General features: G+C 40.9%; 65 protein-coding genes (1 of these 65 cut by a window edge). 4 read left to right on the forward strand and 61 right to left on the reverse strand.

Annotated features, from left to right (window positions below; translation table 11 throughout):
- From G628_RS0105255 to G628_RS0105280, 6 genes are all read right to left on the reverse strand, one after another.
- Positions 1–1,065: the 5' portion of a GH25 family lysozyme gene (locus G628_RS0105255; RefSeq protein WP_081670571.1), read on the reverse strand. The gene continues 507 nt to the left of window position 1, outside the view; the window shows 1,065 of its 1,572 coding nt (coding positions 1–1,065); the start codon lies at positions 1,063–1,065; the stop codon falls past the left edge of the window.
- 45 nt (positions 1,066–1,110) lie between these two features.
- Positions 1,111–1,617: an O-acetyl-ADP-ribose deacetylase gene (locus G628_RS0105260; RefSeq protein ID WP_026668363.1), complete on the reverse strand. Its 507-nt coding sequence runs from the start codon at positions 1,615–1,617 to the stop codon at positions 1,111–1,113.
- A gap of 28 nt (positions 1,618–1,645) precedes the next feature.
- Complete coding sequence (locus tag G628_RS0105265; protein WP_026655533.1) at positions 1,646–2,431, reverse strand: formate/nitrite transporter family protein; 786 nt, start codon at positions 2,429–2,431, stop codon at positions 1,646–1,648.
- Positions 2,432–2,545: 114 nt separating this feature from the next.
- Positions 2,546–3,319 (reverse strand): type III pantothenate kinase, encoded by a 774-nt coding sequence (locus G628_RS0105270; RefSeq protein WP_026668362.1) that lies wholly within the window; start codon positions 3,317–3,319, stop codon positions 2,546–2,548.
- A gap of 16 nt (positions 3,320–3,335) precedes the next feature.
- Positions 3,336–3,983 (reverse strand): ECF transporter S component, encoded by a 648-nt coding sequence (locus G628_RS0105275; RefSeq protein ID WP_026668361.1) that lies wholly within the window; start codon positions 3,981–3,983, stop codon positions 3,336–3,338.
- A 264-nt stretch (positions 3,984–4,247) separates the two neighbouring features.
- Positions 4,248–4,790, reverse strand: a complete 543-nt coding sequence (locus tag G628_RS0105280; RefSeq protein WP_026655536.1) for a glutathione peroxidase — start codon at positions 4,788–4,790, stop codon at positions 4,248–4,250.
- A 166-nt stretch (positions 4,791–4,956) separates the two neighbouring features.
- On the opposite strand from G628_RS0105280, the gene coaBC reads away from it, so the two are divergent.
- Positions 4,957–6,156: a bifunctional phosphopantothenoylcysteine decarboxylase/phosphopantothenate--cysteine ligase CoaBC gene (gene coaBC / locus G628_RS0105285; RefSeq protein ID WP_027208639.1), complete on the forward strand. Its 1,200-nt coding sequence runs from the start codon at positions 4,957–4,959 to the stop codon at positions 6,154–6,156.
- Position 6,157: 1 nt separating this feature from the next.
- On the opposite strand, the gene G628_RS0105290 is transcribed toward coaBC, so the two are convergent.
- On the reverse strand, positions 6,158–6,685 hold the full coding sequence (locus G628_RS0105290) for a hypothetical protein (RefSeq protein ID WP_027208640.1): 528 nt from the start codon (positions 6,683–6,685) through the stop codon (positions 6,158–6,160).
- A 525-nt stretch (positions 6,686–7,210) separates the two neighbouring features.
- Positions 7,211–8,191, reverse strand: a complete 981-nt coding sequence (locus G628_RS0105295) for a helix-turn-helix domain-containing protein (protein ID WP_026655540.1) — start codon at positions 8,189–8,191, stop codon at positions 7,211–7,213.
- A gap of 293 nt (positions 8,192–8,484) precedes the next feature.
- Between G628_RS0105295 and G628_RS0105300 the strand changes: the two genes are divergently transcribed.
- The gene (locus G628_RS0105300) at positions 8,485–10,239 is read left to right on the forward strand and encodes a methyl-accepting chemotaxis protein (RefSeq protein WP_026655541.1); all 1,755 of its coding nucleotides are present in this window, start codon (positions 8,485–8,487) and stop codon (positions 10,237–10,239) included.
- 49 nt (positions 10,240–10,288) lie between these two features.
- Here the strand turns inward: G628_RS0105300 and G628_RS0105305 are convergent, their stop codons facing one another.
- The 24 genes from G628_RS0105305 to G628_RS18870 form a co-directional block, all read right to left on the reverse strand.
- Positions 10,289–10,885 (reverse strand): hypothetical protein, encoded by a 597-nt coding sequence (locus G628_RS0105305; protein ID WP_026655542.1) that lies wholly within the window; start codon positions 10,883–10,885, stop codon positions 10,289–10,291.
- Between the two features lie 28 nt (positions 10,886–10,913).
- Complete coding sequence (locus G628_RS0105310) at positions 10,914–12,116, reverse strand: glycosyltransferase (RefSeq protein WP_026655543.1); 1,203 nt, start codon at positions 12,114–12,116, stop codon at positions 10,914–10,916.
- Between the two features lie 173 nt (positions 12,117–12,289).
- Entirely contained in the window at positions 12,290–12,604 is a 315-nt protein-coding gene (locus G628_RS0105315) for a hypothetical protein (protein ID WP_027208641.1), read from the reverse strand.
- A gap of 78 nt (positions 12,605–12,682) precedes the next feature.
- A complete protein-coding gene (locus G628_RS0105320; RefSeq protein WP_034462037.1) occupies positions 12,683–13,450 on the reverse strand; it encodes a response regulator transcription factor in 768 nt (255 codons plus the stop codon).
- Between the two features lie 708 nt (positions 13,451–14,158).
- Positions 14,159–14,920 (reverse strand): MerR family transcriptional regulator, encoded by a 762-nt coding sequence (locus G628_RS18005; RefSeq protein WP_027208642.1) that lies wholly within the window; start codon positions 14,918–14,920, stop codon positions 14,159–14,161.
- Between the two features lie 118 nt (positions 14,921–15,038).
- On the reverse strand, positions 15,039–16,160 hold the full coding sequence (locus G628_RS0105330) for a hypothetical protein (protein WP_026655550.1): 1,122 nt from the start codon (positions 16,158–16,160) through the stop codon (positions 15,039–15,041).
- Between the two features lie 75 nt (positions 16,161–16,235).
- Positions 16,236–17,393 carry an MFS transporter gene (locus G628_RS0105335; protein ID WP_026668353.1) on the reverse strand — a complete coding sequence of 386 codons (1,158 nt, stop codon included), beginning with the start codon at positions 17,391–17,393 and terminating at the stop codon, positions 16,236–16,238.
- 194 nt (positions 17,394–17,587) lie between these two features.
- On the reverse strand, positions 17,588–18,712 hold the full coding sequence (locus G628_RS0105340) for a hypothetical protein (protein ID WP_027208643.1): 1,125 nt from the start codon (positions 18,710–18,712) through the stop codon (positions 17,588–17,590).
- Between the two features lie 92 nt (positions 18,713–18,804).
- Complete coding sequence (locus G628_RS16505) at positions 18,805–19,620, reverse strand: DUF3431 domain-containing protein (protein WP_196803709.1); 816 nt, start codon at positions 19,618–19,620, stop codon at positions 18,805–18,807.
- A gap of 327 nt (positions 19,621–19,947) precedes the next feature.
- A complete protein-coding gene (locus G628_RS0105350; RefSeq protein ID WP_027208644.1) occupies positions 19,948–21,243 on the reverse strand; it encodes an erythromycin esterase family protein in 1,296 nt (431 codons plus the stop codon).
- Positions 21,164–23,245, reverse strand: coding sequence for an FtsX-like permease family protein (locus G628_RS0105355; RefSeq protein WP_027208645.1), 2,082 nt, complete (start codon positions 23,243–23,245; stop codon positions 21,164–21,166). The genes G628_RS0105350 and G628_RS0105355 overlap by 80 nt, the downstream gene beginning before the upstream one ends.
- Positions 23,238–24,005: an ABC transporter ATP-binding protein gene (locus G628_RS0105360; RefSeq protein WP_026515544.1), complete on the reverse strand. Its 768-nt coding sequence runs from the start codon at positions 24,003–24,005 to the stop codon at positions 23,238–23,240. Before G628_RS0105360 ends, G628_RS0105355 begins: the two co-directional genes overlap by 8 nt.
- A 307-nt stretch (positions 24,006–24,312) precedes the next feature.
- Positions 24,313–25,278: a sensor histidine kinase gene (locus G628_RS0105365; protein ID WP_242827177.1), complete on the reverse strand. Its 966-nt coding sequence runs from the start codon at positions 25,276–25,278 to the stop codon at positions 24,313–24,315.
- Positions 25,223–25,897: a response regulator transcription factor gene (locus G628_RS0105370; protein ID WP_027208647.1), complete on the reverse strand. Its 675-nt coding sequence runs from the start codon at positions 25,895–25,897 to the stop codon at positions 25,223–25,225. The genes G628_RS0105365 and G628_RS0105370 overlap by 56 nt, the downstream gene beginning before the upstream one ends.
- Complete coding sequence (locus G628_RS0105375; protein ID WP_027208648.1) at positions 25,894–26,151, reverse strand: hypothetical protein; 258 nt, start codon at positions 26,149–26,151, stop codon at positions 25,894–25,896. The genes G628_RS0105370 and G628_RS0105375 overlap by 4 nt, the downstream gene beginning before the upstream one ends.
- Positions 26,152–26,326: 175 nt before the next feature.
- Positions 26,327–27,469, reverse strand: a complete 1,143-nt coding sequence (locus G628_RS0105385) for a tyramine oxidase subunit B (protein WP_026515548.1) — start codon at positions 27,467–27,469, stop codon at positions 26,327–26,329.
- Positions 27,466–28,905: an APC family permease gene (locus tag G628_RS16510; RefSeq protein ID WP_051199042.1), complete on the reverse strand. Its 1,440-nt coding sequence runs from the start codon at positions 28,903–28,905 to the stop codon at positions 27,466–27,468. Before G628_RS16510 ends, G628_RS0105385 begins: the two co-directional genes overlap by 4 nt.
- Before the next feature lie 19 nt (positions 28,906–28,924).
- On the reverse strand, positions 28,925–29,302 hold the full coding sequence (locus tag G628_RS0105395; RefSeq protein ID WP_081670574.1) for a P-II family nitrogen regulator: 378 nt from the start codon (positions 29,300–29,302) through the stop codon (positions 28,925–28,927).
- A gap of 23 nt (positions 29,303–29,325) precedes the next feature.
- Positions 29,326–30,468 (reverse strand): NAD(P)/FAD-dependent oxidoreductase, encoded by a 1,143-nt coding sequence (locus G628_RS0105400; protein ID WP_330365429.1) that lies wholly within the window; start codon positions 30,466–30,468, stop codon positions 29,326–29,328.
- Between the two features lie 3 nt (positions 30,469–30,471).
- A complete protein-coding gene (locus G628_RS0105405) occupies positions 30,472–30,792 on the reverse strand; it encodes a (2Fe-2S)-binding protein (protein WP_026515551.1) in 321 nt (106 codons plus the stop codon).
- A 23-nt stretch (positions 30,793–30,815) separates the two neighbouring features.
- On the reverse strand, positions 30,816–32,393 hold the full coding sequence (locus G628_RS0105410) for an FAD-dependent oxidoreductase (RefSeq protein WP_027208649.1): 1,578 nt from the start codon (positions 32,391–32,393) through the stop codon (positions 30,816–30,818).
- A gap of 13 nt (positions 32,394–32,406) precedes the next feature.
- Positions 32,407–32,721, reverse strand: a complete 315-nt coding sequence (locus G628_RS0105415; RefSeq protein ID WP_027208650.1) for a (2Fe-2S)-binding protein — start codon at positions 32,719–32,721, stop codon at positions 32,407–32,409.
- A 12-nt stretch (positions 32,722–32,733) separates the two neighbouring features.
- Complete coding sequence (locus G628_RS0105420; protein ID WP_330365430.1) at positions 32,734–33,120, reverse strand: Rid family hydrolase; 387 nt, start codon at positions 33,118–33,120, stop codon at positions 32,734–32,736.
- A gap of 80 nt (positions 33,121–33,200) precedes the next feature.
- Positions 33,201–33,356: a hypothetical protein gene (locus tag G628_RS18870; RefSeq protein ID WP_196803710.1), complete on the reverse strand. Its 156-nt coding sequence runs from the start codon at positions 33,354–33,356 to the stop codon at positions 33,201–33,203.
- Positions 33,357–33,504: 148 nt separating this feature from the next.
- Here G628_RS18870 and G628_RS0105425 point away from each other — a divergent pair, with 148 nt between their 5' ends.
- Positions 33,505–34,392 carry a LysR family transcriptional regulator gene (locus tag G628_RS0105425; protein ID WP_027208651.1) on the forward strand — a complete coding sequence of 296 codons (888 nt, stop codon included), beginning with the start codon at positions 33,505–33,507 and terminating at the stop codon, positions 34,390–34,392.
- Between the two features lie 57 nt (positions 34,393–34,449).
- Here the strand turns inward: G628_RS0105425 and G628_RS0105430 are convergent, their stop codons facing one another.
- The 27 genes from G628_RS0105430 to G628_RS0105570 all read right to left on the reverse strand — a co-directional run bounded on the left by G628_RS0105430 (position 34,450) and on the right by G628_RS0105570 (position 55,316).
- On the reverse strand, positions 34,450–35,040 hold the full coding sequence (locus G628_RS0105430) for an HD domain-containing protein (RefSeq protein ID WP_026668345.1): 591 nt from the start codon (positions 35,038–35,040) through the stop codon (positions 34,450–34,452).
- A gap of 149 nt (positions 35,041–35,189) precedes the next feature.
- Positions 35,190–35,525, reverse strand: coding sequence for a DUF3784 domain-containing protein (locus tag G628_RS0105435; RefSeq protein WP_026655569.1), 336 nt, complete (start codon positions 35,523–35,525; stop codon positions 35,190–35,192).
- A 340-nt stretch (positions 35,526–35,865) separates the two neighbouring features.
- The gene (locus G628_RS18670) at positions 35,866–36,024 is read right to left on the reverse strand and encodes a hypothetical protein (protein ID WP_155833767.1); all 159 of its coding nucleotides are present in this window, start codon (positions 36,022–36,024) and stop codon (positions 35,866–35,868) included.
- 127 nt (positions 36,025–36,151) lie between these two features.
- The gene (locus tag G628_RS0105450; protein ID WP_027208652.1) at positions 36,152–36,682 is read right to left on the reverse strand and encodes a GNAT family N-acetyltransferase; all 531 of its coding nucleotides are present in this window, start codon (positions 36,680–36,682) and stop codon (positions 36,152–36,154) included.
- A gap of 470 nt (positions 36,683–37,152) precedes the next feature.
- Complete coding sequence (locus tag G628_RS0105455; RefSeq protein WP_027208653.1) at positions 37,153–37,587, reverse strand: helix-turn-helix domain-containing protein; 435 nt, start codon at positions 37,585–37,587, stop codon at positions 37,153–37,155.
- A gap of 10 nt (positions 37,588–37,597) precedes the next feature.
- Positions 37,598–38,665: an acyltransferase family protein gene (locus G628_RS0105460; protein ID WP_027208654.1), complete on the reverse strand. Its 1,068-nt coding sequence runs from the start codon at positions 38,663–38,665 to the stop codon at positions 37,598–37,600.
- A gap of 125 nt (positions 38,666–38,790) precedes the next feature.
- Entirely contained in the window at positions 38,791–40,182 is a 1,392-nt protein-coding gene (locus G628_RS0105465) for an FtsW/RodA/SpoVE family cell cycle protein (protein WP_027208655.1), read from the reverse strand.
- 57 nt (positions 40,183–40,239) lie between these two features.
- On the reverse strand, positions 40,240–40,572 hold the full coding sequence (locus G628_RS0105470) for a PadR family transcriptional regulator (RefSeq protein ID WP_026655574.1): 333 nt from the start codon (positions 40,570–40,572) through the stop codon (positions 40,240–40,242).
- Between the two features lie 130 nt (positions 40,573–40,702).
- Positions 40,703–41,560, reverse strand: coding sequence for an AAA family ATPase (locus tag G628_RS0105475; RefSeq protein WP_034500650.1), 858 nt, complete (start codon positions 41,558–41,560; stop codon positions 40,703–40,705).
- Between the two features lie 95 nt (positions 41,561–41,655).
- On the reverse strand, positions 41,656–42,684 hold the full coding sequence (locus tag G628_RS0105480; RefSeq protein ID WP_027208657.1) for an NAD-dependent epimerase/dehydratase family protein: 1,029 nt from the start codon (positions 42,682–42,684) through the stop codon (positions 41,656–41,658).
- 69 nt (positions 42,685–42,753) lie between these two features.
- The gene (locus G628_RS0105485; protein ID WP_027208658.1) at positions 42,754–43,380 is read right to left on the reverse strand and encodes a methylated-DNA--[protein]-cysteine S-methyltransferase; all 627 of its coding nucleotides are present in this window, start codon (positions 43,378–43,380) and stop codon (positions 42,754–42,756) included.
- Between the two features lie 77 nt (positions 43,381–43,457).
- Positions 43,458–43,589: a hypothetical protein gene (locus G628_RS19240; protein ID WP_278246540.1), complete on the reverse strand. Its 132-nt coding sequence runs from the start codon at positions 43,587–43,589 to the stop codon at positions 43,458–43,460.
- A gap of 111 nt (positions 43,590–43,700) precedes the next feature.
- Complete coding sequence (locus G628_RS0105495; protein ID WP_027208659.1) at positions 43,701–44,303, reverse strand: AAA family ATPase; 603 nt, start codon at positions 44,301–44,303, stop codon at positions 43,701–43,703.
- 98 nt (positions 44,304–44,401) lie between these two features.
- Positions 44,402–45,499: a helix-turn-helix domain-containing protein gene (locus tag G628_RS0105500; RefSeq protein ID WP_027208660.1), complete on the reverse strand. Its 1,098-nt coding sequence runs from the start codon at positions 45,497–45,499 to the stop codon at positions 44,402–44,404.
- A gap of 393 nt (positions 45,500–45,892) precedes the next feature.
- Positions 45,893–46,726: a YitT family protein gene (locus G628_RS0105510; protein ID WP_027208662.1), complete on the reverse strand. Its 834-nt coding sequence runs from the start codon at positions 46,724–46,726 to the stop codon at positions 45,893–45,895.
- Positions 46,727–47,066: 340 nt separating this feature from the next.
- Positions 47,067–47,873, reverse strand: a complete 807-nt coding sequence (locus tag G628_RS18010) for a CPBP family intramembrane glutamic endopeptidase (RefSeq protein WP_051199043.1) — start codon at positions 47,871–47,873, stop codon at positions 47,067–47,069.
- Entirely contained in the window at positions 47,863–48,429 is a 567-nt protein-coding gene (locus tag G628_RS0105520; protein WP_027208663.1) for a TetR/AcrR family transcriptional regulator, read from the reverse strand. The genes G628_RS18010 and G628_RS0105520 overlap by 11 nt, the downstream gene beginning before the upstream one ends.
- Before the next feature lie 194 nt (positions 48,430–48,623).
- Positions 48,624–49,556 carry a RhuM family protein gene (rhuM, locus tag G628_RS0105525; RefSeq protein ID WP_027208664.1) on the reverse strand — a complete coding sequence of 311 codons (933 nt, stop codon included), beginning with the start codon at positions 49,554–49,556 and terminating at the stop codon, positions 48,624–48,626.
- On the reverse strand, positions 49,543–49,755 hold the full coding sequence (locus tag G628_RS0105530; protein ID WP_022761299.1) for a helix-turn-helix domain-containing protein: 213 nt from the start codon (positions 49,753–49,755) through the stop codon (positions 49,543–49,545). Before G628_RS0105530 ends, rhuM begins: the two co-directional genes overlap by 14 nt.
- A gap of 146 nt (positions 49,756–49,901) precedes the next feature.
- Positions 49,902–50,654: an N-acetyltransferase gene (locus G628_RS0105535; RefSeq protein WP_026668338.1), complete on the reverse strand. Its 753-nt coding sequence runs from the start codon at positions 50,652–50,654 to the stop codon at positions 49,902–49,904.
- 2 nt (positions 50,655–50,656) lie between these two features.
- Positions 50,657–51,292, reverse strand: a complete 636-nt coding sequence (locus G628_RS0105540; protein WP_026668337.1) for a GyrI-like domain-containing protein — start codon at positions 51,290–51,292, stop codon at positions 50,657–50,659.
- A gap of 4 nt (positions 51,293–51,296) precedes the next feature.
- Positions 51,297–51,716 carry a VOC family protein gene (locus G628_RS0105545; RefSeq protein WP_027208665.1) on the reverse strand — a complete coding sequence of 140 codons (420 nt, stop codon included), beginning with the start codon at positions 51,714–51,716 and terminating at the stop codon, positions 51,297–51,299.
- A 5-nt stretch (positions 51,717–51,721) separates the two neighbouring features.
- Entirely contained in the window at positions 51,722–52,633 is a 912-nt protein-coding gene (locus G628_RS0105550) for a helix-turn-helix transcriptional regulator (RefSeq protein WP_027208666.1), read from the reverse strand.
- 294 nt (positions 52,634–52,927) lie between these two features.
- Positions 52,928–53,539, reverse strand: coding sequence for a cyclophilin-like fold protein (locus G628_RS19125; protein ID WP_051199044.1), 612 nt, complete (start codon positions 53,537–53,539; stop codon positions 52,928–52,930).
- A complete protein-coding gene (locus G628_RS0105560; protein WP_026655585.1) occupies positions 53,520–54,062 on the reverse strand; it encodes a flavodoxin family protein in 543 nt (180 codons plus the stop codon). Before G628_RS0105560 ends, G628_RS19125 begins: the two co-directional genes overlap by 20 nt.
- Positions 54,063–54,074: 12 nt before the next feature.
- Positions 54,075–55,076 carry an alpha/beta hydrolase gene (locus G628_RS0105565; protein ID WP_026655586.1) on the reverse strand — a complete coding sequence of 334 codons (1,002 nt, stop codon included), beginning with the start codon at positions 55,074–55,076 and terminating at the stop codon, positions 54,075–54,077.
- A 15-nt stretch (positions 55,077–55,091) separates the two neighbouring features.
- Entirely contained in the window at positions 55,092–55,316 is a 225-nt protein-coding gene (locus tag G628_RS0105570) for a hypothetical protein (RefSeq protein WP_026655588.1), read from the reverse strand.
- A gap of 146 nt (positions 55,317–55,462) precedes the next feature.
- Here G628_RS0105570 and G628_RS0105575 point away from each other — a divergent pair, with 146 nt between their 5' ends.
- Positions 55,463–56,338 (forward strand): LysR family transcriptional regulator, encoded by an 876-nt coding sequence (locus G628_RS0105575; protein WP_026668334.1) that lies wholly within the window; start codon positions 55,463–55,465, stop codon positions 56,336–56,338.
- A gap of 376 nt (positions 56,339–56,714) precedes the next feature.
- On the opposite strand, the gene G628_RS0105585 is transcribed toward G628_RS0105575, so the two are convergent.
- Together G628_RS0105585 and G628_RS0105590 are read right to left on the reverse strand one after the other, a co-directional pair.
- Positions 56,715–57,272: a zeta toxin family protein gene (locus G628_RS0105585; RefSeq protein WP_026668333.1), complete on the reverse strand. Its 558-nt coding sequence runs from the start codon at positions 57,270–57,272 to the stop codon at positions 56,715–56,717.
- A gap of 4 nt (positions 57,273–57,276) precedes the next feature.
- Positions 57,277–57,456: a hypothetical protein gene (locus tag G628_RS0105590; protein ID WP_022754341.1), complete on the reverse strand. Its 180-nt coding sequence runs from the start codon at positions 57,454–57,456 to the stop codon at positions 57,277–57,279.
- Positions 57,457–57,671: the final 215 nt, after the last annotated feature.

Below are 57,671 nucleotides of genomic sequence, written 5' to 3' on the forward strand. Positions count from 1 at the left end.
GGCAGAAGCAACTTCTCTCTCAGAAGTATCTTTTGCGGTCTCAGTTCCGTCATATCCAAAATATGCTACGTCTACGTCAACCTTCTTGCTGATTCCGTCAACGTCACCCTGATTGGTGTACTGCCACATTGCGCACTGACCGCCGTAAGCAGGTCCCTTTGCAATATTTGAAGTATCCTGGTTGTACCATGCCATCCAGATCTTATAAGACTTCTCAATCTGTGATGTATTCCACTTCGCATCCTCGGCAAGTTCTCCCTTTGATGCGTAGAAAATAGGCGTATATCCTGACTTGTGTATCTGCTCAAGGAATGCGATCGCAATATTGCTTCTATCGTCCTTGGTAAGATTAAACTGTCTGCTCGTCTCTTTTTCAAAGCCCTCGCAGTTATATCCTACGGGATATGTGATCGAATATTTTGCGATATAATCTTTTACCCAGTTAGCTTCTTCTATCGCTTCGTCCTTGGTTACAGCTGTGGAAAAAAAGTATGCTCCGACCTTAATACCGTTTTTCTCAGCTTCCTGCATGTTGAACTTTGCGTTGGTATCCGGCTTGATCTCCCCCGATGCAGAATCTCTGTAACCGACTCTTACCATGGCAAAATCAATTCCTGTTCCCGCAACCTTGGCCCAGTCGATAGTTCCCTGGAACTTTGATACGTCTATTCCGTAAGTCACCTTGGAATTCTCACCGACACTGCTTGCACTCACAAGCTCTTTGATATTGACATTTGCTCCCGTCTCCTTTGGTGCCGTAGTCTGGGGATCCGTTGCAGCCGGTTCTTCCGAAGATGCTTCTGTTGCTGCTTCTTCCTCTTCAGAAGCTTCCGTAGTAGCCTCCACAGCAACCTCCTCTTCGGGAACTGATTCCTCGACCTCTGCTATATCAAGTTCTTCCTCTTCATCCTTTGAACCCTTAGACAGCAAAGAGCCAAGTAAAATACCTACAATAAGTAAAAGAATCGCTCCGCCCGCGATATAGATCTTTATAAGATCCTCTTTTCTAAGACCTCTTCCCCTGCGATTTTTTCTGCCCCCTGCACTTTCAAAACTGTTCTTCATATATGCTCCTATACTTTCAGCGTGATGTTAGAATAAAAAGTTACATCAGTTACCGATCACCGATTGATAAACTTCATAGTCGTGTTCCGAGAAGTTTACTATCGTTATCTTCATATCATACTCCGGATTTTCCGAAAGCCATGTCGTTATCGCATTAAGCGCCGTTTTTGCGGCAGCTTCTTTGGGATAACCGTAAACTCCCGTAGAGATTCCGGGAAAAGCGATGCTGTGAACATCATTTTCTTTTGCCAGCGAAAGCGAATTATAGTAGCAATTATACAGGTCAGTCTCGTCGCTCTCTGCACCTGAATAAATCGGTCCGACCGTGTGAATAACATATTTGGCGGGAAGATTGTATCCCTTCGTAATCTTCGCTTCGCCAGTTCTGCATCCGTTAAGCCCTCTGCACTCGTTAAGAAGCCCGGGGCCTGCCGCTCTGTGAATCGCACCGTCTACTCCACCGCCACCAAGAAGGCTTGAATTGGCGGCATTTACAATGGCATCAACTTTAAGTTTTGTGATATCTCCAACGTAAAATTCAATATTTTTCATTTTCAATGTCCCTCAGTGAAACAAAAGGTCAATCCTTCTTAAGATAGATCAAATGGTAAGCCGCACCTACGCAGATACCTCCGCCTACGATATTTCCGAGCGTTACGGGTATAAGGTTGGTGACAAAAAATCCCAAAACAGACAGTCCGTCTGCAGGAATACCATGAACGTATGATGCAAGAAATCCTGCAGGAATAAAGTACATATTGGCAACGCAGTGCTCAAATCCGCAAATAATAAAGAGCATAACGGGAAGCCAGAGCGCAAACACCTTGCCGGCAAGCTCATCTGCTGCAAAAGAGCACCAAACAGCCATGCATACAAGAACGTTGCAAAGGATTCCGCGTAAAAAAGCATCTCCAAATGAAATAGTTGATTTTGTGACAGCTGTTTTTACCACCTGAGTTGCAAGATTGCCGTCATTAAATGAATATATATGGCTAAATGCAGCAAGTGCCGCGATCAAAAAACCTCCGACCATATTTCCGATATATACGATTATCCAGTTTCTGATCATTCCTTTAGCTGTAGCTTTCTTTGATAAAACAGGGATTGTAATAAGACAGTTTCCTGTAAAAAGTTCAGCTCCTCCAACAAGCACCATAAAAAGACCGATTGGGAATACAACAGAGCTGATAACCCTTGCGCTTGACGGATCTGCTGCGCAGCTTGATGCAATCTGACTTCCGAGACCGCCGAGTGCTATAAAAGAGCCCGCAAGAATGGCAAGCATAAAAGTTTGCAAAAATTTTCCTTCTGTCTTTCCCTTTCCGACTACTTCATACTTTGCTGCTATCTCTGCAGGTGATTTCATTATAATTTTCCTCCAAAAAAACTTTTCTTCATAATTCGACTATCTGATTATAGACCTCTTTTGCCATATTGAAAAGAAGCCGCACCCTGTTTTTTTCAAGGTACGGCTTCTTAATTATCTGTTCCTATTATATACCGTCAAAAGCCCGCGCATCAGTAGATCCGGATCTCTTATAACTTCCGCGTCCATCCACTCTGCTACAGCTTCTGACCATCCCCCTGTTATGACAACCTTTAAGTCATCAAAACCATGCTCATTAATGACTTTTTTTATCAGCCCCGTGAGCATTATTCCTGTTCCTGCCACGGCTCCCGATATCATATTCGATTCGGTATCCGTTCCAAGAAGCTTATCTGTCTTACGTGCAGTAAGTTGTGGGAGTTTCGAAGTTCTCTGTGCCTCTGCATCAAGCGACAACTGAACTCCGGGACATATCATCCCCCCTACGAGTCTTGCTTTCTCATCAGCAACCGTTACTGTCGTACATGTTCCCAGATCACATACCATTACAGGGCATCCATACTCTGAAACTGCAGCCGCAAGATCTGCAACCCGATCAAATCCCAAGCAGGAAGTGTCATATCTTGATACGTCTATTCCTGTGTTCATTGTGGTGTTTGGAATCATTGCATCTTTACCTGTTATCTTCTTCAGTGCCCCTGCTGCCTTATCCGTCATCTCAGTGACAACGCTTGATAAAACTGAGCCGTCAAATGATCTGTCTTTTAATCCTGCCTTACTTATCAGGTCTGCAAATCCTTCCGCAATCTCATCTTCAGAAAAATCCCTGTCAGACTTAAGTCTTCCAAGTTCTCTATATTCAGATCCGTCAAAAAAACCTATGACAATATTTGAGTTACCGATATCTACAGCCAAAACTCCGCTCATGAAAATCGCCTTTTAATTAACCCCTGTGAAGTGCCTTGGAAAGTACCATTGCAAGAGTGCCTCCCAAAACGCATCCGACAACAGCCTCAATTGCTGCCTGAACGCCTACCATCCCGATAACGAATGCCATAGGTGTTGTAGCATTGTAATTGGCTGCAAGTCCCTGTACAAATTCAGTATTAAAGAAGAACAGGCAAAGTGAGCCCATGAAGAATGCCGTATTAAGAAGAGGCATAAGGGCGCCTGTTATATAGTAGGAAGCTGTCTTGAGCTTGCCCTTGTGTATAAGCTTATAAACAAATGATGTAACCGCTGCATCAAGAAATCTTGCAACAACCGCTGTCACAAACACTCCGAAAGGATTGATGTTAAAGAGTGTTGAAAGAAGTCCGCTTGATCCGTTGAGCGCACCGATAAAACTGTTGATACCAAATGCAAGACCACAGATAATGCCTGCAACAGGTCCAATCAGCATAGATGCAAGTGCAACCGGAACGGTTACGATTGAAACTTTCAATAAAGGTGTGGGAATTGTGCCTAAAAAAGTGTTACCCATGATGATGGTAACGGCAACAAGAAGTGCAGTCTCTACCATGTACTGCGTCTTTTTGCTCAGTCCGCCTAACTCCTCAGTCTTGCGGCTAAGTGATGATGTACTATCCATTTTTAATTCTCCTTAAATAATGCTGCAGTTTCAGTTCCTACTAAATACCGCGCACCATAAATATATCACAGAAAAGTTTTTTTGCAAGCAGAAAAAAATGTACCGAATTTTAATACAAAAAATCTCATCGGACGGGAGATATGTAATCCGATGAGATTTTTTATGAGATTGTAATGAGATAATATATTATAAAAAGCCTGTAAAAGCTTCTTATAAGCTGTTTTGTTTCTTTTATATTATATACTTTTCTTTACATTAGTCGCTTCAGATGAGCTTCTCTACATAAGCCGCTACATCTTCCATCTTCTGTGTAGGCTCAAAGCGGGCAACGACATTGCCGTCTCTGTCAATGACAAACTTAGTGAAATTCCACTTTATATCAGGATTATTCTTGTAATCCTTATCAATTTTCTTAAGCATTACATTCATAGCCAGTGCAGCTGCGCCCTTACCGAATCCTTCAAAGCCTTTCTGCTCCTTTAGGAACTTGTAGAGTTCAAGCTGGTTTTCGCCGTTTACATCAGATTTTTTCATCTGCGGGAACTTTGTATTGTAGTGAAGCTGGCAGAATTCATGGATTTCCTCATCGGTTCCGGGTGTCTGTCCCGCAAACTGGTTGCAAGGAATATCGAGAACTTCAAATCCGTTATCGTGAAACTTCTCATACATAGCCTCAATATCCTTGTAATGAGGTGTGAATCCACATCCTGTAGCGGTATTAACAACAAGAACAACTTTTCCTTTATATGCATCAAGCTTAACTTCATTGCCCTGAGCATCGGTTACCGAATAATCATAAAATCCCATGATATTACCTCCGTTTTGAAACAATGTTAATGGTTTTTTGTTTTGATTTAATAAAATTATATTGTATGCAATCTAAAATGTCAACAACTTTTTTCCATACTTTACATTCCTCACAAAATCGCGGTATACTCAAAGCGAATTTACTGATATTGTGATTGGAGAAACGATGTTAAAGGGAAAAAATGTAGTTCTGGGTGTTACGGGCGGAATTGCCGCATATAAATCAGCAGATCTTGCTTCAAAGCTCATAAAAACACATGCAAATGTAGATGTTATCATGACAGAGAATGCGACAGAGTTTATAACTCCGCTTACATTCGAAGCACTTACTCATACAAGGTGCATCACGGGCACTTTTGAAAGAAATCATCCTATGGAAGTTGAGCACATCGCACTTGCGGACAAAGCAGACGTACTTGTAATTGCTCCCGCAACTGCCAATTGCATCGCAAAGCTTGCAAACGGAATCGCAGATGACATGCTGACAACAACAGCTCTTGCATGCACCTGTAAGAAGATCATCGCTCCTGCCATGAACACCAAGATGTTCGAAAATCCCATAACACAAAAGAATATAGAAACTCTTAAAAGCTACGGCTATATTATAGTAACTCCGGGCGAAGGTTTCCTTGCCTGCGGTACTGTCGGAAAAGGCCGCATGGAAGAACCTGCAAAGATCCTTGATGAGATAATATACGAAATAGCCTGTCCCAAAGACATGGAAGGCATAAACCTCCTTGTTACAGCAGGTCCCACAAGAGAAGCACTCGATCCCGTCCGCTATATCACCAATCACTCTTCCGGCAAGATGGGCTACGCCATTGCTACCGCTGCCGCACGCAGAGGTGCAAATGTAACTCTCGTATCGGGAAAGACCAATCTGGAAGTGCCTTCTCACCTTAATTTCGTGAGCATCACTTCCGCAAAAGACATGTATGAAGCCGTTACACAAAGAGCAAACGATCAGGATATCATCATCAAAGCCGCTGCAGTTGCTGACTACACTCCCGCCAACTACGTAGATGACAAAATAAAAAAGGGTGCTCAAAAAGGCGACTTTGCGATTCCGCTTAAGCCCACCGACGATATACTTGCGTATCTTGGAAAAAACAAAAAGAAAGGCCAGATATTATGCGGCTTTTCAATGGAGACAAAAGACCTTCTTGAAAACTCAAGAAAAAAACTTGAAAAAAAGAACCTTGATATGATCTGCGCCAACAACTTAAAAGTCGAAGGCGCAGGCTTTGAAGTAGATACAAACGTACTTACTCTTATAACATCGTCCGATGAAAAAGAACTCGGAATCATGAGCAAAACAGACGCAGCAAATGTTCTTTTATCGGAACTTTTAAAAATGCGATCATGATTTAATTTACAAATATATTTTCTCTGTTCTTGAAATAGATATTATTTACAAAGATCATGATCACACCGACAACCGTACTTGCAACCATAGTTGTAATTTTACCATTCGATGAAAGCGCAAACGCGATAGCAATCAGATTAACCACCACAACCAGTGAATATGCGATAAGCACAAACTTTCTTGCATCTCTTTTTCTCTTAATAATCTTGATTGCTGCAATAAAATCGATGGCGCCTGTTATTAAGAAGAGAATCGCAAGCACCATATATGTAGAAGACACTCCGGTCAGCGCAAAACAGCCAAGTCCGGAAACAACATTGGCAAGTCCTCCAAGCCACAACGCAAAATATCCAAGGAAATCTGCCCACTTAGTTCCAAGTCTTGGCTCTGCCTGAACATTCTGATAAGCACCATTCTCCATCATTGGCTGCGAAACCACCTGCTCATTCCCCGTAAGCGGCGTCTGACAACTCGGACATATAGCAATCCCATCTTCAACCATCGCTCCACATCTGTTACATACTCTCATACGAATCCTCCTCATGTAAGTTTAAGTTGTTATACGAAAGCCCATTCGATAACTCCATGACCTATCTTACCGCCGGCCATTCCGAATTATTTTTTCGTATTTCTGATAATTCCTCTACGCTATATTAACATGCTACCATACCTATTTCCCTCAGAAAAGCAATTCTTACAACATTCCGCATCTTTTTGCATTTTTATTCATATCCATAGCAAAGCTTTTTTCTATATAAGAAAAGCAACTACCCATTATTGCACTCAGAAGAAGTACTGCCGTATCCTGCGTAGGCTGGGAGGGTATATTGCCGATTTTTTAGTATGTGAGTATTATGCCATATTCATGAGTGTAAAAAAGTAGAACTGCTTGTTCCGCTTTCGCTCCACCTGTCTGAGCCCATTTATGGGCGAGTTTGGAGCGAGGAACAAACAGTTCTGCTTTTTTATGCCATGAATATCAAAATACGAACCCACTAAAAAATCAGCAATATACCCTTCCAGCCTGCGCAGGATACGGCAGTACTTCCCCCTTTTACTTATCACGCACAGCCTTGATGATCCCTGCGATAGCTCCAAAGAGTACGGCTGCAACAGGCCAGATGATCCATGTTGTTTCCCACTTATCGGTCAAAAAGCTTACTCCAAGGAATACAGCTACGATTATAGGCCAGTATATTGATGCAACCTTACCTGTAATCTTATTAAGTCTTTTTCCGCTCGGAGTATAGTCCTCTTCCTGAAGCACCTTATTGCATGCATCAACAACCGCATTTCCCCTGATTATCATATTTACACCGACAGATACCATGATAAGAAGCACGCCTACCATAAGACTTGTAAGCTCTCCGCCGGAATTCATCATACTTGTTGCAAGAAGCGGCACACAACTAAGGATGCACATAATAACACCAACTGCGATAAAGCTGCTCTTTCTCTTTTCAAGGCGGGATTTCTTTTCCCTGAGCATGCCGTCTACGCCGTAAGCAGTGTCAATCTCCTCTTTTTCAATATACTCAAAAGGCTTAAGGTCTTTGTCTGTTGTAATAAATATAAATACACCTGCCGCTACCATGAACAAAAGAATCACTATTCCGCCGACACTTGCGATATTATCGGAACACTTTCCATACTGACTGAGAGTTGAAAGTGCCATCATTACCGCAGGAGATGCTATACAAAGAGATACGCCAAGCGCTATGAACGGATTGGTTCTTTCCACCGCATCTATATATGATGTTGCAGTTTCCATTGTCACAAGCTTTTTGGGGCTGTAATCTCCCTCATATTCCGTAAGTTCGCCGTCGCCTGCCTGCTCAATCTCATCTTTTAATAAGTAATCCGTGCTGACGCCAAAAATCTTGGACATCATAAGTATTCTGTTAAGATCGGGTGTCGACTGTGCACTTTCCCATTTTGAAACAGCCTGTCTTGATACTTCAAGTTTATCTGCAAGTTCTTCCTGAGATAATCCAAGTTTTTTTCTTTCATTGATAATCTTATCCGCTAAAATCATTTTCTTTTCCTCCAAATTTTTTTCGGTTACTTGTTATGGGTAAAGATTACAAAAAACCACGGTTGCAATCTATAAAGTCTACTTTGAAATTTGTCAACCGACAGTTGCATATAGCGCAAATAGTGGTGTAGGGGCATCTTTCTCTTTTCCGGAATCTGTACCAAATCTGTATAAATAATAAAACAATAAAAAAAAACAAAAATTACTTTTACATCTATTGATATCATAAAAAAACGATGATAATGTGAAATTATAACAACATAAAATCTCATCCCCCTTTAAGGAGGCACCATATGATGAAAAGTCTCAGAACCAAAATTCTTTCTTGTTTCTTCCTTTTAGCCTTAGTTATGGTAATAGGCGTAGTTCTTATTGCAATAAGTTTCCAGGACGCCGTCAATGCGGCAAACACCATGTCAGGCACATATCTGTCCATCGAAAGAGACTTTGGAGACGCCAATACCAATCTGCAGAACCTGGTAAAAAGATTCTTTCTTGTCCAGGCAATGGCTCCGACAGGCGCCTTGGATACAGATGACGGTGTCGCATCAATGGTGGATCCCGGCAAACCCGAGCAGGAAGCATTGCAAGCTGCCCTCGACGATCTGGGTGTTCAGGTTCAAAAAGTAAACGATCCGGATTTTTCTGCAGAATACGAAACAATGAATTCAGCAGGAAATCTTTTCCTTTCCACATATAAAGAAATGGAAACAATGTTCTATGCAAAAAAATTCTCAGAATCCTATGACCTTTATTTTGCAAACTGCCACGAAGCAATACTTACATACGAGGACAATGTCACTCTTATGAAAGAACAGCTTCAGGCTCTCGTAGATAAAAACACCGCAACCTTAAAGGCGGCTGAGAAAAGCGTTCACAAATCTATTATAATAGGTTCCATCCTTTCCACAATTGTAGCTGTGATCGGAGTTTATGTAGTAAACAAGACAATTTCTCCTTTGCGTGCAGCTTCAATAGAACTTGACGAAATACTTTCCGCTATGAATGCAGGAAATGCAAATCTTTCACGTCGTATCAAAAATAGCTCAACAGACGAAGTCGGAGTACTTGTTTCAGGAATAAACAATTTCCTTACGACCCTTCAGGATATTATCGTAAAGATAAAATCCGAGTCGGGACATATTTATTCATCTGTTGAAAATACCGTCGGTCTGGTAAACACTTCCAAAGAAGATGTCAGCAACGTATCCGCAGTTATGGAAGAACTTACTGCAAGTATGGAGACCGCAAACAATACACTTATTTCTCTTAATAACGGAGCAAAAGATGTAAATACCGCTGTCGGACAGGTTTCCGATCAGGTTGCAGCCGGTAACCAGCGCGTATCGGATATCAAAGATCATGCAACAGTCATCCGCGAAAACACCGAAAAGAAGAGAAATTCCACAAACGAGATGGTTTCTTCCATAAAAGACGGGCTTGAAAGCTCTATCGAAGACAGTAAGAACGTTGCACAAATCCAGACTCTTACAGAAGATATCCTCTCCATCGCTTCGCAGACCAATCTCCTTGCTCTCAACGCATCCATAGAAGCCGCAAGAGCAGGCGATGCAGGAAAAGGATTTGCGGTTGTTGCAGATGAGATCAGACAACTTGCCGAGCACAGTAAAGATACCGCAAACTCCATTCAGGAAATCAGTAATCAGGTTATTTCCGCAGTTGAATCACTTGCAAAAGATTCAAACGAGATGCTCACATATGTAAGCGAATCGGTACTTGCGGACTACGATGAATTTGAAGATGTTGCACAGCAGTACTATCAGGACGCAGAGGATATCAACCAGGTACTTAAGTCAGTAAACGAAAACACTGTTGTCCTCAACAACACAATCGGTGAAATGGCAGAACAGATTGACAACATCTCACACGTTATCAGCGACTGTACAACCGGAGTTTCAGATGCAACAGAAAGCACTACCGGAATCCTTGCTTCCATCACTACGATTCACGATGATTCCGAGAGTAACAGAGAAGTATCTGAACGTCTTCAGGAAGAAGTTAACCGCTTCTCTTCCTCCGAAGAATAATAAGAAGACTTATAGAAAAGACAAGGTTTTTTGGACCTTGTCTTTTTTCTTAATTACTTATATATTCTCCATCCGGCGTAACATCATTTCCCATATCCGGAAGTTCACCCGTATGCGATACGTACATTGAACTGCCAACTTTATGGAATGCCACATATGCTTCCGAAGCCTCATCAACACATGCTATCGCCGTATCCTCCGATACAAAATACGCTGTACCTGAACAATCTCCGGTATTTACGGTATAGATAAAAAATCCTTCAAATGAAAAACCTTCTTTGGTCTGATCACTTATCTCAATATCACCTGCGGAATTCTCAATTTCTATTCTCTGCCAATCACCTTCAAAATTCTTGGCCTTGGAGACGGATTTTCTTTTGGCATACAAAGAAGGAATATCTTTTTCTACAATGTAATCCGATGACAGGCTGCCACCTTTACCTGTTCCGTTAAGATCTCGCTGCGAAACCACTCTGACTGAAGAGTCTTCCTCCGCTTCCTCTGTTTCTTCTGTTTCCTCTTCCCCAACTACCAATGCATTCTCAAATGAATACATATCGTCGTCCGAAGAATCGGATTTACCCGCGCATCCACAAACTAGCATCGCGGAAATAACTGATGTCAAAATTACTTTACTACATTTCATTCCGACCCCCTAGAAACAAATCGGCCCATCAGTGCAAAACATCTTTTATACGTCGTACAGCGTCATCCAAGCCATTCTCGGCTCTGACTTTCTTAGAAATCTCCTCTGCTCTTTCTTTTTTGAAATAATATGAAGAATTCATTTCGTCAAGCACATCCATTATTGCTCTCTTGCTGACTTTGCTAACTTTTACCATCTTGGTCGCTATTCCGAGATCGTTTAACTTGATCGCGTACTTAACATGCTCCGCCATGTACGGAATAGGTATCGACGGAACCCCATAAACCATGGAAGCAGCACAAGTGCCAAAGCCGCAATGATGAATAACATATCTTGAACGACTAAATAACCAGCTATGCGGAACATCTCCGCATGACATAATACTGTCAGGAAGCTTGTAATTGGTCGCTATACTCTTCTGGAATCCCTGAATGATCACCTTTGTATCAGTTGCTTCGAATGCCTTAATGAATTTATCAAGCTTATCAGCAACAACATCATCCTCATAGGACATTGAACCAAATGACAGGACTACAGGCTTATCACCTGTTTCCATAAAGTTCTTAAGCTTCTCATCGGGAACAAAATCAACATCATCTTCATACCAAAAACCTGTAACAACGTTCTTGGCTTCCCAGTAAGGATTTCTGTCATTAACAGTCCTGCTGATCGGCATAAGATTGAGCCTGTCTGAAAAGAGCTCATCTACAGATTTAATTGGTCTGAGACCATATATTTTTCTCAGATTATTAAAGGGTTTTATTGCCCTGTTAGATCCAAAATTCTCCAAAACCTTCTCTGATACGGTCTGCTGTCTGAGTTTCTCGGGAATTGATTCTTTCTGAAGCGTTACATTTATCGTGGGAATACCTAAAGCCTCGGCTTCTACCGCACCAATCATAGTGTGGCCTACAATAACCATATCTCTTCCCTTGCAAGCATTCAAAATATCATGAGTTGCATTCTGGAAGAAATCAGCAACAAATTCCTGCTCCCTCATTGCACTCATGGGATTGGTACCGTTGCCTCTTATCGCAGCCATTTCTCTCTCAATATTTATATTGGAACCTATGGGAACAAAGTTAACTCCTGCCTTTTCGACAAGATCCTCCCAGTAAGGATGTGTTCCAATAGTTGTATCGATTCCCTCATCTATCAGCTTCCTTGCCAAATAGATATACAGCTGTACATCCCCACGCGTTCCCATTGTAAAAATCGCGATTTTGCTCATTTCAGTTTCCTTTATAAATTTTTTTATCCAATGTTTTTACACCGGATAGCTCAAAACAACAGATTCCGGCAAACCTATTATCAGAGCTTAACATGTATAATTATGATACCCGTCTTCTTCCAGTAAATCAAATACTTTATCGCTGATTTCCTTACTTTTTTCAGTTACAACGCTCAAATCGCTTGAAATATTCGCTTTTTGGGTTCATTTTCGGCATTTTCGCATAAAATAAGGATTTTTGCGCATAGACAGCAAATCATTTCTTTGGGAATGAGTTTATAAATATACTCATTTTTATCATACCCCACAAAATCACTCACTTCAACTACCGGATAATTTTCGTCCGGAAAACCATCGTAAAAAAGTTTTTCATCTATTATTTTATCATCAAAAATGAAATTTGTCAGATTATTGGCACATAGTGAAAATATCAATGTGCCTGCAAAACCTAGAAGTATTAAGTTTCGGAAATCTTTGTTTTTTAGCATGTTTTTGGTCTCTTAGGGACGGGGTTTGCGGTCCATTAAGCATGGTTTGGTCGCTTTGGGGACGGAGTTTGTGGTCCATTACATCACAATATATCCAAGTCCGCGAACAGTTTTAATGATCTGCGGATTTGCCGGATCTTCTTCTATCTTGTCGCGGAGTCTCTTTATGTAAACCGTGAGTGTGTTGTCGTTCACGAAATCGCCGCTGACATCCCACATATCTTCCAAAAGTGTTTTCCTTGAAAGAACTATTCCTCTGTTATTGCAAAAAGCAAGAAGGAGTCTGTATTCGAGCGCTGTGAGCTCGATTGTTTCTTCGGTTTCGGTGCCACTTTTTAGTCTTGTGACTTTTGCTTCATTTGTATATATGGTGATGTTGGCAAGTTTTATTGCGGCCATGGTGGTTGCTGTTCCCATCGCCGGATTGCTGTTTTGTGCGTTATCGCTTTGGCCGCTGTCACCTTGATTATTGGCATTCGCAGCACTGCTTCTTCGAAGAACCGCTCTGATCCTCGCCATGAGCTCGTTTACTCTGAACGGTTTACATATATAATCGTCCGCGCCAAGTTCAAGTCCCATGACTACGTTTACTTCCGCATCGGATGCAGTCAGGAAAATAACGGGAACATCGCCGCTTTTCTTTATCATCTTGCAAATATCATAGCCGTTTCCATCAGGCAGGTTTATATCAAGGATGGCGAGTCCATACTCATCGGGCTTCCAGTTATTTCGCGCTTCTTCGCAAGTTGTTGCATGCGCAACCACGTAGCCTTCCTTCTCAAGCGAATACTTAAGCCCCATACCTATGGCATCATCGTCTTCCAGCAAAAAAATCGTTGTATTCATGTTCATTTCTCCTACCCACTACTTTATCACAATACCGATGCAGGCGGAAGTTCTTTGCACCGTACAGTATCTTCACTATGATTCTATACGGTACAAGTTCTCATTTTCGCACCATACAGTTCTTCTACGATGATTCTGTACTGTACACATTCTCTTTTTCGTACCGTACAGCTTATCTACGATAATTCTGTGCGGTGCATATTCTTTTTTTCACACCGTACAGCTTCTCCACAATAATTCTGTGCGGTGCATATTCTTTTTTTCACACCGTACAGCTTCTCCACAATAATTCTATGCGGTGCATATTCTTTTTTTCACACCGTACAGCTTCTCCACAATAATTCTGTGCGGTGCATATTCTTTTTTTCACACCGTACAGCTTCTCCACAATAATTCTGTGCGGTGCATATTCTTTTTTACACCTTACAGCTTCTCCAAAATAACTCTGTGTGGTGTATATTTAGCCTGCGTGACCTTACAAAGGATGATTTGCATAATAATGTGCCATACATGAAGCTATCATGCCAAAAATCGCCTGCTCATATAAGCATTTTAAAAAGAATGGTCAGTATAAACTTTTTCATTTGACCTTTTTTCATTTGCCCCCATCTGACATCATTAGCCTCATTATCTCCTGGCTACCAGCTTTTTATTGTTCACAATTATAACGAAACGTACTATCTAGGCATTTCCCCCGGTCTCTTGTTCTCAATCCCCGAGTATATTCAAAAATACTACAAAGAGAACCAGCACCACAGCGAAAGAGCACATTGCCAAAAGCATGTATCCGTTCCTTTTCCGCGCTATTTTGGGATGTTTTTTCCCAAGGAAGTATATCGGGATCATAAAAAATGATTCAAATATGATCATGCCGATTATGAATCTGACAGCTTCCTTCAAATTGCCAATGCCCCAATTTCCGCTAAACAAGCCAAACACCGTGCCGGTCAGTACGATAGCGCAGACAGTTCCTATAACACACTGTTTCAGATCATATATATTACCGTCTCTGTCAATTCCCCAGCCAAGATGGCTTGCAATTATCTTCTTCTCTTCATGCGCAAGTTCTATTGCGATATCGATAAATGCATTGCCCTTCTTTTCTTCCTCCTCGATGTAGTTCCAGTAAACTTCTGAGTTAAAAGAATCTATTTCGGGCGAATCTTCTTTTATCTTCTTGCAAAGGTTTATTGAGCCTTTCAGCTCTTCCATCTGCTTATTAAGGTTTTCTAGGTTTTCTTCGAGAACCGCATCAATCTGCTTTGCTCCGTCAAAAAGATCTGCAATATCACTTACAGATAAGCCTGCCTTACGAAATATGATTATCTTCTTAAGTTGCTCAACATCTTCTGCTGAATAATCTCTGTATCTGTTCCCTTCTCTCTGAGGATTTATGAGTCCTTCTTTTTCATAGAATCTTACAGTAGCTCTCGGAACCTCCAGTAATTCCTCGACTTCTTTAATTGTCATCAGTGCAGCCTCCTTAGAATTTATGCCATAACTCTAAGCTGTAAAGAAGGTTTACAGTCAAGTTTTTTTGTAAAAACACATATATATTCAACGAAATCTTCCATAAGCTATAGAAATATCAATCATTAAGATATTTCTCAAAAGTATCAAGATTGATGTAAGCAAATGATACTATATCTCCATCTTTAGAATTGCGATGGAACGCGATCTCATATTGTCCAAATTTGTAGCACATAGAAAAATCATTTTTGTCGGTAGGTGGAAGCGGATCGCCATAAGCAGCCAAAACATCTGCTGTTGTGCATCCAACTCCAATACCTTTATTTGTTTTTATGGTCTTATCATTTATAAATAGGGATTTGGTAAGCTCTTCACCGTTATATGTGTACGTTTCTAACCTGATATGTTCTGTTTCGGAACCAAAATAATATAAAAAGACACCTTCCGGACTAAGATCATCTATTCGAAAAGGTGCGCCAAGATTGGGAATTACCTTTTCATGAGGTTTATCTAATACTGATATTTCCTTTCCATTATATAAAAACTCTTCACCTGCCAATCCATTGGCAGAATCTCCTGAAGCAGGGACTGTATCTACATCGCTGCTCAATCTCTTTTTGGAATCAAAATTGTATTTTGACCTGGTATCAACATTTATAAATTCAATGCTCTTTACCTCATCGACAGGGTCCATTTCAGCGCCAATCATGAATGAAAGCTCATATTTTTCATTTTCATAGCACATAAAATATGCAGCTTCTGTATAGGTCTTGCTTGGTTCACCATATGCTGCTTTTACTTCCTCTTCCGTACATCCGATATGAACTCCTTTAGGTAATTTCACGTTTTCATCACTGATACGAATATAAAAAGGAAGCTCCTCACCGTCAACTTCGACAGTATTTAATTCAATCTTCTCTGAGTCAAAATAATAAGAAAATCTGCCTGACTGATATTCCGGCTGGAAAGGTTCTTTTTTATCAGGTGTTCCAAACTTTTCCAATATGCTTGGCACATCATTTAAAACAGAAATTGTTTTTCCGTTATATTCAAATTCATCAATTGCAAGGGAATTTTCAGAACCGGATGTAGCCGATGTGCTTGCTTCCTCCTCTGAAGAATCCACCACATCAGCCGTAGAAGAATCAGTAGACACCGATTGATAATCACTTGGAATCGGAGTGCACCCAGTCAAGACAACAACAGTTAACACCACACAAAAATTCATCTTTTTCACCATAAGCCCGCTCCTCAAGTAGTATTTACTTTAAATATAGCAAATAAGCATGAAAAAAGTGTGTAATAAATCTACAGATTATTTTCCCGTAACTTTGTAGGAATATTCCAAAAGTCCGATATTGAGGCATGCGAAGATCAAAAGATACCAAGGCATGATACCGATCCCAATATGCTGCTGGATGATTCCGAAAACGGTGGGCATGAAGGTGCTGCCGACGTAGGCGGATGACATCTGAAGACCGATGACGGCAGCGCTGTATTCTTTGCCGAATTTCTCGGGAGCCATGTGCTGTATCGAAGGATAGACGGGCCCCATGCCGGTTCCGATTATCACAAAGCCTGCTGCCGCGAGAACATATCCGCTGACAGGGAGCATAATAATTATTATTCCCAGGATTTCTATTGCGATTCCGACTCTGATAAGCAGCTTGTCACCCAGCCTGTCAGACACAAAGCCTGAGATCAGTCTTCCAAGCATGAGGCCTGCGAAGATCAGTGACCCGAAAGATGCGATCATTCCGTCGGAAAGCCCCTCTTTTGTCCCCGCAAAATAACTTGATGTCCAGAGAAAGCATGTACACTCCCCCGAACAGTATGCATAAAATGCGATAAGCGTGGGGATTACCCCCGGAACAAAAATTGTCTTTCTGATACCGACTGATTGCACACTATCTTCGCCTGTCTTGCTATCATTTTTTGCCCACAAAGGCAAAGACAGCACTACCACGATCATTATCGCCGTCTGAATATACGCCGTCCATCTGTAGCCCTGATTCCACTTTGCATGCTTCAAGGCAAGCGCCATGATGTTGGGGCTTATAACGGCTCCGACTCCGTAGAAGCAGTGTAAAAAATTCATCACGGACGACGGGTAATTATTTGCAACATAATGGTTTATTGAAGCGTCGATCGCGCCGGCTCCAAGGCCGTACGGTATCGCAAACAGAAACAATATCGCATATGAGTTTGCAAAAGAAAATCCAAAGAGTCCCACGATTGAAAGAAAAATCGAGAACACCACTATATTTTTTGTATGGAATTTCCTGATAAATCTGGGGCTGAACAGTGCAGAGATTATGGTCAAAAAAGAAATCGACATTGACACATATCCCGCATAAGATGAGGGCACGCCAAAAGCGACCTGCATAGTCGGCCAGCCCGAACCAAGGAGGGAATCGGGAAGTCCCAGACTTACAAATATAAGATAAATTACAGCCAATAATAATGAATACATAAAAACTCCACCTCATTAAATTCGATATATGTATCATATTATAAAAAGAACATTTTTCCCAATATATTAAAAACTTTTATTCTCCATAGCGAAGCGTTTTTATATTATAAGAAAGCAATTTCTATAATATAAAAAACTCCCAAGCATAGGCTTTTTGCCTTACTTGGGAGAATCCAAACATTCATTTTTTCTTTTTATACCTGGTTATCAACAGCGCTTCCCTTTATATCATCCGTAACAAGAAAGTTACTGTTAAGGATATTGGTAATTGCCGAATTTACCGCGCTCTGCGCATCTTCAAGTGAAGTTGCATCCGGAATCACTATCTTCTGCGACACATTATCGGGATCCAGCAAAAGAGCTTCCGTCCGCTCTCTTCTTGCTATAGCTTTTTTCACATCAGCGCTTGTCTTCTCGCTCAATTCAGCATGTTCTCTTATATTGGCGATCATCTCCTGTTGCATTGCTTCTTTTTCAAGCTTTCTGGCTTCTTCCTTCTTCTCTTCTTTCTTTTCTTCCGCAGCTTTCTTTGCCTCTTCTTCGCGCTCTTTTTCTTCTTCTTCAAGGTGGTTTACGGCTTCATTTGCAAGAATTTCGATTACTTCTCTTGTGGAAGTATTCATAATTTTCTCGGCCTCCTTCTGTGCTTTCAGCATATTGAGAGACTCTGCGCGTTTAATCTTTATAGCCTTATGAGTCAGAACATTCTGTGTGATTTCATCATTAAGATTCTTAATTGCTTCAACCACTGTTTCAAGGCTATCTACCACTGCTTTCTGGAATTCGGTCAGATCGGATACCACCTCTGCATCGACTTTATTTATAACAATTTCATCGTAGCTCTGCTCCTGTTCCTGCTCCGCTTCCTCTACTACAACAACTTGAGGAAACTTATATTTCATATATTCTTCATGATGCGCCATGACTTCATCCGCAATATCCATTGCCTTTTTGGCTTCTTCGCTCTCGGGATCGACGCCAAATCCTATCATCATGGACTTTATTCTGTCTCGCGCATTTTCTTTAACTTCGGCCAGCTCGTCTTTTAAACTGTGTATTTTGTCTCTGATGCTTTTTAGCTGTGCATCGATTCCGAGCTCGCCTTTAAAAGCATCCACCACAACTTTAAGCGCCTGCTTTCTGGCTATTTTTCTTCTCTGTACGACAAGACTTTCCCCTGTAAGATCTGCCCCTGATATTGACTGAGTATTATCTTTTTCTTTCCCTTTTCCTTTTGGAGTTTCTGCGTTATTTTTTGAAAAATAATCTTGGTTCTGAACATTACTCATCTGAACATCCGTGTTCTGCTGAACTTTCATAACCTACCTCCATATGATATTTGATCGGTGTTAAAAGAAATAGTAACCCGTTTCCATATATATCGGCAGAATTCCAAAAATCTTTATTATTCTCAATCTTCAAGGAACACCGGCTCTTTTGTACCAAGAAGGAGTCTGAATCTCTTAAGTCTCAGATTGTTCCACAAGCGGTGCTTCTCTACGCTCTTTTCACACTTCTCAAGCATATTCGCAAATTCTTCTTCGTCTTCCATCCAGGAATTTACTTCGTATCTTGATGTAAATATCCAGGGCATCAGTCTCTCAACGAGGTATGCTTCTGCCGGGAAGTTTACTTCTTTTCGGTACTCCATAAGGTTGTTCAGATTCTTGTAGAAAGTCTTGGAATTCTTTAGAATCTGCTCCCTGTTTATTATGTAGCAGCCTCCGGGACTGAAATTACAGTATCTCGGGATAACGGGATCCTTGTAAACAAATCTGTAGAAGTCGTCCATGTCATAGAAGTACCTGTATGAATGGCTTTGATTCATGTACCAGGAGCTGTCGAGCTCAATATAGCCTTCCTCCGAAAGAAGCGAAGCGATTGAATTCTCATCGCCGCCTTTTTTGTACCTCTCCCACATTTTCTTGTCCTGATAGAGATACGTAAACCATTTGTTGTTGTAAACTCGGTCAAAAAACTCTTTTGAAACATGTCTTCCTATAATATTGCCCTTCAAAAGAGCCACAAACTCAGGAAGATTATCGTAGTTATCTATAAAATAATGAAAATAACTTGTAAGGTTGTGTCCGGTATTCTCAACATGAATGAAATTGTAGCCTGCAGCCTTAAGCTTATCAGGTGTCATTCCGTCATCCGAACAATCGATTATAAGATGATCGTTGCAATATTCGATCAGTTCCCCCGGCACAGTATTATAATTGTGCACAAGAAAAAAAGTGTCCGTCCTGTTCAAAATATTTCTATCCTTCCTTTTAAAGCACGGTCGATTTCCCCTCTTTTTATCAACCCGATAATACATCATGTAACGTCTTGCATTTCATATCTTCATCACTATGAAATATTATTTGTAAATTATAATTTATAGTTAACTTTTAGTCAATATTCATTAACATCACAACAATCTTTCCCACATTCGCATCGCTCGCATCCATAGCGTAGCGATTCTTATTTGGTAGGAATTTCCTCTATAAAAAAAGAAGCAATGCACCGTTAAGCACATTGCTCCTCCTTGATATATTCGGAAACAACAAATTTAATATTGCGGATCTATCGCTCCAACTTCATAGTAGAATATCATTCCGTCATAAAGATCTGTAGGCGCCATCTCAACACGATAACTTGAATGCATAAGATAATATATTCCTGAAAAGCCTTCTCCGAGAGAACCCATTGAAACTTTAGAGTTCACAATAGAATGGAGCTTAGCGTTGTTTTCAGGTGAAAGAGATCCAAAGTCAATGAAGAATCGCTTTCCGTCAACATACTTGGCCTGATAAGCAATAGGATCCGCTGTTGTCACATAATAGTCCTTACGCTTATATTCACCGGGGCCTCCAAGATAAACTCTGATATTGGATTTTCCCTTAAAGAAATCTGTTCCGAGGCTGTAGTATGCATCTCCGTATTTTTCCTTAAGAACGCCGCCCATTGTGACCTTCATAAACATGCTCTGACCCTTCTTTGCAATGTGGCCGTCGTGTCCCGCTAGCATTATCTTGCCCGATCCGATTTCTTTTTCAAGATCAAGGATCCAGCTTACATTCTCAGCCATTGCTGCGTCTCTGAAATTGTTCATTTCCTGAGTATCCTGCATTCCGTAGTCCATTGCGGTACATACATTGTCAGTAATCTTAAGAGCGCATATTGTATCAAAATCGCGTTTGCTTCCGGCAACACCTTCAATAGCCGACTTAAGTTCAGCCATTTCGCTCTTAACCTTATTGCGCTGGTCATCTGATAAGGGTTCTGTACTGTTCTCATCAATAAGAAGGTTTGTAGCGGAAAGATCTGCGCCTGTTATTGTGCTCTTTGCAATGTAGTCCAAAAGGAATTGTATGCCCTGCTCGGGATTCTGCATATCAAAGCCGTAAAATCTAAGTTTCTTATCCTCAGGTGCCGATGCGTTGTACTGCTTCATCCAATCGAGGATATCCGCCATCTCCTTGGTGTGATAGATTGTAAAACTCATGTTGTTTACGATTTCCCTTGCATCGCCGTCGCCACCTTGAACATAAGCATTTGCAGCAAGGCAGTCGCCGAAATCAGCTTCGATCGCGATCGCGCGATAGTCTTTCTTTTCCACAAGCATCTTTAATACATCAAGCTTCAATTCCTGAAACTCTTTGCTTCCGTGGCTTGCTTCTCCAAGTCCAACGATCTGAACGCTATCCGGAATCTCGATTTCTTCAACGGGAACCGCCGCATCAACAACTTCCTTGATCTTGTGACTTGCAAATACTGTCTTGTAGTTAAGCCCTATTACCAGAGCCACACTCACCGTAACTATAATTACCAACAAAACTTTCGCGATTTTCTTTAATACTTTCATTATACTTATTCTCCCCGTAAACTATGTTGTAGTATTGCTTTGAAGTAATTCTGTAAACAAGGGCATATACCCCAAGGAACACAAGGCTGACAATTGCAACCGCCATATTAAATGTAAAAGTGTCCACTATAAGGATTGCTGCCATAAAAAGTCTTAAGATATTGCTTGCAAATATTATATGAATGATTGCTGTGCATACAGGTAAAAAGAACATTAGCATTACCTGACTCTTTATTACTCCTCTTGCTTCTTTATCTGAAAGTCCTGCATTTGACAGGATCTCAAATCTCTTTTTATCTTCCACACCCTCAGACATCTGCTTGTAAAAAATGATCATTACCGTTGCGATAAGGAACAATGCCGCAAGGAAGATTCCAACAAAGAATGTTCCGCCGTAAAGGCTGTAGAAAGAGCTTCTTTCTTCCTCTTTGTATCTGCACATCACAGTTCCAAGCTTTCCGCTCAGTGTATTTCTTACAGTCTGAAGCTGCTCATTACTTATATCACCTTTTACATTGAAGCCGATGTAGAACATATCTTCACCGAGTTCTTCTGCGTTACAGACTGCAAGCATTGCAGCTTTCTCATTGTTATCCGAAACGACCATAACCTCTTTGCCAAAAAGACTCATTGATGAATCAAAAAACTCTTCAAGACCGCTCTCATCAATACTCTTCTTTACACTGTACTCATTACCGAATATCTTGATCTTATCGCCGTCTTTGACATCATCTGCCGAACTGTAACGATATATCTCGCCGGGCGCAAGGCTCGCCTGCTTTCCTGTATAAAGTTCATACTGCTCTGCTGTAACAATATAGATGCTGCGAAGCTTGGTAAAATCAAATGAATCATTTGGATGAACAGCAAGTCCATCATCCTCTACATCACAAACATCCATATAAAAGCTTATCGATGATCTGTCCTGAGCAGTGATACCCGCTGTCTTAAGTACCTCATCAACCGCATTATCGGCGTCACTTAAAGAACAATTTTCATTTACAACTCCGCGAACCATCACATCTTTTGGGAACATAGAATCAATATTCTGTTCGCCCAGCATCATAAGTGATGTAGAGCAAACAAGGAGTAATATTACAGCCGTAGAAAGAATGCAGATTGAAGCAAGTCCCGCAGCGTTGTGTTTCATTCTGAACATCAGGTTTGAAATACTGATAAAATGCTTTGTCTTGTAATAATAGTTCTTGTTCTTTTTTAGCATTTTAAGAACAAAGATAGTTCCCGCAATAAAGAGGGCATATGTTCCCAAAGTTACAAAAATGATAGCGATGAAAAGACTGTTTAACGCCACCATGGTGTTATCTGCAATAACAGCCAGGAAATAACCACACGCAATCGCCAATACTCCGATGATAAGAAGCGGATATTTTACTTTTGGCTCTTTCTCACCTATATTCTCGCTTTTAAGAATTGTGATAGGGTTCCCAAGTCTTACCGTAAGCACATTGTAGATAAAGCATACTGCGTAGATAATCGAAAAAAATACTGCCGTAAGAATCGTTGCTCTGAGAGAAAAATCCATTCCCTTTACCATCGGCTGTCTGATTATCCTGTAAAGCAAAAGAACCATGAGCTTATTAAGAAACGTTCCCGCGAGTATGCCGCCTACGATAGCAGATGCGCTCATAATAAGGTTCTCGATAAATAGAACAAAAGAAACATCCTTTTTGCTAAGTCCGAGTACTCCGTATAGTCCGATCTCTTTTTTGCGACCTTTCATAACAAACTGATTGCCGTAAAGGATAAATATTACCGAGAATATACCTACCGCAATACTTCCGATTCCCATGAAAAGAACTATGTAATCCGCTCCATAAAAAGCAGTTTTTCCGTTATTAACAAGAAACTTACTGTCGATCAGCGACTGTAAGATGTGAAATACCATAACCGTAATGGCACTTACCAAAATATAAGGAAGCACAGCTTTTTTATTATTCTTAAGTCCCGTAAAAGCAAGTTTTGAAAGCAAATTGTTATTCACTGTCCTCTCCTCCTCTCATCAGTACTGTAACTGCATCGCAGATCTTATCAAGCATTTCGCTTCTCTTGAGGTTTCCTCTGTAGATCTGGTGGAACACTTCGCCGTCTCTTATAAACATAACTCTGTCTGCATAGCTTGCCGCAACATTACTGTGAGTTACCATAAGGATTGTCTGTCCGCTCTTGTGGATGTCACGAAGCTGGTGCATTAGGTTTGTAGCTGCCTTTGAATCAAGCGCTCCTGTGGGTTCATCTGCAAGAAGTATCTGAGGTTTGGTAATAAGTGCTCTTGCAACTGCTGTTCTCTGCTTCTGTCCGCCTGAAACTTCATAAGGATATTTGTGAATTAGATCCGCAATTCCAAGCTCTTTTACAAGAGGTGCAACCTTATCGTCCATTGTTCTGTGGTCTTCGCCTGCAAGAACAAGCGGAAGCTTTATATTATCTTCTATTGTGAAATTATCAAGGAGATTGAAATCCTGGAAGATAAATCCAAGGTTGTTTCTTCTCATAATCGCTCTCTCGTTGTCTTTTAGCGCCGAGAAGTCCTTGCCGTTAACCAGTACTTTGCCGGCTGTAGGAACATCAAGGCTTGCAAGGATATTCAAAAGAGTTGTCTTACCGCTTCCGGACTCGCCCATGATTGCTACGAACTCACCCTTCTCTACGCTGAAATGCACATCCTTAAGCGCTGTGACTGAATCTATTCCCATTTTTGTCTTGTATACCTTTTTTACGTGCTCAACTTCAAGTACTGCCATTTTATCTTCCTCCGATGTTTTATTTATTCCTCATCCAATTGCTTTATTATGATATACGAATTGCTCCATGACTACCGTCATTCCCGCAATTCTACAAACATTCGGAAACCGCGAATTTACTACGTAAATTGCTTATTCCTCATGTTTGTTCGGTTTCACAAGTCAAAATGCTTAACATGCAAGCATGTACGCATTTGTGACTTTTGAAACCTTTATCATGATATCAAAAAGGGAAATGCAATACCCTTTCTTTGGCTTACATTTCCCACTGCTAATCTTACATTTATGTAAGTTAAACGATATTTCCTTAGATATACTTAGAATCCCGCTCATTTACCGCTTCTTTGCGGACCGTGATTATGACATCACTTCCCTTGCCAAGCTCTGACTCTATGCGTATGCCGTGCCCAAGCTTATTGCACACGCCTTTGCAAAGATACAGACCGATTCCGCTTGCCTTCTTATCCACACGGCCGTTGTAGCCTGTATAGCCCTTTTCAAACACTCTCGGAAGATCCTCGCTCTTTATTCCAACGCCGCTGTCGCTTACAACAATCTCTTTTCCCTCATCCGTATCACGGGAAAAGATCTTGATGCCGCCCTCCTTGGTATATTTGAGTGCGTTTGACAATACCTGCTCGAGGACAAAAGAAAACCACTTATCGTCAGTAAGTATCTCGCAGTCAAGGTTATCAAGTTCTACGGAAAGATGCTGACAAATAAAGACTGTCGAAAACTTTTTCACGGTCTGCTTTACAAGCGGCTCAAGACTGCACTTCTCAAGGAGAAGGTCGCCCGACATCTCTTCGAACCTCAGGTAATTAAGCGCCATCTCCACATAAGTTTCTATTTTAAAGAGCTCGCTCTTACATTCGTACGTGTTTGGATCGACATCCTCAAAAAGGAGCTTGAGCGCCGCAATAGGAGTCTTTATCTGATGTGCCCAGAGTGCAAAGAAATCCTCTTTTTCCCTGAGCTTCTCCCACATAACCTTGTCTGATCCATCTTCGCTTTCATTATTATATTCCGGAATCTGAGCTCTGTTATGTATGGAATTATTATTTATAAAAGCGGCAATTACCGTAATTATCAGCATAAAAGATATCACATAAAAGATAAACTCACTCTCAATGTGATACAGAGCACTTACAGCCCAGAAAATAAGTATAAATACTGCATTTGCCGTAAGGTATATTCGGTTATTTTTCCAAAATCCGTTATTCCCCAACAATGTAGCCCAGCCCTCTCTTAGTTGTGATGAATCCGTCTTCACCCGCTGCTTCCAGCTTCTTACGGATTCTTGTGATATTGACGGTCAGAGTGTTGTCATCAACAAACTCTTCCGCGCCCCAAAGTCTCTCCATTATGCTCTCTCTCGATACGACTTTGCCCGGCTGTTCCATGAGTGTCTTTAAGATCAGATACTCGTTCTTTGTAAGCTCAAGCCTGCTATTTCCTGCTGTAACGGAAGTATCATCAAGGTTGAGGCGCACATTTTTTACCTCAAGCTCATGTACCGAAATGCTCTCTCCGTAGCTCCTTCTAAGAACTGCCTGAATCTTGGCTGTAAGAACCTGGAGGTCGAAGGGCTTTGATATAAAGTCGTCGGCTCCCATATTCATAGCCATCACGATGTTCATATTCTCATCGGCAGATGATACGAATACGATAGGTACCTGCGAAACCTTCCTGATCTCACCGCACCAGTAGAATCCGTTGTAGGCAGGAAGCTTTAAGTCCATAAGCACAATGTCAGGCTTAAATTCCTCAAATTCTGCCATGATATTCTGAAAATCCTCTGCTGCCTTTGCTTTCATCTGCCAGGTCTCAAGGTGTTTTGCAACCTGACTTGCTATTATCTCATCATCCTCAACGATAAAAACTTTTTTCATAATTCTTTTTTCCTTCTCATGAACATTAGATATCCAAAGCACAATATTATCTGAACTATTGTAGAGCAAGGTGTTGCAAGCCCGATGCGGAAAAGAGTCACGGGCTCAAACTTACTCATAATAAATGAAAACGGAACACGAATCGCAAATGCGCCTATGATTCCCTGCAAAAACAGAGCCATCAGAACGGGGCCTGCAAATTTTAAAAGGGGTGCTACTATTTTACCTTCGGTAAAATCAATATTCTTTTCCATATTTATCCTTATCTTTGCATATAAAATCTAAACTCAAAACACATATATTATATTTAATTGCCACAGGCGATTCAACAAACGCGCAGTTCACATTTACGGAAAAAAGAGCCATCCTTTTGTGTCGAATGACTCTTTGTGTACCGGATTATTTTGTTATTTATTATTGCAATTATTATCAGAAAAGATAAGGCTGCTCCCACAAGTTAAGCTTTGTTCCGATGCCGAGTTCAAGCGCCTTTTCATAGCACTTTTTGCCCCAGGCAACGTCCTCTACAGGCATTCCGCCTACAGAATAGATAATAACCTCATCGTCCGATTTTCTTCCTTCTTCCTTTCCTGCAAGGATTGCTCCGAGGTTTATGATCTTGTCCTTTGTGAGTTTACCGTCGTGAACAAGGTCAAGCCACAGACAACCGGGAATATAGATTTGGTTGTATGTCGGGTAAGGATATTCCTCTGCCCAGGCTTCATAGAGTTTAATGTTATCACATACAAGTTTTGCTTTACCGCTGCAGATATACTCATCAGAGAAGTCGCAGGAACCGGGAACGCAGAACAGTGCGCCGGGCTTGATCCACTCTTCTTCTACGAAAGGATACTGACTTCTGTCCATACCCATTGATGTTGAAGTCGCAAAGCTAAGGATATCAGAATCTCTTACGCACTCCTCAAGAGTATCCACTACTTTGATAGTTGTGAACTGAGGAAGGTGCTCTTTTACAAAAGATATACATCTGTCGATTGAAGCTTTGCCCCTGCCTTTGATCTTGAGTGTATCAAGTGTCGGTCTCAAAGCTGCAAATGTCTCGATAGCTGTGATATTGATAACACCGGGGCCGACAATTCCGAGTACCTTGGCATCCTTGACCGCAAGGTTTTTTACACCTGCTCCGGGAATACCGGATGTACGATAGGCTGACAGGAGGTTCGCTGACATGAGCGACAACGGAGCACCTGTATCCTTGTCATTTAGCATTACCATAAGGATAGACCTCGGAAGTCCTTTTTCTCTGTTTTCAACGTTTGAACCGTACCATTTCATTCCTGCCATGGCCGTCTCACCGCCCACATAAGCCGGCATCGCCATGAATCTTCTGTCGGGGCCGCTCTTTGGCATGTTGGGGAAAATAGGATTGTCAGGGAAAGTAATCATTGTTCCGTGAGAGTTTCCGTTTTCTCCACCCATCAGGTAATCTCCTTTATCGAGAGTTACCAGAAGTTCCTCCATACATGATGTACAACTTACCACATCATTAACACCTGCCTTGATCATGTCAGGCTCACTTAAATATAAAAGATCTAATTTTGTATCACTCATACTGCTTTCCTCCTATTCGCCTTTTTATCTATTTCATCAAGTCCTTTACGGCTATGAAATCTAAAGTACAATTCGTTCTCCATCGCCATTACTTCCTTTATCGGATATGGCTTGAAGAGTGGTCTGTTTATTCTGAATTTGACCCATGTGAATGAATAAACCGCAAGCGCCGCCATGGTTATCAGCACAACTCTGTAAAGTGAGAGCTTTACATCCCACGAAGGGTCAATGTTGTAGATCATATATGCAGATCCTGCAATTCCAAGGATCGGAACGAGATATCCGCAGGGCGTCTTAAAGTTTCTGGGCGCCGCGGGGAGTCTTTTTCTCAAAAGAATTACGTTTATATTTGAAACAATGTAGCTTATAAGCCAAAGCACCGCCAAAACCGAGATCATATATGAGATGGAATCGGTCGATGATAGGCCGGTTATATTAAGTACCAGGAATATCGCAGCCTCCAAAAGGATCCCTACATAAGGAGCGCCCTTTGAATTTTTCTTTTGAAAAAATTCGGGAAGAAGACCAATCTTGGACATTCCCATAAGAATATATGCAAGTGAGCCCATTATCGTATTTACGGAACTAACTGCTGCCAAAAGCGTAATGATCAGCATCCAGTATCTTCCCATCGGTCCCAAAAGAGCCATTCCGTACAGCATCTGCGGTGTCGTGCTTCCCGTCATATCTTCCCATTCGGTGTAATTCTTAAATCCGAGTGTCAAAAATGTCTGCATCGCCAAAATGATCAGCATACTGAGCACCATTCCGAGTGGAATATCTCTTTTTGCATTCTTACAACTCTTGTTAAGAGGGATTACATATTCACCTCCGACAAAAAGGAAAAATGCAAGTCCGCACAATCCGGTGACACTCTTAAAATCTGTTGCAAGGGCCGCGGGCTGTTCGATAACCTCTCCTGTTCCGATTCCAAGAGCTCCGAGAACACCCATTGCAGCCAGTGAAAAGATAAGTGCATAGGCCACAAAATCCTGAACCTTGATAAATACATCAACGCCGTTTAAATTCGTAATTGCCAAAAAAGCTATAAGCACCAGCGAGAACACCCATGCCGGAAGTCCCAGTCCCGCGAACATCTCCGCAAAAGTATTTCCGAAAACAGCTCCTTCAACGGATCCCGCAAGCGAGTTGCAGAGAAGATATCCGCCCACCATACAGATGATGGTGATAAAAGGTCCGACACATGCCAGCGAAAACTGTGCAAGTCCGCCCGTTAAATCGGGCATCATTGAGTTTAATTCGGCAATTGACAACAAAGTAAATATGTTTACACAACACGCGATTATCATAGTTATTATGAAAGGAGTTCCTATGCTGCCCGCACCAATGCCAAGGGTTAAAAGACAACTTGATGCCACCACGAGTCCTACTCCCGTTGCTATGACACTACCCAAACCAATCTTTTTATCATTCATAGGCAACAAGCCTCCTTTCTCAATCGAGTGCACCCTCTTTAAGTGCATCCATTCCTTCTTCACCGGTCCTTACCCTTACCGCATTCGTGACCGGGGTAACAAAAATCTTTCCGTCACCTATGTGACCTGTGTAAAGTGATTTCTCCACAAAATCCAAAAAGCCGTCAACTTCTCTTGAAGGGAGCACAACCATCACAACCTGCTTGGACAAAAGTTGAGGTGTTGTATTTTTTTCTGCTTCATATTCCTGTGTTCCAAGCTGGACACCGCATCCTTTGGCTTCGTAAATAGTCATTCCGGTAATACCGAACTTACCGAAGTTCTTTGTAAGCTCTGCAACCTTGGCTTCTTTTGTGATAATCTCAACTTTTGATAATTCTTCGATCGCAACTTTCATAATATGTGCCTCCTTTTTACTACTTATATTTTGGCTTTGAATCTACCGTATCGTAGTCCCGATATATCCACTGCCGTCTTTCCTTCATCTATAAGCATTGCCAGCTGCTCTCCGACAGCCGGTGCTATTCCAAATCCATGTCCCGAGAATGCACATGCTACAACGAGCCCCGGAACTTCATCAACAAATCCAAGTACCGGTACGCCGTCCTGACAGATATCAAGGTATCCTGCCCAGGTTCTTACGATCTTGGCATCCTCAAGTGCAGGGAAGTATTTCATGATTCCTCTGCATATGCACGGCGCCGTTATCGCCGCATTACTCGGTGAATTTACAGGTCCGCAGTCTTTGTTGTTAAGCTCAAGTCCCGACATTCCGCCAAATACGAATGATCCGTGATCTGCCTGATGTCCGTAGAAATCTGCCTCTGCGGTACCGAGCATCTGATTGAACATATGCGGCTCCGCCTCGGTCACAAGGCACTCACACAGTTCCTTGTGCATCGGAACGTCAACTCCTATCGTTCCGAGAATCTCTCTTGATTCATAACCTGCGGCTACAACTACAAACTCTCCTTCATATTCGTTTTCTTTTGTATAAACTTTGCGAAGGCGTCCTTTTACTTTTCTTAGTCTCTCAACCTTTTCACCTGTGATAAATCTAACGCCCATCTCTCTTGCCTTTTTGTAAAAAGCAAGTGTTGTGACCATCGGGTTTGCATGTCCGTCTGTAGGACACCAGCTTGCTCCTATAACTTCATCAGAAAGGTAAGGATTAATCTCTTTTACCTCATCAGAATCGATCATTCTGACATCAAGTCCGCAAGCTACCGCTCTATCTGTAAGTCCCTGCAAGATCTTGAGGTGTTCGGGCGTCTTGCCGAGACGAAGATTTCCTTCTTTGTGATATTCACAGTTAACTCCGAGCTCTTCCGAAAGTGTCGGCCACAGCTCTTTTATTCCGTACATCGCAAGCGGCAGTTCCCTGGGGTCTCTTCCCGACTGTCTTACACCACCGCCGTTTCTGGATGAGCCGCCGTTTCCGATATTATCGCTTCCCTCCAGAACAATTACGCTTTTTCCACGTTTACTCAGATAATAACTAATGGCACAACCGATGATTCCGGCACCGACAATTACTACATCCGCTTTATTTTCCATTACCATAGCCTATACCTCCTCTGTGCCAAATATTCTCATTTCTGTAGGACGCATCGGAGATCTTGCAGTTGCAGGCTCAAGCTCTGCAGGAGATACACCAAGTTCTCTCGCAACAATACCTTTTACAAGTCTGGAGCAGGTCTGTCCCTGGCAAAGTCCCATTCCCGTTCGCAAATATCTTCTTATTTCCGTGAGCGTCCACATCCCGTCATGTACGGCTTTTCTGATCTCACCTTTTGTAATTTCCTCACATCTGCAGATAAGCATGTCGTCATCCGGCTGTGCGATGAATTCACCTATATCTATTGATCTGTCAACTACAGTATTCATAACGATCGCTCCTTTTCACTTCTTTAACTACATTTGAAAAACCTTGCTTTCATCGCATATTCCTTCGGAACCTTCATGGTAAGAAGATTTGTATGATCGAATGCTCCGACGCTCTTTACGGAAACAACTTCCGCCTCACAGAGCTTCTCTCCTTTTCTTGAAAGTCCGTATCCGACTGTTCCGACTTCCGGAAGCGGGAAGAATTCATATGGAAGAGTTACAGTTGCGCTTCCGTCGCCGCAATCTTCATTTACAAGGAATATTGCCTGTCCCGAGCAGCTTGCTACGCACATTCCGCAGTTGATACATTCGCTTCCGTCCTTAACAAAAGGAAGGTATGTGATATTCTTTCCTGTTGAAATACAGCCTTTTTTGCATGCATCCTGACACGGGTTGCATGGGATATTCTGTGTACATTCGATCACAGGATGAACTCCCGACTTATGAACGACACCGGGGAATCTCTCGATCTCATCGTCTTTTACATATCCTTTTTTAAGAAGGTTCTTGGATATCTCGATTCCTTCTTCGGTGCTCTCTATGAGTTTTCCTCTGTTCTTTGGAGCAAACATTCCCTGTCTCAAGCTGTTTAGATCCGCATCGAATACTTTAAGGAGACTGTCTTTTTCTTCCTCATCGATATATCCGAGGTACTCAGCAACGCACACGCCTGCCATTTTTCCTTCGATCATGGCCGATGAAGCTTCCTCGATTCCGGATACGTCACCTGCCGCAAATATGCCGGAAACGGATGTCTCACCATATTCATCAACGATAGGCACCTGACCTCCGCGCTTTGGATTATCTTCCATAACACAACCTGCCATCTTAAGAAGCTGTGACATGGGCGATAAGCCAACCGCCATGCAGACTGTATCAACTTCGAAGAACTTCTCGGTATCCGGTATCGGTGCAAAATGGTCGTCAACCTCTGTGATTGTTACTCCTGTAACGCAATCTTCGCCGTGAACCTGCTTGATCGTATGTGAAAGATAGAAAGGAACTCCCGTCCTTGAAACCTTTGATGCGTGAACTCCGTATCCGCCGATTCTCGGAGCCGCATCAACAATTGCTACCACTTCGCATCCTGCCTGCAAGAGCTGGAATGAAACTACAAGTCCTACATTTCCTGAACCAAGCATCAGGATCTTTTTTCCGGGCTGTATGCCGTGCAGGTTCATCATTGTCTGCGCTGCTCCGGCTCCGATAACTCCGGGTAATGTCCATCCGGGGAAAGTAACCATGTTCTCGGATGCTCCGGTTGCGATTATCACCGTGTCACCCTTAAAGTGATGTATCTCATCATTGATCCTTACATTTACTTCTTTGTCGGGATATAATCCAACGACCGTTGCGTTAAGAACAACTTCTACGCCAAGCTCGTCCGCTTCTTTCAAAAGTTCTTCGCCGATCTTATATCCTCTTATCTTGGCGTGATGCTCTTTTGATCCGAAAAACTTATGAATCTGCTTAAAGAGCTGTCCGCCCGGTTTATCATTCTCATCGAATACGACTACCTTAAGTCCTTTCTTGGCTGCCTCAATAGCTGCCGAAAGTCCTGCCGGGCCGGCACCGACGATTATTACCTCGTATCTTTTCATAGAACGTTACCTCCTATATGCCTACTGCTTTGACTCCGTCCTGCGTGTTGACTACCATTCCTTCTTTAAGAGGTGTTACGCAGGTTCTGATATTTGGCTTCCCGTCCACTACCATTACGCAGTCGGTACATCTTCCTATTGCACAAAAGAGACCTCTCGGTTTGTGTTCTTTCTTTGTATATCTGTGGATCATCACTCCGTTTGCCTTCAATGCTATCGCGATAGGCTCATTCTCAAAGCCTTTCATCTTCTGACCGTCAAAGGTAAATTCGACTTCTCTGCCTTTTTCTTTTTTCCCTAAAATAGGATGTTCCGATATTCTAGACATTCCCTTTTCCTCCTATTCTGAAAGCATTGCTTCAATTTCTATTTCTACAAACTGTGTAGGTCTGTTAAGTTTTGAGATCTCAACCATTGTGTTTAGCGGCTTTATATCGTGGAAGAACTCTGAATATGCTTCGCATATGCGTGCCCCCTGCGATATATCCGTCGTATAAATAAAAACTGAAAATACATCTTTGGCAGAGGCATTTGCCTGCTCCAACAGTTTGATCTGTTTTTCGAGTACGTATTTGGTCTGCTCGTAAGCGTCTTCTCCGTAAACGGTTCCGTCAGGCTGAACAGATGTGGTTCCGCCGATTTTTATATACGGTCCTATTTTTACCATTCTGGAATATCCAACCTTTTCCTCAAGCGGAGCTCCCGAGCTATAATTTGTTCTTTCCATTTTCATATTTTTGCCCTGCCTTTCGTAAATTTGTAATTTGTGACAAACAAGCTCAAACAGGCTATATGCCAAAAGGGCGCTCACACTTTTTTGTGTGAACGCCCTTGTTCTTGCTGCGGTATGTGTTGCTTTTCGTATGTTATATCATTAAAATCCGCTCTTGCAAAACAGAAAAAGGATTTAGCTGTTAAACCAAATTGTTTAGGCAGGTGAATTTCCCATTCATTTTTTGACATTTACGACTGATTGATATATCATATAAATCAGATTTGCAAAGGCGCACGTTTTTTTAGAACGCGCGCCTTTTTTGTACTAATTTTTATTTGATCGGTAATTATATGTATTGGTACATTGTGTAACGCAGTGCACCGCAGGGGGAATGCAATGAATCAGCGCCAGTTACAATATTTTTTGGAAGTATACTCGCAGAACAGCATCACCAAGGCTGCGAACAATCTTTTTGTCACTCCACAGGGACTTAGTAAGACCATCTCAACTCTTGAAAAAGAGCTGGGTGTGCAATTGTTCAAACATAAAAGCAACAGGATCCTGCCGACCGCAGAAGCCGCGCGACTTGCAATCCACGCTAAATATATAATAGATGAATATGATGTGATAACAAACAGGCTTTTTCATGAAAAATCTGCCGTAAAGACTGTTACAATATACTGTTCTTATGATGTTCCGCAACTTATATCAGCATCTTTTTTCAGAGAGTTTAATAAAGACTTTCCGAACATAAGGATAAATATAAAAGAATATCCCGATGACTATGCTCTTAAAAAAGTTGAAAATAATGAAGTTGAACTGGCCATACTTCCCGGCCCGTTCAACCCTCACAAAATTTCTTATACTCATTTGTGTACGGAATCTTTTTGTCTTGTTGTAAGTAAAACGCATCCTTTGGCGCAATATGATTCCGTTCCTTTTGCAAAAATTGCAAACGAATCGCTTGTTATAAAGGATTCTTCATCCTTCACAAGCATAAACCAGATCTATACTTTTCTCGGCTCAAAGAACGCACCAAGCATCATTCTTGAAACTTCCGATGTTCATCTCATTCATCAAATGGCCGAGGATTCTCAGATTGTTGGCATCAGTCTCATGTATCTCGCCCGCAAGATCCGCTCAGACAAGATAAAGGTCATTCCTTTCGACGAAGACTGGCTCTCCAAGAAGCTGTTCATCGTCCACAACAAGAATAACATTCTCAGCAATGAGGCGCTGCTGTTTGAGGAAGCTATCACAAAATTCTTCAGATCAGGTAACTGATGTGATCACAGGATCTTTTTCAACCCGTATGTCCTGATATCTGTAGATTGATTCATACTACACAGTCTGGGAGGTTTCTGAATAATATTCTTCAAGAAACCCATGCATAAATTCATGTCTCTTTTGCGCCATATCAATTGCAGCATCAGTATTCAATTCATCCTTTAAAAGGAGGAGCTTATCGTAAAAATGCTTTATGGAATCTGACAATGGTCTTCCAACTTTCCCACCATAGGCAAATGTTCTGGCAATCCCTATAGCTCCGATAGCATCAAGTCTGTCGGCGTCCTGAACAATCATCCCCTCCAGTGTTTCAGGTCTTTTTCCTCTGTTGTGACTAAAAGACACAGAATTGATTGTTCTGCAAACCTCTTCTATCGTTTCTAATGTCAAGCCCTTTTGTTCCATAAATGACCTGGCATTCAAATTGTGTTCTGTATTGAAAAGCTTATGATCATCAGCGTCATGTAGTAATGCCGCCAGCAAAGAAACAAAGCTATCTGCGCCGGAATACTTTTCCAAAATCATCTGCGTATTGTGATATACACGCATCGTGTGATCTGCTCCATGACCATCCGAGTTTCCTGCAAACAGCTCTTTAACATAGTCGATTGCATCACTGATTATCGTATCTTGTCCCGTTACCATGATTTATCTCCATTTATAATAAGGATTCTATTTACCTCACCAGCGCAACAAAACTGGAAGTTATCGACAAGCCCATCTTCTTGAACTAGCGTTCAAGAAGCATCCCTCGCTCTAAATAGCTCGGTCAACTGGAAATTGTCTATAATTAATCATTTCAGCAAATACTTTTCAAATGCTTTATGGGCATCTATATGGGTATCTTTAAAAAACAAAAAACACCAAATAATGAAAGTTGGAATAGCCATATATGGTGATAAAACATATGAAAGAACTGTCCCTCCCAGCATTAAAGCTGACCATATAAAGCATTGATTTCTTATATCACGGGAAATAGCTGCTCTATCATACATAGCCTGTTCTTCATCCGAAAAAGTATTAAATCCTGCAACAAATTTAGTTGCCTTTTCTTTGAATATTCCAAATAACAATCCTACTATTGCAAATGGCATAACCAATACTCCACACATATAGGCTCCAATATTCATCATATCCTCCCTACAAATTCCGATTTGTTGCTCTCTTTTTTAACCTGAGCATATAAAAAGAACTTTTTCAATCATTTTATATGTGTTTGGTTGAATCTAAATATTTGCCAGGCATATAAATCCTGACTATCCCTAGCATTTTATATGTATTTTTGCATTAACTCCACGGTCAAACAACATATAAAACACTCTCCAGCATCAATATTTATATGCTTTTGTCATAGAAAATGCCAGGAAAAAGCATATAAAATTGAACATTCTAAATCTTTTATAGCTAGAAAGCTCAAGATTTCTAAGCCATCCTTCATCATCGCCCCAAAGCCTCATCAGCTTTGATTTTTTAAACAAATTCCTTTGCGTAATAATGTATGCAAAGCCAATTTTCAAAAGTCTCACCTGTAAGTCCGGCAAACTTCTTGCCTGCTTCGTTCTCACAAAAAATACCAATCAGAACATTCTCTGATTGCTCGCGATTACTAAGTTTATACTCCTTTAGCATTTCTAATATATCCCTAAAATATCAAGCTCATCTCCGTCTTTGGTAATTCTAAATTTCATGTCGTCATTCTTTTGCATTAGTTGCCTCTACTATCTCCTATCATCTTTAGTCCTCTATAAACCTGAAGTCATACGGCTGTAGCCTCTCCACGAAAGATTACAGATACATGAGTAATCTTGTTTTCTGGATCTGGGTATTCCTTCTCGAAATGCATCCCTATAGATTCTGCAGTCTTATAAGAACCGACATTTGTATATTTGCAATATGAATAGAGTGCAGGATAATCCGTGTTAGCAAATGCCCAGTCTCGTACAGCAGCTGCTGCCTCCTTAGCATAGCCTTTACGCTGATGATCTGCGCGAATGTGATAACCAATCTCAGGGAGCATCTCACCTTCAATATTCTGAAGTGTCAATCCACAGTCACCAATCATATCCCTGGTATCTTTCAAACATACAGCCCACAGTCCAAAACCGTTATCACGATATCGGTTCATATTTCTTTCGATCCAATCGCTGACTCTTTTCTCGTCAAAAGTATATGGATAATGCAGCATGATGTCTCTATCAGCAAGGACTTTATATAATGCATCAAAATCATCAATGTTCATTTCCCTAAGAAACAATCTGTCTGTTTCCAATATAATTCGTTGTTCCATTTATGTCCCTCCTATTGTAGCCAAATTATTCTTCAAACACCGATTTGCATATATAAGCCTTACGCTATAACCAATAATTTAAAGTATACATATTCCCGCTATTCTCTTCAATTATAGATAAAAGAAAACCCCCTGATAAAATCTGGATTTTTAAATCTGCCCCTATCACAACTATTACGTATTTAGGCAGTATGTTTCCAGCTTTCTTAGCATAGAGGCAGGCAAAATCAAATATAGCTCGTATTGGTTCGATGCCCCAGTCCCATAAATCAATTTAAGTAATAAAAAAGCAGGCAAAGAAAAAATCTTTGTCTGCTTTGACGTCCATATTTTGAAATTATAATAGATAAATTGCCTTGCATTTGGCTAAACTTATCTTGCTAAAGATATTAACACTCTATGGATTAATTTTGCAATGTATTTTATACAAAAATTTATTATTTTATTTGTTTTTTCTACAAACAATTATTCTATGCCTTATCTGTAGCATTTCGTGCACTCTTAATAAGATCAAGGAGCCCTTTTTCTTTGATAATGGCTATTCCCTCGCCTTCGCTTCCGAGTACGATAAGGTTGTCACCGGGATTTATGTCAAAAATCTTTCTGGCTTTCGCAGGAATCACAATCTGCCCCTTATCTCCCACTTTCACCATTCCAAATATATGCTTTCCCTTTGGCGGAACTTCTAATCCCATATTCTCTGTTTTTTCTTTGTCATAATTAAGAAGATCGTCGATACTTACAGAAAAAACATTGGCGATATTACTGCACTTTTCAATATCGGGAAGTGATTCTCCCGTTTCATATTTTGACAACGTCTGCCTTGATACTCCAATCTTTTCCGCAAGTTCTTCCTGCGACATATTATATAGTTTTCTAAGTTCTACAAGGTTATCATTAAACATAAACTCCCCTTTACTTTTTAGCGCTGATTCCAAGTACCGCCCACCTAAAGAACGGAATCCTAGAAATAATCGCATATAATCCGTATCCGCCCGCAAAACCTGCAATAAGGCTTAGGATATATGCTGCCAAAGGCGAGATCAACCCCGCTTTTGCCGGGAAAAGGGCTACAGCTGAAATGCCCAGATAATGAAAAACATACAAACCGAAACTATGCGTGCTCATCCATTTGGTAAACTTCGTTTCGCTGTCAAAAAATCTTGCAAATCCGCCAAGTATGGCAAGACATGCAAAGTAGCTGTAAAACAAGAACAAAGGTGACCTATTTACGGGCTTATCCGCATAATTCCGGCCAAAGTATTTTATACAAAACGCCGCACCAAGCGCTATAGCTACAGGGCAAAAAAGCCCAAACCATTTTTTTAATATATCAATCACTTTGTCATGAGAAAAAACATAATATCCCGTAATGAAAGCTGTAAAATAAAGGCCGAACCTGTAAACGCAGATAATAGGTGTGTTCAGTATCTGTCCCGCTCCGTAAAAGGCTAATGATAAAAGAATAAGCGCCGGAAGATTTGTCTTTTTTCCTATGTTCAGAAGACGGTTCTTTTCAATCTTTCTGATAAGAATAAGTACCATGGAAAAGAGCCACAACACCTGAATATACCAAAGCACTCCGATTCCCGATGCAAGCATTATCAGGTACTTGATAACCGCTGGAATATCCATGCTTCCCGCATCACCGAATGACATGTTGATATAGCCTTGAATAAACTGAAACGCAACAAGGCCTATCGTGCATGGAACAAGGAGCCTTGTTGTTCTGCTTCTAATAAACTCTTTGTCAGTATGTTTGTCCAGATAAAGCTTCGCGCTTATACCTGACACAATAAACAGGATTGCCATGAACCACGGGAAAACGATGTACATATACACATCATAATACTGCACCTCAAGGCTCGTAATCTTGCCAAGGGTCCCAGCGATGCCCTCACCGTTATACATGTAGAGAACATGGAAAAAAACAACCAATACAACTGTAACCCATCTGATGTTGTCCAAGTATGATTTCCTCATATTTATCCCACCTTTGCTAAATATTTTAACATTATATTAGATCCGGTAAATATGAAAAACCACCAACTTTTGTTGTCAAAAATTGATGGTTTGTGTTAAGGATAGTTGCAGAAGTTTTATTCTGATTATGCCAATAATGTGGTTACAGGCTCTTTTTCCACGCGGATGTCCTGGTATCTGTAAATTGACAGGACAAGGCCGAGGAGGATGTAGCCGGCCATGATATCGTTGACGCCGAGACTGAAAAATGGAAGTGTAGTCGCCGCCAGCGGAAGAAAGCCGAATACGATCATAATGTTTGAAACAACCTGTACTGCTATTACAATACCACAACTGCATCCAACTATAGATCCAAGAATGTTTTTCTGCTTTATGGAAATACTGAATACGTAAACCGCAAGAGCGATCAAGCTGATTATTATCACTGCAACAGCCAATTTGCCACATGTTGCGGCTATTGTAGCCAGTATGTAATCAGCCAATGACTCCGACATGTTTTGTGCGACCTCAATCGCGCTTTCGCTTTTTCCTATGAAACGGCTTCTTAGAAAAATATTATCCAGGCATCTATTAATATAATTCATATACTCCGCGTCAGTTGTATCAACACTGCCGAAAGTCAGTCCATAATGCAAAAGCCATATCTTTAAACGCATCTTTTGATAATCACTTGAATTCATAATACGCAGAATAAACAATGCCAAACTCGCAGCAAAGCCAATTCCCATTCCGGTCAATACTTTTAGATTATTAACTCTGTACCAGTTCTTATTAAGTGCAATCATAAAAAGTATACTCTCTGAAAACAGCATAAATATTGCAAAAGGCAATGTTATGTCACCGTATATCCTTGCTGAAACCACAGGTGCAATCATCCATAAAAAGATCTTGAACAGTGCGTCGACACCCTTGTTTCTATAGTCATACAATATTCCCGCAAACATAGGTAAATACATTAAAAACAAAGCCCGTGATGAAAAAGTCAAACCACGGATACAAAGAAACCATGTAACTCCATTAATTTGCCATCCAAAAAAATAAAAGGAAACTGTCATCAATATCAAAAACACTGCAGCGATCTTACAGCTTCTTCCTGCAAGAATTGTATAATCCAAGCGATAAACTATAATCATCGCCACCAATCCCAATAAAACAGTAAATATCTTCCCAAATAAAAAAGGTCTGACATAGTCACCATTTGTAATATTACCTGAATCCATCGCGAAATACATAAGATACATAACTCCCACACTGAGAATGCTTATGTAAATAACATACAGCAAAAACTTCCATTCCAAACGAGGTCTGTGTATGCGGTCAAGATCAACTCCCACGCTCACGGGATCGCCCATCTCTTTCACCGCCTGCAATACCGCACTATCATGATCCATGCCTTTCTTTTGTAAACCTTCGGCGCGATCCTCGATATGCGCCTTTAATTCATTACTTGCAAATTCTCTTGCTGTCTTATCACGGATCTGGTTCTTAATTTCAGCCAAGTACTCTTCAATTCCCATTATGTCTGTCTCCTCTCTAGCTAAGTACAATGTCTCATTGCTTTTATCAATGCGACATCACACCGATAGTGCCAGTACATTTGCAACCGCCGCAGTATACGTGTCCCATTCTTCAAGTTTGCTTTTCAGAAACTTTTTTCCCTCACCTGTTATGGAGTAATATTTTCTTACTTTTCCATAGCCGGCTTTCTCATACGACACGAGATATTTCTTTGATTCCAGCGAATGCAAAAGAGGATAAAGCGTACCGACCTTAAGTTCAAAGACATTTTGCGATCTCTCGCTAAGTGTCTCGATCATTTCATATCCGTACATGTCTTTTTCCGAAAGCAATTTGAGCAGCATCGTGCCCATGCTTCCGGATAATAACGTCTTATCTATAGTATTCATCGCAGCATTCCTCCTATATCGATTATCAATGTATATCGATAGTCAATATTCTATATCGATATTCGATATAAGTCAATATGCTGCATCTGTTTGTTTTTTATTAAATTGCTTCTTGTTAAAAAATTACTGATTATCTGAATTCATCCCTATGTTTATCAAAGAACTCGAAATAAGTCCTTACTCCTTCGAGCTCCGTCCACTTCTTGATATCAACAGGGTGTTCATCCAGATCGTAGATTCTCGCACCCTTTAGTGCAAGCAAAAACGGTGAATGAGTTGCAATGATAAACTGGCAACCAAAAAACCTCGCCGAGTTCTGAATAAACTCCAACAATTCAAACTGCCTCTGAGGAGAAAGTGAGTTTTCAGGCTCGTCCAGCAGATACAAGCCGTTGTCCTTGATCTTCTCAGCAAAGTATTGCAAAGCGCTTTCACCGTTGCTGTGTGTAATGACATTTTTACCGATTGTTTCCCTTACATATCTCGATTGAGTCTTTGAGCGGGCATCTACTATTTTTTTGAGCTGCTCATAATCATCCAGCGATTGCATCCGGAATGTGGAATTCTTATTCTCAATCCACTCATCAAAAACCCGTTCTCTCTTGCGGTCCACGCCCTCATTAAGCGCACGCAGATTGAGCATGAAATCAAACACATCATCGCTTGTGATCATTCTAATCTCTTCGGGCTTTTCTCCGGGAGTCATCTCAAACGAGCACATTTTCAGATAATCACCAAAAAAGCTGGTCTTATTAAACAGTGTATCCCGCTTAGCCCCTATTTTTTCCGCCATCAGATTAAGCGCCGTGCTTTTTCCGGAGCCGTTGTTTCCGTACAAAATCGTTATTTCCGAAAAAGATAAAGACTCCAGCATATTTTCTGCAAACACGCCAAAGGGATAAAAAGAGCTATAGCATGATCTTTCTATGTAGTTTACAAATTGTTCTTCCGCGTCAACTCCCGGAAACCGAAAATAATCAATATACATCCGCTTTATGCCTTTCTTACAGTCTAATCCTGTATTTCTCCGGATTCTTATGAAGTGCGTTTCCAACAGCTCTTATATGCTGCCTTGTAGACCGTTTACTCTAAAACTTTTTTCTTTGCATCTTCCAATGCGCTTATCACCTTGTCACAGAACTTGTCAAAATCCGGGTCTTCTTCATATTCTTCGGGGTGCGAAAGAACATGATCAAGGGCCATACGGACACCCTTATGGAATGGAATATTAGTGGTCATCTGAGGTACGATCCTTTTTAGCTTGGCATTGTCAAATACCACAGATACTGCCTTGTCTCCGAGAAGTTCTCCTCTAAAGTCATAGCCGTATTTTTCACCCACATCAGCAAGAAACTCAGATGAAACGTGGTATGCTTTAAGTTCTACAGAAAGGGCATCTGCAATAGTCTTATATATCTGATCCCATGTAAGGATCTCATCTCCTGTTATCTGAAAAGACTCTCCAATAGCATGTCTGTTTCCCATAAGTCCTGTAAAGCCTATGGCAAAATCCCTGTTAAATGTTACAGCCCACAAGGAAGAGCCATCGCCCTGGATGATAACGGGCTTTCCTTCCAGCATCCTCTTTATCACCTGGTAAAAGCCCTTCTTGCCATGAACCCCCAGCGGAATATGCCTCTCGTCATAGGTATGACTTGGCCTTACTATCGTTATAGGAAATCCATTTTCACGGTACTTACGTAAAAGAAATTCCTCACAAGCTATCTTGTTCCTTGAGTATTCCCAGTAAGGATTTGCAAGTGTTGTCCCCTCTGTTATCACATAGGATGCGGCCGGTTTATGATAGGCAGAGGCTGAACTTATGAAAATATACTGATTTGTTTTCCCCTCAAAGAGTTTGTAATCACGCTCAACTGCACTGACATCAAAAGCAATAAAATCACTGACAACGTCAAATGTCATTCCATCAAGTTTCTTTTTCACATTCTCTTCATCATTTATATCTGCAATTATCTGTTTAACAGCCCCGGGAACTTCACTCATTCTATTTCCTCTGTTAAGAAGATACAGTTCCCACTGAGGATCCTCAGCAAGCCTTCTTACTATTCCCATACTTATTGTTCCGGTTCCGCCAATGAATAGTGCTTTCATCTCCTGCTCCTCCTTTTACACTTTTATTGTTTTATGCTCCATGGCAGTCTTGATCATCTTTCCCCCAACTTACAGGGTAATTCTGTATTTCTTCAAATTCACCTTGCCTTCTGTGATCTCAATTCCCTCGCTCTCCAATATCTGCGCCTGCTTCCAAGCTCCGCCAAAAGCATACTCACCGGCGAGTTCACCCTTTGAATTGACAACACGGTGACACGGAATGGTGCTTAGATCGGGATTTTTATGAAGTGCATTTCCAACAGCTCTGGCCATCTTCCTGTCGCCGGCCATTTCTGCAACATCTGCATATGTTGCAACTTTCCCTTTAGGAATCTTCTTTACCGCTTCATATATTCTTTTTGTCGGAGAGTCCGTAACAAGATCGTAGCTCTCAGCGATCATCCTCTTTATGACATCATCTGGAATTGAGCCATCAAGAACAATCGTGTTCCAATGCTCCTTGTTCTGATGATATGCGGGAAGTACTGATTTATATGTCTTTCGCCAAAGGTCGCGCCACTGCGGATCAACCTTGAGATTTATATTGATATAGCCGTCCTTTTCATATGTCCACAAAAAGGCTTTCTTGGACTTTTTTACCCGTACAAGCTGCCAATTTGTATCACGAAACGGCGCCTCCCTGTAGGTATCCGGGAAAGACAGACCGTAGTTTAGGGCTTCTTCTCTTGTTTTCATAAGGTATCTCCTTTATGGTAGTTTGATACGCTTGTTTTGATGATATAGTGCTATTTTTGTTTCTGCACCGTACGGCTTCATTTCTGCTCTTCTGTACGGTACTGTTTCTCGTTTCTGCACCATACACTTTCCTTCCAGCTATCCTGTGCGGTGCTGTTTCTCGTTTCTGCACCATACACTTTCCTTCCAGCTTTTCTATACGGTGCCATTTCTCATTTTCATACCGTACACTCTCATTCCAACCATTCTGTACGGTGACATTTTCTGTTTACACACCGTATACCTTACTTCTAGCCATTTCGTACGGTGCTATTTCCCATTCACACGCCAAAGCGATATTCTTTTTTATCCTTGTCATTTGGCACAAGCCCGAATTTCTGAATAACGCGATCCGCAACTTCATCGGGCTCAAAATGAGTATTATCAATTTTTATGTGATTCTCAAAACATTTCTCACCTTCATCCGTGTTCAGCTTGTGATTTTCGGCATCCTGTAAGAGATTGGCTTTGCTCCATTCCACATCTTTTTTGGACGCTTTTCTCTCCATGCGATGAGGCGTCTCATTTCTGAAAAGTCTCTCTTCCAAAGTCGCTTTTAATTCCACGAAAAAGAAATGTCCTCCTGCCTGCTCAAACAAGTTCTTTAATGACTCAAGGTATTCAATATCTTCCTTCATATCGAAAGCACAAACATAAGTGAATATCAGATCGACGTTATGCTTTACAGCCATTTCAAATGCTTTCGCCCTAAACAAGCTATTGAATTCCCTTTGCGCAGGGGTATTAAATCCAAATATTTTATCTGACATTTCAATACTATCATGATTCATCATCATGTTGTACCTGAGCTTATCTCTAAGACTCTCCGCCACCGTCATCTTTCCTACCGCCTGAGGTCCGCACACCACTATAAGATTTGCCATTATATTTCTCCCTCCTAATTATATAAAAATAGACCTTATCAAAACCGATGTGCTTCAGCTTGATAAGGTCTTATTCCTTCTTAAGCTATCATAGCATATTAAAACAGGTATACCCTCTCTCTTAATTCTTTTTCGATGGATTCGTATTCTTCTTTCGAAAACACTTTTTCCTCACTTATTTTCTTAAGATATTCCTCACAGATTTCATTCGCTTTCTCTTTTTCTCCTGCTTTCTCGTATACTATCATGAGGTTATGATTGAATTTCTTCCAAAAATATTTCATATTGTCAGTCGTATATTCCGGAATTGAAGAAAATGCTTTGGCAACATGTTCGCACCACTCAAGATTTTTGAGCGTTTCGTCCTTTTCTCCCCAGTATGCATAGTTTTCCATCATGCAATTAAGCTGACTTAGCAAGACATTGCACAACATCTTATTGGCTGCGGTCAGACTATCTTTCATCTCTTCGAAACCATGCTCAAAAAAGCTTAGCTCGGAATATAAGAATTCCCTAACCTTTGCATTTTCAAGACTCGGCAATACATCGATATGCTCTCTGGCATTCTCAAAATCCTTCCTGTGAATATAAATCCAGGCAAGGGCGTAATGAGCTTTTTCCACAAGACTTCTACTGTCAGCGTAACGGATTATAGTTACGCCTTTTTTTATTCCGTCTTCTAAAAGAGCATTCGCTCTCTCAGGGTTCTCCGCCAGCAATCCCTCCATGTCAATGTAATAGCTCAATTCGGCGACCTGCTGAACATACAATAGATTTATTTCAAAATTCATCGGGTTTCTGCCAACTTCACCTGAAAGATACTCTACTCTCTGCAGTGCACTTCCTTGTGCATCGGAAATGTCATACATTGCCTTAATTTTGTTTTTTACATTTTCCAAAAGGTAATCATCTTTATCGGAAGGATTGTAGCCCAGCAGCATATCAGTAGTGACATTAAGTGCCTGCGCAATCGGCACAACCATAGAAACATCCGGAAGTCCCGCTTCGGACTCCCACCTGCTCACTGCCTGTGGCGTAACTCCCAGCATTCCCGCCAGTTCTTCCTGTGTAAAACCTTTATTTTTTCTAAAACCTCGTATATTGGCACCCAGATTGTTTTTCACTTTTGTTCCTTTCCCGATTGACTCATCAACCGCATAAACTCGTTGTGTATCGGAAAATGTCTGCAGAATCATCTTCTGAATTCAGAATACAGAAAAGCTCATACCATATCAAACAATGCATACTTGAGAAAAAAACAATCCGTTTCATCGCCAAGTGCCATCGACAGTTTTTTTAACCATTCATCAAATTCGAAAGAAGATATTCTGCATTCTCTTCAACAGGCTTCATGCCATTGATTCTAATCACAGGGCATTCAATTCCTTCAAGCCACGATGTGACAAAATCCTCAGGTCTGCTATTAACCTTTCCTCTAATGAAGGGTATACTTCCCCTCTATCCTTCATCAATTTTTCAAATTCAAGCTGATAAGCAATCAACCTCGGAATATACTCCGGATGAGTTCTACTTCCCGCTTCCCAGTCCTCTAATATGCGCACTGGAATACCTGTATGAACCGAAAACTCCTATCTCAAAATCTCATCAATCGTAGAAACCGTACTAAAACTTCCCGCATGAGTTGAGATGATTTCCTTCATGAGCGGAAGTTCGAAATAACTGATATAGCAGATGAGGGTGTTGTTCTCTCCTGCGATCGCGCCGCGGGAATCCATGATGGTGCATGTCTTATTCAATTTATCTTTTATGTCCTTGATGATTCCATCGGGATCCTGAGTTATTATCGTCACCTGCTTGATGGCTTCGAAATGGTCAGTGTAATGGTCGATAACTGCTGTAGCAACAACATAGACCAAGAGGCTCAGCAGCGCCGCTGTGGCATCAATGACTACGAATACCGTGATATAGACCAGAGCATTGAATCCAAGAAGCATAGGTGTGAGGCTGTAGTTACGTCCCGTCTTATCCGAAAGCTTTTTTACCACTATGTTCGCAAGTATCTCAGATCCGTCAATGCACCCGCCGTTTCTAAGGATCAGCGCAAGGCCTGCGCCAAGAATTGCACCACCGAATGCTACCGCCAGAAAGTGTTCCGTATTAAGTTCAAAGGGAATTTTTTCAAAGAATTCCAGGCCTACCATGTAAACCACCGAACCCACGGCAGCTTTTACAGTAAACTTTTTTCCCAGAAATACATAACCTGCAATTATAAATGGTAAAAAAACAAACAGAACACACAACGACAATTGAAAGCCCGTAAGTTTACTGATAATAATCGCAACGCCGGCTGTTCCGTAATCTATCGCATCATTCGGAAGCAGTATCAGAGCGACCGCAAAGCTCGCCATTATTGCTCCGAATATTATTAAAACATATGACAGTATTCCTTTACTTTTCTTCATTTTTACTCCCAAATTCGCTGAAACTATAGTTGCTGTACCGAGGCATATTTCAATGCCCCAATACAACCATTATACAGGAATTTTCAGGATTTTCTTCCAACTAAAAAACACATGGTTCGTTCCAGCCACCACCTGGCTTCCAAGATAACATACAGGAATATAATCCACATCGGTTATGATGAAAAACACATATCTATCCAGCCTACGAGGTACGAAAACGAAACTATCTTAATCGCTGCTATGCTCACGTCAAGAAGACGCGTATCACTTTCCTTAATAAACAGCGGTGCCACAAATGGTCCGGCAAGTAACATAAAAAGAAATGATAAATATCTTTATATTATGTATTCATTTTTTCTTCCTTATACCAAATCACCAAAGCAACTACAAAAATAGTTCCAAAGTATATGTACGCTGCATTTGATTTCGGATATGTATCAAATAAACTATTCCAATCGTATATTGCACCTATGGAATTTATAAAAGAATGATATATGGCACATGCCAGGACGCTCTTTGTTGCTTTATAAATTGCAGCAGCTACAAAAGCCCATACAAATATGTTCATAGCAAACCCCACCATGCTATCGCCATAGTGGTTGGAGGTCGGCTGTAGCCATATCGGAAAATGCCATACACACCAAATCACCGCCACAATAGCAGTTGCAACTGGGAAGGGAAATCTTTTTTCCAGCATAGGTTGCAAAAAGCCACGCCAGCCGGTTTCCTCCGCAAATCCAACAAACGGCAGCATGATAAGAAACCCCAGAAGCATCATGTACAATGGCGAACCGTTGGGTTCACCGTAAAAAAAAGCAAATATCAAAGCACATATGCAGAACAGGCCAGTTATTAGAAGCGTTTTCATCTTTTTAGGAGTATATAAAAAGCGCTTCAAATATTCTTTTACAGTGATATGCTCTTCTTTCCTGAGTACGATAAAAAGAGAAATAACCGGAGCCGGTGTTGTAAAGAGTATCCCTATGATCGCATACATAATATATGCAAATGTCAGCTTTCCCGTATCGGCATGACTAACCGACACAGGTTCAAGAACAAACATAATAATTTGAAAAAAAACAGTTATAAACAGAAGCCAACCAAGAAAATCTGCTATCGGAGCTTTCTTTTTTTCATCAATCCACATTTTTTTGTCCTTTCATTATTCCTGAAATCAATGCATCTACGCCATATGCAAAACTTTCATCCAAAGAGATTTCATCTCCAAAACTACCATGTAACTCCAACATCGAAAATCCTTCCACAAAGCCTCGCAGGCTTCGCAACACATGCATTTTCCGGGCTTCGCTGAACTCAAGAGAATCCAAAATAGAATACAATGATGATATAACCCCTTTTGTAATTTCATTGTTCAGTTCGGATGTATATGAATTGTGCCAGCAAATTGCCTCAAAAACTCCGGGATGATCATGAGCAAATTCACGAAACGCATAGCACATTACCTTTAATCCTTCTTCCCGTGACTTTCCTACTGCTGATTTAGCGATCTTTATATCAATATTGTTCCAACCATATACTATGATTGCCTCTTTTATCTCATCCAAACCGCCTTGAAAATGCTTATACAAAGATGGGGGCTTTATGCCCAATCTATCAGCAATAGTTTTTACAGAAAGATTCTGAAAACCATCTTTATCTATCATTTCGACACACACTTCGACGATTTCTTGTTTTCTGGACATTTTTCCTCCTTGCTAATTATTTTAGCCTACAAGCTAACACTATTAGCCTTCAAGTTAACACAGACTCATAATACTGTCCGTAGAATGAATTTCTTGATCGTCAAAGGTATATTTCGTTGTCAAAGTTCGTCAAAAATGCAAATGAGACATTTTTTGTAGTATTAACTGGAACTTAGTTTTTCATTTGAGCGTCGTTATATTCTCAATAAATTCATTACCATAGCTGTCATAATATCTTTTTCATCTGGATTGGATTCTGCAATCATAAGGGTAATAGCCACAAGCGCTCCATCACTTATTATCTTCTGTCCATCCCTAAAAAGTGCATTGTTTCTGTTCAAGAACTCCAAGAACAATGATGCTGCGATTCTCTTACAGCCATCCTCAAAAGGATGGTCTTTTATCATGAAATAAAGAAGATTGGCCGCCTTTTCCTCTAGCGAAGGATATACCTCCCCTCCAAAAACATCCTGATATACTGCTGCCAAAATGCCTTCCACCTTACCAGTTTCCTTCTCTACACCAAATACGTCTGATTTGAATGTATCCTCCATATGATCAACCATCTCTCTACAATCACTATAGGTGATTCTGTATATTGGACTTGAGCCTTCAGGCTTCTCAAGAGACTGGTGATCATATTGATCCAAAAGTATAAGCGCCTGCGTGTATAGATTTACAGCCTTGAGCACATCCTGTTGTTCAATATCAAGCGTACCTGCAATCATCTTAGTTTGTATTTCAACGGTTTTCTGAAGTGCCTGTAGCCTGCGTTCATTTATTGCATAGCCATTTAAAGTATACTGTTTAAGCACCAAACTTGCCCATCGTCTGAAAGCTATACCTCTTTTTGAATTAACTCGATATCCAACAGAAAGTATCATATCAAGATTGTAAATCTTAGGTTTTCTTCCTCCGGAACTTTTATCGGAAAAACCGATAGAAGTCTCATCCAGCTCACCCGTATCGATAATATTATTTATATGCTCACTAAGAGTGGCTTGCTTAACACCAAATAATTCACCCATTTGTTTCTGTGTTAGCCAAACTGTTTCTTGCTCAGGACATATCTGCACCTCTATCTCTGTATTCCCGTCTGTAAATAAAACAATTTCATTCTTTGCCATTAAATTCCCCTCTATCCTTCATTATTTTCTCATATTCAAGCTGATAAGCGATCAGCCTCGGAATATACTCCGGAGGAGTCCTGCGCCCTGCTTCCCAATCCTCTAAAGTACGAACCGGTATACCAGTGTGAATAGAAAACTCTTTTCTTGTTTCTCCCGTGCTCTCTCTTAATTGCTTAATTTTCTCTGCTATATCCATAATTGCACCTCCACGCAATGCGATGAGTCTATAATAGCACATCACTCTCCATATCGCAATGCGTGCTTATATAACTACATTAAATTCACATAGATGCAATAAAAAGGAAGTTCATGTAAAACTGAACTCCCTAAGTCATGATAATATCAAAGATTTGCATTGACCAGTTTTAAAAACTTCTTATCATTCATTTGCTCATTAGTTACATAATCCCCATCACAGAACAGTGCATATGTGGTAATTGGTGTTGGAGCATTCTGAGCCTGATCTCTGGTCTCTATTCTGATCGCTCTAAACGGTATTCCATTGTTCTTAGCAGTCTCTTCCAAAACAGGCACATACTTGGCATTAAATGGGCACTGATTCGTGTAATAAAGCACGTATCCTTTTTCATCGATACGAGGATGCTTTGCACATTCCTTGAAGCATGGTGTTTCAACACTTTTTTCAAAGGACAGATACCACAGCTGGATTCCATTATCGGCTTCATCACAAACTTGAAAGCCTTTGAATGCTAGAAACTTTGGATCAGAAAGGAATGGCTTTTTCTTAGCAGCAGATAATATGCAAATTCCCTTCTTCCCCTTTTCCTTACTGTCCTTTATGCACTCATTAAGAAGATCACTTGAATATCCATGTCCCTTTAAGGAACCTGAAACCCACAGACAATCGATATACATATATTCCGATGCATTTATCGGATTCCACGCATACTCTGCCGGGATATATTCAATAAAGCATTTACCGCGTTCGACACTCTTTAAGAAAACAAGCCCTTCATCAAATCTGTCAGCAAGCCAGGCTTTCTTGGATGAAACCTGTATATCTTTATTGTTTGATATAGCACAACAAATGTGTTCTTCTTCAAGATTATCCTTGGATACTCTTATATACTCCATCTTCAGCTCTCCTTTCTAATAGGATGTCTGATAACCGTCTTAAGCTTCTCTGGCACCACTTTCCTTGCATCGCTAAGGTAAATCTCATGGTGCAATCTTTTTTCTGTGATATCTAAAACATATCCCTGCTCTTCTGCAAACTTATGCATCAATTCCACTGTTGCAGGCTCGTTATCATAGGCACCAACATGCATACACTGGACACAAAGTCCCTCATCGTAAGAAAAGAATTCCACCTTGGAAAAATCTTCCTTTTTCTTGACTGTAGCTTCTGCAATAGCCCAATCAAAATCTTCCTTTGTCGCAAAATCCGGCAAACGTATTACAGATATCCAGTTAAAATCAGTTTTACGAGCATAATCTATTCCCTCTACTCCGTTCTGCCACCAAAAGCCTTCTAATGGAGGTACTACATAATCAAAATAGCCCTCGATTTGATGACTGCCTTTTTTACTCATCTTGATAGTGAATGCGATCGAGTACAAAAGACCTATGGTCTTCTTGTACTCGCCGTCCTCTTCGTTAGGATCACCACTGCCTCTCACGGCAATATAGTTCATCTTCGGAACCGTCACTATGGAAGGCGTATCTTTAGGCATGTAGAATTCTTTGTACTCCTTCTTGTAATCGAACGCCATGTCTTTATTCCTCCGAAATGTCTTTTGACTCGTAAGGCTTATTCCATGAACCAATCTCAATCAGGTTGCCTTCAGGATCTGCTATATAACAGGTTCTCTGCCCCCAGGGTTCTAGTTCAGGTGCAAGGACTGATGTTGCACCGTTTTGTACAGCCTTATTATAAGCTTCATCCACTTCTTTAAATGTATCAACATAAAGCGCTATTTCGAAATGTCCGTTGAGACCTTTTATGTACTCATACCTGCGTCTTGTCATCTTCTCAAATTCGTTCCTGCCGTATAACAGAAAAAGGGTCCCATCCTTCACCAGATACACATTGGATGTATCCTCTGTCTCTTTTATTTTAAACCCCAGCACATCCCTGTAGAAGCGTACCATTTTGCCCATATCCTCAACAAACAATCCAAAACCATCAAGTCTCATTTTCATTAGTCCTCCTTGTAAATCGTCGCCATTTTCTGTACCATCTTTGAAATCTGTCTCCTGGCTTCTACCGGCTCAAGCACTTCTGCTTTATTTCCAAAGGTCATTATCCATGTGATCAAATTATCTAAGTCCGTGTAATCCGCAGTAAACATAAGTCTACCATCCTCTGTTTCCGTAAAACAGTTTGGTCCGAATTCCTCCACCAGGCGCCACTTTACATCCTTTGAAAACAGCGCTTTTACCTTGATTCCACCAGGAAATATCTTTTCTGTAGACAGATCAGGTAATGGAGCGTTTCTGCAGACAAAACCTTTATCCGTTTCAACCACTTTAACCATGCGGTTTAATTTAAATAGACGATAATCTTTGCGCTTTTGACACCATCCATAGACATACCAGCTGCTCCACTTAAACACTACATAATATGGCTCAATAGTTCGTTTTCCTTCTCCCGCCTGAGCATAATAGTGGAAGGTCAAAAGATGCCTGTTTTCTATCGCATCCTGAATAGTAGATATCTTTGGAGCCAGCGATGTCTTGTACCAAGAAGACAGGTCGATAAGGACAGAATCCCTACCGCTGATAAACTCCGAAGAACCTGCCTGGAGCTTCTCCATAAGCTGCCCATAATATCCGCTTCCACTAACACTATCAAGGCTTCGTAGTCCCGCCAGGATCATCTGCATGTCACGGGATGTCAAAAGAGTCCTATCCATCTTATAGCCATCCATGATGCTTATACCGCCTCCAACTCCCTGGGTCGTTTTGATTGGTATTCCTGCCTGACAAAGAGTCTCAATATCTCTGTTTATTGTTCTTCTAGACACCTCGAAATGCTCAGCCAGCTCCGGAGCTGTCATCACCTCTTTTTGCAAAAGAATTGATAGTATGCCGATCAGTCTGTCTATCTTCATTTGATCACCTTCTATGATTATCATACAAGCACAAACATGTCATCTATATGTCATGTTTATATTCTACACTATTTTAGACAATAAAAAACCCACAACCAGATGGTTGTGGGTTTCTGAAATCTGCAACTGCAGATATTCTCATCTCTTTGAGAACTTTTTCAATGTACTTAGTGCTGTGTTTGTGGCATTTCTAGGACGAGTTGCTGTTTATCTGCTGCGTACGGTAGAAAGCTCAGGGCTACTGTATAAGGCTGGTGACATTTTTTCAATCATATCGCCTCACTTCTCATAAGCTTATTCAGTAATACTTATTGTTACGTTAACGTCCCCGGAACCAAGCCTTTTTTTCATTTCTTCCGCAGATGTATTATCAATATGCCCGAGCTTTGTATAAGCCCAGCTATTTGAACCGTAAAACACTACCAGCTGATTACCTGAATACAAAACAATGTCCCCTGCACTTGTAGTCATCTGCTTATCATTCCTTGGAATAGACTGACCAATAGAGCCAACCTGCTCAAAGTCGCCATACATAGACATATCAATGACGATAGGTTTATCTTCAGCCAGATTCTTCAGAGCTTCTACTGATTCATTTTCTTCCCAGCTTACCTGTATCTCTTCATCATTTATAAAAAACTTAAGCATATTTTCCGTCGACCTTTCATCATTAGTAATTACGTCTTCCTCATCCTTTAAGTGATCTTCCGTTGCCGTATTACTGTTCGTTTTAGCATCAGCTTTAACCTGTGATTGTATTGTTTCTACATAATTGTCTTGAACAAAATCAACCTTCGAGTGAACATGTGCATTCTCATTATATCCACATCCAGTAAAGAGATTTACAGCCATCACACATAATGCTGTAAGCGTTTTACCTGTATTTTTACAAAAGAGATTTTCCAAACTCATAAGCCTCCCGCTTTTCCTCTTCTTTGCCTTCTGCTTCACCCATGTCATTTATTCCGCCACAGAACAGTGAACCTTTAAATGAAGCTTTCTCAAAACACTCTACCCAACCATTCAGACCACTGACAGCTTCCTCAGGAACAAATGTCTCATCTTCAGCAGCAGTCGAAAGCATATAGACATTACGAAATCTATAGTCAGAAGGATAAAGCGGATTAAGTCTGTCAAGGAGAGTCTTCATCTGTCCGCTCATCTCGTAATAGTAAATAGGGGTCGCAAATACAAGTGTATCTGCATTCTTTACTTTTTTCGCAATCTCTACAGCATCATCATTTATCACGCACATCTGCGTCTTTTGGCATGCAAGACATCCTTTGCAGAATCCAACTGTTTTGTCCTTGAGGCTGATGACTTCCACATCATGTCCCGCAGCTTTTGCTCCATCAGATACTTTATCTGCCAGAATATCAGAATTGCTCTTTGCTCTAAGACTTGTCTTTATTATCAAAACCTTACTCATTGTCATCTTTCCTTATTTAAGATATTCATTAAAGAAGCTCTCAAGTTTGTCAAACGGAATATAATCCTTATCTCCTCCATCATACAAATCTGTATGAACTGCATCTGGAATGATCATCAGTTCTTTATTATCAGCATATTTGCTGTCCTTTATCATGTCGGCATAAGCGTCTTTACTGAAGTAGCATGAATGGGCCTTCCCGCCATGTACAAGAAGCACTGCACTTCTGATTTCATTACTGTATTTAAGGATTGGCTGATTCACGAAGGATTCACAGCCTATCACATTCCATCCATCATTGGAATTAAGGGAACGGGCATGATATCCACGATCAGTTTTGTAGTAATCAAAATAGTCTTTTACAAAGAAAGGTGCATCTGCAGGTAGAGGATCTACAACACCTCCCGCACGCTTATATTCTCCATTCTTTAAATCTTCAAGACGCTGAGCGCACATAGCCTTCTTCGCTTCATATCTCTTGTCTTCACTGTCATCGGCATCAAAGTAACCTTTTGCATTAACTCTTGTCATGTCATACATGGTCATTGCAGCTGTAGCTTTGATTCTTGTGTCAAGAGCAGCTGTATTGATAGCCATTCCGCCCCATCCGCAGATTCCTATGATTCCTATTCTTTCCGGATCTACCTTTTCATTAAGTGAAAGAAAATCAACTGCAGCCATAAAATCCTCTGTATTGATATCAGGTGATGACATATATCTTACATTGCCGCCGGACTCTCCTGTAAAAGAGGGATCGAAGGCTATTGTAAGAAATCCTCTTTCTGCCATAGTCTGGGCATATAATCCTGAACACTGCTCCTTAACAGCTCCGAAAGGTCCTGATACTGCAATAGCCGGAAGCTTGCCATCTATATCCTTTGGTATATACATATCTGCCGCAAGAGTTATCCCGTAGCGATTTGCAAATACCACCTTGCAGTGTTCTACCTTCTCACTCTTTGGAAAGGTCTTATCCCACTCTGTTACTAAATTAAGTTCTTCTGTTCTGATCATCATTTAATACCTCCGTCATCTCTGCTTCATTTCGTTTTCGATTTTTCTTAGCATGAAATCCATACAGTCAACTTTTCTTCCGCATTTGTGATACTCGTCCATGGCACGGCATCTTTCTTTTTTCAGAAGCCTTACCATTTCATCAATACTGCCTGACTCAAATCTTTCCAGAATAGTGTCTGTTGCCTCATTACAACATCCCGCATCTGAAAGGCTTTGCTTTAGATATTCTTTATCCATGAGTATTCCTCATTTCCATGTAACTATTTCACTTACAATTCTATTGTATGAGCTTGTAAGATTTTTTACTAATAGTTATAATGAATATCATATTATTCCATTTCGGCATATCATTTAGCAATGATCAGTACAGGAAAGGAAGCACCATGGAAATCAGGACTTTAAGATATTTTTTAGCTGTAGCAAGAGAAGAAAACATGAGCAGAGCCGCTGAGATACTGCATGTGACTCAGCCAACTTTATCCAAACAATTAAAATCATTGGAAGAAGAATTGGGTAAGAAGCTATTTACAAGGCACAGTTTCAGTATAAAGCTGACAGAAGAAGGAATTCTTCTCAGAAACCGCGCAGAAGATCTTGTGAGCATGGCTGATAAAATCGAGCAGGAATTTGTTTCACTTGATGACATAAGCGGAGGCGATCTTTACCTGGGACTTGCAGAATCTTATCAGCTAAGATTCCTTGCAAGAGCAATCAAGACCTTTAAAGAAAGCTATCCCAATCTCCACTATCACATCACAAGTGGTGATACAGAGCAACTATCTGAAAAAATAGAAAAAGGACTTCTTGATTTTGTTGTTCTGGTTGAGCAGCCGGACATCAGAAAGTATGAATATATAGAATTTCCACAGGCTGATACCTGGGGACTTATCATTCCTGAAAATGACCCTCTGGCAAAAAAGAAATCCATTCGTTTGGATGACCTGATAGGATTACCTCTTTTCTGCTCAGATCAGGCTTGGAACGGGGATATAAAGAAATGGGCCGGGAGCAGATTTTCTGAACTTCAGCTTGAAGGATCTTTTCGTCTTTCCTACAACGGTTCTATTTTCACAATGGAAGGTCTTGGGTATCTTCTCACCTATGATCACCTTATTGATACATCAAAAGACAACGGCCTTGTATTCAGACCGCTGTCTCCTAAGCTTGAAAACAAAATATATTTCGCATGGAATCGCTATCAGACATTTACACCTATAGCAGAAAGATTTTTATCGCACCTGAAAGTTCTAGTGTTATAATCCATCGTTTTGGTCCACTAACCCCGTCCCCCAGGTCCACTTCCACGATGCCATTCGCAGACACTTCGTGTCTTGCTCATGTCGCGCTGTCGCGCTATATATACGCCATGCCGACAGACTCGGAATGCTTCGCATCCCTCGTTGTCGCGGCATTCGCCGTATGCTTGCAAAAAAAGACATCCCAGCCTGAATGCAAGCATTCATCTGGGATGTCTTTTTTACAAGCGCATGGCTCATTGCTACGCGCATTATCTCTTTGAGAACTTTTTGATGTGATGAAGTGCCTTATTTAAGGCTTTTTCACCTCAAGTTGCTGTATACCTGCTGCGTACGGTAGAAAGCTCAGGGCTATTGTATGCAGCTGGTGGCAACATTACTATTCTTTTCTGGTAAACCAGCCAGGAGCTTTGTGTGACAATCTCACAAGGCTACCATCTTTGTAAATTGCAAATCTCCTAAAATCTTCTGTGTTATCATATACCGCAACAAGATTACAAAGAGGAAGGACTTTCCAGAAAACTTCTAATGAAGCGATATATCTTCTTTCGATATCTGCCTCAGCTACTCCATGTCCACCTTGTGATACTCTTTTTGCAACACGCTCTTTTGCAATCTCAACACTATCTAATCCAATGTAATGCATTTCAATTAAATAGCCATTCTCTTTTGCCCTTGTAATATTTCTAATCACTGAATTACCACACAATGTAGTTTCTTGGTTAAAGCTTACTCCATTTTCAATATATGAGTTAAGAAGCGAAACTGCTCTTTTCCCGGCTTTGAAAATATCAGCCAGACTCTTCCAATCTCCTCCAAATTCCTTAAGTATCTCATCCGCATTTACTCTGTTTTCACATTTAAGATCCGGATCAAGCTGATATAACGTAGATTTACCTGCGCCATTAACTCCCGCAACTATAGTAAACTTTTTCATCTACTCAAAAAAGATTCCTTTCAACAACTTCTTTTTGCCTTCTTTGTAGTAAAAAATCTCCTACCATCTCATAGAAATCTTTTTCTTCTTCAGTCTCACTCTCAAGAACAAGCTGTAAAGTATCCTTAGGATTTAATTTAGCTATTTCTTTATAGATATCACTATATTTTTTTACATCACACATAGACGTACCTCGTATATCAATACAATAATTTTAAAAAAGAGAGTTCACGCATGAACTCTCCGGTCTATGGGCATCTCAAGATTCCATAGCGCATCCACTACATAAATCGCTCACTTATTAGGCTGTGCATCACCTTTAATAGAATAGCCAAGCTCCACGCTCGGCTAGGTCCCAAGTGTTATTCGCACCTGGCAACTCTGTTATTGATATAATAG

Origin of the sequence: Butyrivibrio hungatei NK4A153, from assembly GCF_000424465.1 — a bacterium.
Classification (GTDB): Bacteria; Bacillota; Clostridia; order Lachnospirales; family Lachnospiraceae; genus Butyrivibrio; species Butyrivibrio hungatei_A.

Bases quoted from the DNA above. Each gene is read 5' to 3' on its own strand.
- G628_RS0105375 (WP_027208648.1), bottom strand. From the start codon at position 26,151: ATGGAAAAGAATATTGATTTTACCGAAGGTAAAATAGTAGCACCCCTT.
- G628_RS0105545 (WP_027208665.1), bottom strand. From the start codon at position 51,716: ATGAGACTTGATGGTTTTGGATTGTTTGTTGAGGATATGGGCAAAATG.
- G628_RS0105465 (WP_027208655.1), bottom strand. From the start codon at position 40,182: ATGGGAATTGAAGAGTACTTGGCTGAAATTAAGAACCAGATCCGTGAT.
- G628_RS0105360 (WP_026515544.1), bottom strand. From the start codon at position 24,005: ATGGCAGTACTTGAAGTTGAGCACGTAAAAAAGGTATACAAGACAAAA.
- G628_RS0105295 (WP_026655540.1), bottom strand. From the start codon at position 8,191: ATGATTTTAGCGGATAAGATTATCAATGAAAGAAAAAAACTTGGATTA.
- G628_RS0105310 (WP_026655543.1), bottom strand. From the start codon at position 12,116: ATGAGCAAAATCGCGATTTTTACAATGGGAACGCGTGGGGATGTACAG.
- G628_RS0105460 (WP_027208654.1), bottom strand. From the start codon at position 38,665: ATGAGGAAATCATACTTGGACAACATCAGATGGGTTACAGTTGTATTG.
- G628_RS0105350 (WP_027208644.1), bottom strand. From the start codon at position 21,243: ATGAAAGTATTAAAGAAAATCGCGAAAGTTTTGTTGGTAATTATAGTT.
- G628_RS18010 (WP_051199043.1), bottom strand. From the start codon at position 47,873: ATGTGGATTGATGAAAAAAAGAAAGCTCCGATAGCAGATTTTCTTGGT.
- G628_RS0105370 (WP_027208647.1), bottom strand. From the start codon at position 25,897: ATGAAAAAAGTTTTTATCGTTGAGGATGATGAGATAATAGCAAGTCAG.
- G628_RS19240 (WP_278246540.1), bottom strand. From the start codon at position 43,589: ATGGCACCGTATAGAAAAGCTGGAAGGAAAGTGTATGGTGCAGAAACG.
- G628_RS0105335 (WP_026668353.1), bottom strand. From the start codon at position 17,393: ATGTATTCATTATTATTGGCTGTAATTTATCTTATATTTGTAAGTCTG.
- G628_RS0105265 (WP_026655533.1), bottom strand. From the start codon at position 2,431: ATGAAATCACCTGCAGAGATAGCAGCAAAGTATGAAGTAGTCGGAAAG.
- G628_RS16510 (WP_051199042.1), bottom strand. From the start codon at position 28,905: ATGAATGATAAAAAGATTGGTTTGGGTAGTGTCATAGCAACGGGAGTA.
- G628_RS0105405 (WP_026515551.1), bottom strand. From the start codon at position 30,792: ATGAATACTGTAGTTGACAGATCAATAGATATAGGTGAATTCATCGCA.
- G628_RS18670 (WP_155833767.1), bottom strand. From the start codon at position 36,024: ATGCTAAAGGAGTATAAACTTAGTAATCGCGAGCAATCAGAGAATGTT.
- G628_RS0105300 (WP_026655541.1), top strand. From the start codon at position 8,485: ATGATGAAAAGTCTCAGAACCAAAATTCTTTCTTGTTTCTTCCTTTTA.
- G628_RS0105340 (WP_027208643.1), bottom strand. From the start codon at position 18,712: ATGAAAGTTCAGCAGAACACGGATGTTCAGATGAGTAATGTTCAGAAC.
- G628_RS0105485 (WP_027208658.1), bottom strand. From the start codon at position 43,380: ATGAAAACAAGAGAAGAAGCCCTAAACTACGGTCTGTCTTTCCCGGAT.
- G628_RS0105275 (WP_026668361.1), bottom strand. From the start codon at position 3,983: ATGGATAGTACATCATCACTTAGCCGCAAGACTGAGGAGTTAGGCGGA.
- G628_RS0105540 (WP_026668337.1), bottom strand. From the start codon at position 51,292: ATGGCGTTCGATTACAAGAAGGAGTACAAAGAATTCTACATGCCTAAA.
- G628_RS0105450 (WP_027208652.1), bottom strand. From the start codon at position 36,682: ATGGAACAACGAATTATATTGGAAACAGACAGATTGTTTCTTAGGGAA.
- G628_RS0105270 (WP_026668362.1), bottom strand. From the start codon at position 3,319: ATGAGCGGAGTTTTGGCTGTAGATATCGGTAACTCAAATATTGTCATA.
- G628_RS0105400 (WP_330365429.1), bottom strand. From the start codon at position 30,468: ATGGTAATGGAAAATAAAGCGGATGTAGTAATTGTCGGTGCCGGAATC.
- G628_RS0105520 (WP_027208663.1), bottom strand. From the start codon at position 48,429: ATGTCCAGAAAACAAGAAATCGTCGAAGTGTGTGTCGAAATGATAGAT.
- coaBC (WP_027208639.1), top strand. From the start codon at position 4,957: ATGTTAAAGGGAAAAAATGTAGTTCTGGGTGTTACGGGCGGAATTGCC.
- G628_RS18870 (WP_196803710.1), bottom strand. From the start codon at position 33,356: ATGTCAAAAAATGAATGGGAAATTCACCTGCCTAAACAATTTGGTTTA.
- G628_RS0105480 (WP_027208657.1), bottom strand. From the start codon at position 42,684: ATGAAAGCACTATTCATTGGCGGAACCGGAACAATAAGTATGGGAATA.
- G628_RS0105560 (WP_026655585.1), bottom strand. From the start codon at position 54,062: ATGAGTAAGGTTTTGATAATAAAGACAAGTCTTAGAGCAAAGAGCAAT.
- G628_RS0105470 (WP_026655574.1), bottom strand. From the start codon at position 40,572: ATGAATACTATAGATAAGACGTTATTATCCGGAAGCATGGGCACGATG.
- G628_RS0105320 (WP_034462037.1), bottom strand. From the start codon at position 13,450: ATGAATACAACGATTTTTTTGCTGGAAGACGATGATGCCATAGGTATG.
- G628_RS0105395 (WP_081670574.1), bottom strand. From the start codon at position 29,302: ATGAAAGTTGCGATCGAAGAATTATCAAAAGTTGAGATTATCACAAAA.
- G628_RS0105425 (WP_027208651.1), top strand. From the start codon at position 33,505: ATGAATCAGCGCCAGTTACAATATTTTTTGGAAGTATACTCGCAGAAC.
- G628_RS0105495 (WP_027208659.1), bottom strand. From the start codon at position 44,303: ATGGCAAATCTTATAGTGGTGTGCGGACCTCAGGCGGTAGGAAAGATG.
- G628_RS0105535 (WP_026668338.1), bottom strand. From the start codon at position 50,654: ATGGAGTATATAAGAGTATCCAAGGATAATCTTGAAGAAGAACACATT.
- G628_RS0105260 (WP_026668363.1), bottom strand. From the start codon at position 1,617: ATGAAAAATATTGAATTTTACGTTGGAGATATCACAAAACTTAAAGTT.
- G628_RS0105415 (WP_027208650.1), bottom strand. From the start codon at position 32,721: ATGTCTAGAATATCGGAACATCCTATTTTAGGGAAAAAAGAAAAAGGC.
- G628_RS0105575 (WP_026668334.1), top strand. From the start codon at position 55,463: ATGGAAATCAGGACTTTAAGATATTTTTTAGCTGTAGCAAGAGAAGAA.
- G628_RS0105500 (WP_027208660.1), bottom strand. From the start codon at position 45,499: ATGATTCTGCAGACATTTTCCGATACACAACGAGTTTATGCGGTTGAT.
- G628_RS18005 (WP_027208642.1), bottom strand. From the start codon at position 14,920: ATGACAATTAAAGAAGTCGAGGAATTACTGGAGGTTCCGAGAGCTACT.
- G628_RS0105315 (WP_027208641.1), bottom strand. From the start codon at position 12,604: ATGCTAAAAAACAAAGATTTCCGAAACTTAATACTTCTAGGTTTTGCA.
- rhuM (WP_027208664.1), bottom strand. From the start codon at position 49,556: ATGGCAAAGAATGAAATTGTTTTATTTACAGACGGGAATACAGAGATA.
- G628_RS0105570 (WP_026655588.1), bottom strand. From the start codon at position 55,316: ATGGATAAAGAATATCTAAAGCAAAGCCTTTCAGATGCGGGATGTTGT.
- G628_RS0105565 (WP_026655586.1), bottom strand. From the start codon at position 55,076: ATGATCAGAACAGAAGAACTTAATTTAGTAACAGAGTGGGATAAGACC.
- G628_RS0105420 (WP_330365430.1), bottom strand. From the start codon at position 33,120: ATGGAAAGAACAAATTATAGCTCGGGAGCTCCGCTTGAGGAAAAGGTT.
- G628_RS0105530 (WP_022761299.1), bottom strand. From the start codon at position 49,755: ATGGATATAGCAGAGAAAATTAAGCAATTAAGAGAGAGCACGGGAGAA.
- G628_RS0105290 (WP_027208640.1), bottom strand. From the start codon at position 6,685: ATGAGAGTATGTAACAGATGTGGAGCGATGGTTGAAGATGGGATTGCT.
- G628_RS0105475 (WP_034500650.1), bottom strand. From the start codon at position 41,560: ATGTATATTGATTATTTTCGGTTTCCGGGAGTTGACGCGGAAGAACAA.
- G628_RS0105455 (WP_027208653.1), bottom strand. From the start codon at position 37,587: ATGTTTAATGATAACCTTGTAGAACTTAGAAAACTATATAATATGTCG.
- G628_RS0105385 (WP_026515548.1), bottom strand. From the start codon at position 27,469: ATGAGTGATACAAAATTAGATCTTTTATATTTAAGTGAGCCTGACATG.
- G628_RS0105590 (WP_022754341.1), bottom strand. From the start codon at position 57,456: ATGTGTGATGTAAAAAAATATAGTGATATCTATAAAGAAATAGCTAAA.
- G628_RS0105410 (WP_027208649.1), bottom strand. From the start codon at position 32,393: ATGAAAAGATACGAGGTAATAATCGTCGGTGCCGGCCCGGCAGGACTT.
- G628_RS0105585 (WP_026668333.1), bottom strand. From the start codon at position 57,272: ATGAAAAAGTTTACTATAGTTGCGGGAGTTAATGGCGCAGGTAAATCT.
- G628_RS0105430 (WP_026668345.1), bottom strand. From the start codon at position 35,040: ATGGTAACGGGACAAGATACGATAATCAGTGATGCAATCGACTATGTT.
- G628_RS0105330 (WP_026655550.1), bottom strand. From the start codon at position 16,160: ATGGTGAAAAAGATGAATTTTTGTGTGGTGTTAACTGTTGTTGTCTTG.
- G628_RS0105435 (WP_026655569.1), bottom strand. From the start codon at position 35,525: ATGAATATTGGAGCCTATATGTGTGGAGTATTGGTTATGCCATTTGCA.
- G628_RS0105305 (WP_026655542.1), bottom strand. From the start codon at position 10,885: ATGAAATGTAGTAAAGTAATTTTGACATCAGTTATTTCCGCGATGCTA.
- G628_RS0105280 (WP_026655536.1), bottom strand. From the start codon at position 4,790: ATGGGATTTTATGATTATTCGGTAACCGATGCTCAGGGCAATGAAGTT.
- G628_RS0105550 (WP_027208666.1), bottom strand. From the start codon at position 52,633: ATGAAGATAGACAGACTGATCGGCATACTATCAATTCTTTTGCAAAAA.
- G628_RS0105510 (WP_027208662.1), bottom strand. From the start codon at position 46,726: ATGAAGAAAAGTAAAGGAATACTGTCATATGTTTTAATAATATTCGGA.